The 57671-nt window shown below is 34.3% G+C and carries 53 protein-coding genes and 1 tRNA gene (2 of these 54 cut by a window edge); 19 read left to right on the top strand and 35 right to left on the bottom strand.

Annotated elements, in window-relative coordinates; all coding sequences use genetic code 11:
• Both ACEN2N_RS16820 and ACEN2N_RS16815 read right to left on the bottom strand, forming a co-directional pair.
• Positions 1 to 1508: the 5' portion of a RecQ family ATP-dependent DNA helicase gene (locus tag ACEN2N_RS16820; RefSeq protein ID WP_441825406.1), read on the bottom strand. Its footprint begins 388 nt before the window's first position; 1508 of the gene's 1896 nt are visible here — the first part of the coding sequence; its start codon is at positions 1506 to 1508; its stop codon lies off the left edge, out of view.
• Positions 1501 to 2070 carry an AAA family ATPase gene (locus ACEN2N_RS16815; RefSeq protein WP_441825405.1) on the bottom strand — a complete coding sequence of 190 codons (570 nt, stop codon included), beginning with the start codon at positions 2068 to 2070 and terminating at the stop codon, positions 1501 to 1503. Before ACEN2N_RS16815 ends, ACEN2N_RS16820 begins: the two co-directional genes overlap by 8 nt.
• A gap of 87 nt (positions 2071 to 2157) precedes the next feature.
• On the opposite strand from ACEN2N_RS16815, the gene ACEN2N_RS16810 reads away from it, so the two are divergent.
• The 3 genes from ACEN2N_RS16810 (at position 2158) to murA (ending at position 4522) form a co-directional block, all read left to right on the top strand.
• Entirely contained in the window at positions 2158 to 2445 is a 288-nt protein-coding gene (locus tag ACEN2N_RS16810) for a DUF493 family protein (protein WP_441825404.1), read from the top strand.
• Between the two features lie 81 nt (positions 2446 to 2526).
• Positions 2527 to 3198 (top strand): DUF4290 domain-containing protein, encoded by a 672-nt coding sequence (locus ACEN2N_RS16805; protein WP_441825403.1) that lies wholly within the window; start codon positions 2527 to 2529, stop codon positions 3196 to 3198.
• Between the two features lie 16 nt (positions 3199 to 3214).
• Positions 3215 to 4522, top strand: a complete 1308-nt coding sequence (gene murA / locus ACEN2N_RS16800; protein WP_441825402.1) for a UDP-N-acetylglucosamine 1-carboxyvinyltransferase — start codon at positions 3215 to 3217, stop codon at positions 4520 to 4522.
• A 79-nt stretch (positions 4523 to 4601) separates the two neighbouring features.
• Here murA and ACEN2N_RS16795 read toward each other — a convergent pair whose 3' ends face one another.
• The 3 genes from ACEN2N_RS16795 to ACEN2N_RS16785 all read right to left on the bottom strand — a co-directional run bounded on the left by ACEN2N_RS16795 (position 4602) and on the right by ACEN2N_RS16785 (position 7578).
• On the bottom strand, positions 4602 to 5600 hold the full coding sequence (locus ACEN2N_RS16795) for a pirin family protein (protein WP_441825401.1): 999 nt from the start codon (positions 5598 to 5600) through the stop codon (positions 4602 to 4604).
• A gap of 24 nt (positions 5601 to 5624) precedes the next feature.
• Positions 5625 to 6068: a VOC family protein gene (locus tag ACEN2N_RS16790; RefSeq protein ID WP_441825400.1), complete on the bottom strand. Its 444-nt coding sequence runs from the start codon at positions 6066 to 6068 to the stop codon at positions 5625 to 5627.
• 82 nt (positions 6069 to 6150) lie between these two features.
• Positions 6151 to 7578 carry an amidohydrolase gene (locus ACEN2N_RS16785; RefSeq protein ID WP_441825399.1) on the bottom strand — a complete coding sequence of 476 codons (1428 nt, stop codon included), beginning with the start codon at positions 7576 to 7578 and terminating at the stop codon, positions 6151 to 6153.
• A 259-nt stretch (positions 7579 to 7837) separates the two neighbouring features.
• Between ACEN2N_RS16785 and ACEN2N_RS16780 the strand changes: the two genes are divergently transcribed.
• The gene (locus ACEN2N_RS16780; protein ID WP_441825398.1) at positions 7838 to 8887 is read left to right on the top strand and encodes a DUF6340 family protein; all 1050 of its coding nucleotides are present in this window, start codon (positions 7838 to 7840) and stop codon (positions 8885 to 8887) included.
• A 1-nt stretch (position 8888) separates the two neighbouring features.
• On the opposite strand, the gene ACEN2N_RS16775 is transcribed toward ACEN2N_RS16780, so the two are convergent.
• The 3 genes from ACEN2N_RS16775 to ACEN2N_RS16765 are packed head-to-tail and all read right to left on the bottom strand — an operon-like array spanning position 8889 to position 11387.
• Complete coding sequence (locus ACEN2N_RS16775; protein ID WP_441825397.1) at positions 8889 to 10199, bottom strand: cryptochrome/photolyase family protein; 1311 nt, start codon at positions 10197 to 10199, stop codon at positions 8889 to 8891.
• Positions 10200 to 10889: an SDR family NAD(P)-dependent oxidoreductase gene (locus tag ACEN2N_RS16770; protein ID WP_441825396.1), complete on the bottom strand. Its 690-nt coding sequence runs from the start codon at positions 10887 to 10889 to the stop codon at positions 10200 to 10202.
• The gene (locus tag ACEN2N_RS16765) at positions 10890 to 11387 is read right to left on the bottom strand and encodes an SRPBCC family protein (RefSeq protein ID WP_441825395.1); all 498 of its coding nucleotides are present in this window, start codon (positions 11385 to 11387) and stop codon (positions 10890 to 10892) included.
• A gap of 169 nt (positions 11388 to 11556) precedes the next feature.
• Here ACEN2N_RS16765 and ACEN2N_RS16760 point away from each other — a divergent pair, with 169 nt between their 5' ends.
• Together ACEN2N_RS16760 and ACEN2N_RS16755 are read left to right on the top strand one after the other, a co-directional pair.
• The gene (locus ACEN2N_RS16760) at positions 11557 to 12792 is read left to right on the top strand and encodes a hypothetical protein (RefSeq protein ID WP_441825394.1); all 1236 of its coding nucleotides are present in this window, start codon (positions 11557 to 11559) and stop codon (positions 12790 to 12792) included.
• 90 nt (positions 12793 to 12882) lie between these two features.
• Positions 12883 to 13728: a DUF2911 domain-containing protein gene (locus tag ACEN2N_RS16755; RefSeq protein WP_441825393.1), complete on the top strand. Its 846-nt coding sequence runs from the start codon at positions 12883 to 12885 to the stop codon at positions 13726 to 13728.
• Positions 13729 to 13800: 72 nt separating this feature from the next.
• Here the strand turns inward: ACEN2N_RS16755 and galK are convergent, their stop codons facing one another.
• The 8 genes from galK to ACEN2N_RS16715 all read right to left on the bottom strand — a co-directional run bounded on the left by galK (position 13801) and on the right by ACEN2N_RS16715 (position 22874).
• Complete coding sequence (gene galK, locus ACEN2N_RS16750; protein ID WP_441825392.1) at positions 13801 to 14958, bottom strand: galactokinase; 1158 nt, start codon at positions 14956 to 14958, stop codon at positions 13801 to 13803.
• 27 nt (positions 14959 to 14985) lie between these two features.
• Complete coding sequence (locus tag ACEN2N_RS16745) at positions 14986 to 16722, bottom strand: sodium:solute symporter (protein ID WP_441825391.1); 1737 nt, start codon at positions 16720 to 16722, stop codon at positions 14986 to 14988.
• A 111-nt stretch (positions 16723 to 16833) separates the two neighbouring features.
• Complete coding sequence (locus tag ACEN2N_RS16740) at positions 16834 to 19365, bottom strand: PIG-L family deacetylase (protein WP_441825390.1); 2532 nt, start codon at positions 19363 to 19365, stop codon at positions 16834 to 16836.
• An 82-nt stretch (positions 19366 to 19447) separates the two neighbouring features.
• Positions 19448 to 20026: a mechanosensitive ion channel domain-containing protein gene (locus ACEN2N_RS16735; protein WP_441825389.1), complete on the bottom strand. Its 579-nt coding sequence runs from the start codon at positions 20024 to 20026 to the stop codon at positions 19448 to 19450.
• A gap of 3 nt (positions 20027 to 20029) precedes the next feature.
• Positions 20030 to 20977, bottom strand: a complete 948-nt coding sequence (locus ACEN2N_RS16730) for a septum formation inhibitor Maf (protein ID WP_441825388.1) — start codon at positions 20975 to 20977, stop codon at positions 20030 to 20032.
• Between the two features lie 30 nt (positions 20978 to 21007).
• Complete coding sequence (locus ACEN2N_RS16725; RefSeq protein ID WP_441825387.1) at positions 21008 to 21595, bottom strand: Maf family nucleotide pyrophosphatase; 588 nt, start codon at positions 21593 to 21595, stop codon at positions 21008 to 21010.
• 3 nt (positions 21596 to 21598) lie between these two features.
• On the bottom strand, positions 21599 to 22126 hold the full coding sequence (locus tag ACEN2N_RS16720; RefSeq protein ID WP_441825386.1) for a KdsC family phosphatase: 528 nt from the start codon (positions 22124 to 22126) through the stop codon (positions 21599 to 21601).
• A complete protein-coding gene (locus tag ACEN2N_RS16715; protein WP_441825385.1) occupies positions 22110 to 22874 on the bottom strand; it encodes a Rossmann-like and DUF2520 domain-containing protein in 765 nt (254 codons plus the stop codon). Before ACEN2N_RS16715 ends, ACEN2N_RS16720 begins: the two co-directional genes overlap by 17 nt.
• Positions 22875 to 23012: 138 nt before the next feature.
• Between ACEN2N_RS16715 and ccsA the strand changes: the two genes are divergently transcribed.
• Positions 23013 to 26192 carry a cytochrome c biogenesis protein CcsA gene (gene ccsA, locus ACEN2N_RS16710; RefSeq protein ID WP_441825384.1) on the top strand — a complete coding sequence of 1060 codons (3180 nt, stop codon included), beginning with the start codon at positions 23013 to 23015 and terminating at the stop codon, positions 26190 to 26192.
• Between the two features lie 75 nt (positions 26193 to 26267).
• On the opposite strand, the gene ACEN2N_RS16705 is transcribed toward ccsA, so the two are convergent.
• Positions 26268 to 27542: a M14 family metallopeptidase gene (locus ACEN2N_RS16705; RefSeq protein WP_441825383.1), complete on the bottom strand. Its 1275-nt coding sequence runs from the start codon at positions 27540 to 27542 to the stop codon at positions 26268 to 26270.
• A gap of 310 nt (positions 27543 to 27852) precedes the next feature.
• Here ACEN2N_RS16705 and ACEN2N_RS16700 point away from each other — a divergent pair, with 310 nt between their 5' ends.
• Together ACEN2N_RS16700 and bshB1 are read left to right on the top strand one after the other, a co-directional pair.
• Positions 27853 to 29004 carry a trans-sulfuration enzyme family protein gene (locus ACEN2N_RS16700; protein WP_441825382.1) on the top strand — a complete coding sequence of 384 codons (1152 nt, stop codon included), beginning with the start codon at positions 27853 to 27855 and terminating at the stop codon, positions 29002 to 29004.
• 25 nt (positions 29005 to 29029) lie between these two features.
• A complete protein-coding gene (bshB1, locus tag ACEN2N_RS16695) occupies positions 29030 to 29746 on the top strand; it encodes a bacillithiol biosynthesis deacetylase BshB1 (protein ID WP_441825381.1) in 717 nt (238 codons plus the stop codon).
• On the opposite strand, the gene ACEN2N_RS16690 is transcribed toward bshB1, so the two are convergent.
• Positions 29743 to 31833 carry a tetratricopeptide repeat-containing sensor histidine kinase gene (locus tag ACEN2N_RS16690; protein WP_441825380.1) on the bottom strand — a complete coding sequence of 697 codons (2091 nt, stop codon included), beginning with the start codon at positions 31831 to 31833 and terminating at the stop codon, positions 29743 to 29745. The genes bshB1 and ACEN2N_RS16690 overlap by 4 nt on opposite strands.
• Positions 31834 to 32063: 230 nt before the next feature.
• A complete protein-coding gene (locus ACEN2N_RS16685) occupies positions 32064 to 34112 on the bottom strand; it encodes a tetratricopeptide repeat-containing sensor histidine kinase (protein WP_441825379.1) in 2049 nt (682 codons plus the stop codon).
• Positions 34113 to 34268: 156 nt separating this feature from the next.
• On the opposite strand from ACEN2N_RS16685, the gene ACEN2N_RS16680 reads away from it, so the two are divergent.
• A tRNA-His gene (locus ACEN2N_RS16680) sits at positions 34269 to 34344 on the top strand.
• A gap of 140 nt (positions 34345 to 34484) precedes the next feature.
• Here the strand turns inward: ACEN2N_RS16680 and ACEN2N_RS16675 are convergent.
• From ACEN2N_RS16675 to ACEN2N_RS16665, 3 genes are all read right to left on the bottom strand, one after another.
• On the bottom strand, positions 34485 to 36038 hold the full coding sequence (locus ACEN2N_RS16675) for a M28 family peptidase (RefSeq protein WP_441825378.1): 1554 nt from the start codon (positions 36036 to 36038) through the stop codon (positions 34485 to 34487).
• 88 nt (positions 36039 to 36126) lie between these two features.
• Positions 36127 to 36816, bottom strand: a complete 690-nt coding sequence (locus ACEN2N_RS16670; protein WP_441825377.1) for an SGNH/GDSL hydrolase family protein — start codon at positions 36814 to 36816, stop codon at positions 36127 to 36129.
• Between the two features lie 12 nt (positions 36817 to 36828).
• Positions 36829 to 37287: a hypothetical protein gene (locus tag ACEN2N_RS16665; RefSeq protein ID WP_441825376.1), complete on the bottom strand. Its 459-nt coding sequence runs from the start codon at positions 37285 to 37287 to the stop codon at positions 36829 to 36831.
• A gap of 112 nt (positions 37288 to 37399) precedes the next feature.
• On the opposite strand from ACEN2N_RS16665, the gene ACEN2N_RS16660 reads away from it, so the two are divergent.
• Positions 37400 to 37855, top strand: a complete 456-nt coding sequence (locus ACEN2N_RS16660; protein ID WP_441825375.1) for a hypothetical protein — start codon at positions 37400 to 37402, stop codon at positions 37853 to 37855.
• 4 nt (positions 37856 to 37859) lie between these two features.
• Here the strand turns inward: ACEN2N_RS16660 and ACEN2N_RS16655 are convergent, their stop codons facing one another.
• Positions 37860 to 39347, bottom strand: coding sequence for a S10 family peptidase (locus ACEN2N_RS16655; RefSeq protein ID WP_441825374.1), 1488 nt, complete (start codon positions 39345 to 39347; stop codon positions 37860 to 37862).
• Positions 39348 to 39568: 221 nt separating this feature from the next.
• Between ACEN2N_RS16655 and ACEN2N_RS16650 the strand changes: the two genes are divergently transcribed.
• The 3 genes from ACEN2N_RS16650 (at position 39569) to ACEN2N_RS16640 (ending at position 44427) form a co-directional block, all read left to right on the top strand.
• Positions 39569 to 40705, top strand: a complete 1137-nt coding sequence (locus tag ACEN2N_RS16650; RefSeq protein ID WP_441825373.1) for a Gfo/Idh/MocA family protein — start codon at positions 39569 to 39571, stop codon at positions 40703 to 40705.
• A gap of 190 nt (positions 40706 to 40895) precedes the next feature.
• Positions 40896 to 42518, top strand: a complete 1623-nt coding sequence (locus ACEN2N_RS16645; protein WP_441825372.1) for an alkaline phosphatase PhoX — start codon at positions 40896 to 40898, stop codon at positions 42516 to 42518.
• 163 nt (positions 42519 to 42681) lie between these two features.
• Positions 42682 to 44427, top strand: a complete 1746-nt coding sequence (locus ACEN2N_RS16640; protein WP_441825371.1) for a cytochrome-c peroxidase — start codon at positions 42682 to 42684, stop codon at positions 44425 to 44427.
• Here the strand turns inward: ACEN2N_RS16640 and ACEN2N_RS16635 are convergent.
• Genes ACEN2N_RS16635 through ACEN2N_RS16625 form a run of 3 tightly spaced genes read right to left on the bottom strand, consistent with a single transcriptional unit; the run spans position 44424 to position 46432 of the window.
• Positions 44424 to 45188, bottom strand: a complete 765-nt coding sequence (locus ACEN2N_RS16635; RefSeq protein WP_441825370.1) for a TIGR02757 family protein — start codon at positions 45186 to 45188, stop codon at positions 44424 to 44426. The genes ACEN2N_RS16640 and ACEN2N_RS16635 overlap by 4 nt on opposite strands.
• Positions 45185 to 45742, bottom strand: coding sequence for a CPBP family intramembrane glutamic endopeptidase (locus ACEN2N_RS16630; protein WP_441825369.1), 558 nt, complete (start codon positions 45740 to 45742; stop codon positions 45185 to 45187). Before ACEN2N_RS16630 ends, ACEN2N_RS16635 begins: the two co-directional genes overlap by 4 nt.
• Before the next feature lie 9 nt (positions 45743 to 45751).
• On the bottom strand, positions 45752 to 46432 hold the full coding sequence (locus tag ACEN2N_RS16625) for an ABC transporter ATP-binding protein (protein WP_441825368.1): 681 nt from the start codon (positions 46430 to 46432) through the stop codon (positions 45752 to 45754).
• Positions 46433 to 46654: 222 nt separating this feature from the next.
• On the opposite strand from ACEN2N_RS16625, the gene folE reads away from it, so the two are divergent.
• From folE to ACEN2N_RS16605, 4 genes are all read left to right on the top strand, one after another.
• The gene (folE, locus tag ACEN2N_RS16620; protein WP_441825367.1) at positions 46655 to 47254 is read left to right on the top strand and encodes a GTP cyclohydrolase I FolE; all 600 of its coding nucleotides are present in this window, start codon (positions 46655 to 46657) and stop codon (positions 47252 to 47254) included.
• Positions 47255 to 47338: 84 nt separating this feature from the next.
• Entirely contained in the window at positions 47339 to 47638 is a 300-nt protein-coding gene (locus tag ACEN2N_RS16615) for a hypothetical protein (RefSeq protein ID WP_441825366.1), read from the top strand.
• A gap of 54 nt (positions 47639 to 47692) precedes the next feature.
• Positions 47693 to 48913, top strand: coding sequence for a sulfite oxidase (locus ACEN2N_RS16610; protein WP_441825365.1), 1221 nt, complete (start codon positions 47693 to 47695; stop codon positions 48911 to 48913).
• Positions 48914 to 49399 (top strand): monoheme cytochrome C, encoded by a 486-nt coding sequence (locus ACEN2N_RS16605; RefSeq protein ID WP_441825364.1) that lies wholly within the window; start codon positions 48914 to 48916, stop codon positions 49397 to 49399.
• 60 nt (positions 49400 to 49459) lie between these two features.
• Here the strand turns inward: ACEN2N_RS16605 and ACEN2N_RS16600 are convergent, their stop codons facing one another.
• The 8 genes from ACEN2N_RS16600 to ACEN2N_RS16565 all read right to left on the bottom strand — a co-directional run bounded on the left by ACEN2N_RS16600 (position 49460) and on the right by ACEN2N_RS16565 (position 57061).
• Positions 49460 to 51724 (bottom strand): TonB-dependent receptor, encoded by a 2265-nt coding sequence (locus ACEN2N_RS16600; protein WP_441825363.1) that lies wholly within the window; start codon positions 51722 to 51724, stop codon positions 49460 to 49462.
• 48 nt (positions 51725 to 51772) lie between these two features.
• The gene (locus ACEN2N_RS16595; RefSeq protein WP_441825362.1) at positions 51773 to 52099 is read right to left on the bottom strand and encodes a hypothetical protein; all 327 of its coding nucleotides are present in this window, start codon (positions 52097 to 52099) and stop codon (positions 51773 to 51775) included.
• 51 nt (positions 52100 to 52150) lie between these two features.
• On the bottom strand, positions 52151 to 52468 hold the full coding sequence (locus ACEN2N_RS16590) for a DUF6787 family protein (RefSeq protein WP_441825361.1): 318 nt from the start codon (positions 52466 to 52468) through the stop codon (positions 52151 to 52153).
• A 30-nt stretch (positions 52469 to 52498) separates the two neighbouring features.
• Positions 52499 to 52963, bottom strand: coding sequence for a DUF6146 family protein (locus ACEN2N_RS16585; protein WP_441825360.1), 465 nt, complete (start codon positions 52961 to 52963; stop codon positions 52499 to 52501).
• A gap of 68 nt (positions 52964 to 53031) precedes the next feature.
• Complete coding sequence (locus ACEN2N_RS16580) at positions 53032 to 53667, bottom strand: DUF937 domain-containing protein (RefSeq protein WP_441825359.1); 636 nt, start codon at positions 53665 to 53667, stop codon at positions 53032 to 53034.
• A gap of 70 nt (positions 53668 to 53737) precedes the next feature.
• Positions 53738 to 54688 carry a D-2-hydroxyacid dehydrogenase gene (locus ACEN2N_RS16575; protein WP_441825358.1) on the bottom strand — a complete coding sequence of 317 codons (951 nt, stop codon included), beginning with the start codon at positions 54686 to 54688 and terminating at the stop codon, positions 53738 to 53740.
• A gap of 173 nt (positions 54689 to 54861) precedes the next feature.
• On the bottom strand, positions 54862 to 55926 hold the full coding sequence (gene serC, locus ACEN2N_RS16570; RefSeq protein ID WP_441825357.1) for a 3-phosphoserine/phosphohydroxythreonine transaminase: 1065 nt from the start codon (positions 55924 to 55926) through the stop codon (positions 54862 to 54864).
• A 64-nt stretch (positions 55927 to 55990) separates the two neighbouring features.
• Positions 55991 to 57061 carry an acyl-CoA reductase gene (locus ACEN2N_RS16565; RefSeq protein WP_441825356.1) on the bottom strand — a complete coding sequence of 357 codons (1071 nt, stop codon included), beginning with the start codon at positions 57059 to 57061 and terminating at the stop codon, positions 55991 to 55993.
• A gap of 89 nt (positions 57062 to 57150) precedes the next feature.
• On the opposite strand from ACEN2N_RS16565, the gene ACEN2N_RS16560 reads away from it, so the two are divergent.
• Entirely contained in the window at positions 57151 to 57501 is a 351-nt protein-coding gene (locus tag ACEN2N_RS16560; protein WP_027066886.1) for a 4Fe-4S dicluster domain-containing protein, read from the top strand.
• On the opposite strand, the gene ACEN2N_RS16555 is transcribed toward ACEN2N_RS16560, so the two are convergent.
• On the bottom strand, positions 57485 to 57671 hold the end of the coding sequence (locus tag ACEN2N_RS16555; protein ID WP_441825355.1) for a class I SAM-dependent DNA methyltransferase. It continues 584 nt past the right edge of the window; the window shows 187 of its 771 coding nt (coding positions 585-771); its start codon lies beyond the right edge, outside the window; it ends in the stop codon at positions 57485 to 57487. The genes ACEN2N_RS16560 and ACEN2N_RS16555 overlap by 17 nt on opposite strands.

Raw genomic sequence — 57671 nt, 5'->3', positions numbered from 1 at the left:
ACCAAAAAAACGATTTCTAAATCGCTAGAAACACTGGTGTATTCAATGATTTCATCTTTTGAAAGTTGCTCAAAGTTTTGATGTATTACAGATTCTGATAAAGATATTTTTTTAGATAGTAGATAGGTATTTATTTGAGTGTCGAATTCAAAGAGTCCGCCATAGGTGCGTAATACAACTTTAATGAAATCAGCAAGTTTAGAATTTTTATCTATATATCTGTATAGGGTATCATTATCTGTTATGAACTTGATGGTTATTTTCTTTGAGAAATTTTCAGAGAGAGAAATCACCGAATTGCGATCTAAGAGCTGTAAAGCATTATAGGTTAAAAAGGTATTTAACTTATAAATACTACAAAATTCATTAAAGTTAAGATGGAATTTGGCTTCGGTAAACTCTCCGTACCCTATTTGAAAAAATGTATTCAACTTTCGGTAAATCATTTTTACATACGCTACATCTGGTAAAATTTCAACGAATTGCTTTTTTACTAGAACCTTATCAGTAGTATTCGTTAAGAGGATGGCTTTTGCAAAATCACCATTTCTACCTGCTCTACCTGCTTCTTGAAAGTAATTCTCTACACTATCTGGTATTTGATAATGAACTACCAACTCTACATCTGGTTTGTCTATGCCCATACCAAAAGCATTGGTGGCAACCATAATAGCTAGTTTATCATCTAACCAAAGATTTAACCGTTCGGTCTTTGTTTTTTGATCAACACCACCATGATAAAAAGTTGCTTTTAAATTATTCTTTAGTAAATATTTAGAAAGTTCTTCTGCTTTTCTTCTGCTTCTGACATATACAATAGCACTGTGTTGAATTTGTTGGCAATAGTGTTTTAGATGTCCATTTTTATCTTCTGTCTGTATAATCTCAAAACCTATATTTTTTCTAAAAAAAGAGTCTTTTACTACGAATGGATAATTTAAATCTAATGAAGAAATGATGTCTTCGCTAACTCTTTTTGTTGCCGTTGCCGTTAAAGCTACCATTGGTGGTGTAGGGTGTAGTTCTCTTAAGATTGAGCAGCTTAAATAGGCTGGTCTAAAATCGTGACCCCATTGAGAAATACAATGTGCCTCGTCTATAACGAACATAGAAACGTTCATGGCTTTTATGCGTTCTTGAACCAGTTCTTGTTGTAAACGTTCTGGTGATAAATAAAGAAATTTATAATTACCATAAATACAATTATCCAATAGTTTATCTACTTCGGTAAATTTGAGTCCGCCTTTTAGACCTATGGCTTTAATGCCTAGTTTTTGAAGGTTGTCTACCTGGTTTTCTATTAAAGCAACTAAAGGAGAAATGACGATGCAAATACCGTCTTTCATCAATGCCGGTACTTGAAAGCATAACGATTTTCCACCTCCTGTGGGTAATAAACCTAAAACATCTTGACCGTTAGATATGGCGTTGATGATTTCTTCTTGAGAGCCTCTAAAGCTGTCAAAACCCCAATATTTAGATAAAATTTCTTTTGGTGTATTATTCACCCGCTTTTTTTATAAAATCTACTACAAATTGTAAACGATTTTCTATAGTACCAAAAGGCACTTCAATTGGTCGATATCCTAACTCAATATAGGTATTTTCAAGTTGCTCATGAATACCACATGCCTGTTCAAAGTTCTCCATTCGTTCGTTGTCTTGAACGTAGATTTCTTTCCAAGGTGGTAAAATCAAAACTTCGTCATATCTATTCTCCATACATAAATCAGCATACTTTTTTTCTGTAGGCTGATTAAAATAATTCATATATGCGATAACATCAGGTAGCCCGCGATCGTAAAACAAATTTTCCTTACCTATTTGCTGACCATTAATAAAATGTTGCAAACGGGCATTGATCAAATCATCATTAAAGCTTTTTGCATCTTTAACGAAATCAATAGGGTTTACTAATTTATCATCTAAAGATACATCACCCAATGCATCTAAAGTCATGGTTCTGATCACTTCGTGAAAACAGTGATAGCCATTTTCTTCAAGTGATGATATCAATACCGTTTTTCCGGTTCCTGGACCGCCTGTAACAACTATTCTCTTGCTTTTCAAACTCATCATTTATGAAAGCAAAAGTACATAAACCAACAGTATTAAAAAACTGGTACATTACGCTTATCTTTGCATAAAACACTAGTTATGGACGAAAATAACCCAGTTGAATTTTATAAGAAATTAAAGGAACAATTAACTGAAACATCAAAATGGCCATCTGACTATCTGTATAAATTTATTGTAGAGACGCATACAGATAAAATTGATAAAATCAATTCTATCTTTGACAATACTGGTGCGGTTATCAATTTAAAAAAATCGAAAAATGGTAAATATACCAGTATTTCTATAACTGTAAACTTGTCTAGTCCGGATGAGGTAATAGAAAAATATAAAAAAGTAGGCGAAATAGAGGGTGTTATCTCCTTGTAAAATAGCATTTCATCTATAATTTTATTAATTTGGCATCGTTATAAGAATACTTCTCAAATACATTAAGCTAAAATTTTCAATTTGCAATTAGTAGAAAACCTAGAATATAATACAGAGCGTGAACATTTGATTATACCCGAATATGGTCGTCATTTTCAAAAAATGGTGAACCATGCGATATCAATTGAAGACCGTGAAGAAAGAAATAAAGTTGCGCAAGCAATCATAAGTGTAATGGGAAATATACAGCCCCATTTGCGCGATGTACCCGATTTTCAGCATAAACTTTGGGATCAGTTATTTATAATGGCTGATTTTAAACTAGATGTAGATTCACCATTTCCAATTACTTCTAAAGAGATATTAAGAAAGAGACCTGATGCTTTAGAGTATCCTCAAAACTTTCCTAAATATCGTTTTTATGGTAATAACATTAAGCGTATGATCGATGTTGCCGTAGATTGGGAGAAAGGTGATAAGCGTTCTGGTTTAGAATATGCGATTGCCAATCACATGAAAAAATGCTATTTGAATTGGAATAAAGATGTCGTTGATGATAGCGCTATTTTTAAGCATTTATTCGAATTAAGCGATGGTCGTATAGATTTAGCTGCCGAAGATGAGAGTTTGACCGATAGCGGACAATTTCTTAAAAATCGAATTGCTAAAACGCCTCGTTCGAGTAATACAGGAAAGAAAAATCAAAGAAATAATAATAATAATAATAATAACCGCAGTAAAAAGCGGTATTAAATTTCCACTTCTCTAGATGGGGACATTCAAAATTGAAGGAGGGCATCAGTTATCTGGTGAAATAACACCTCAAGGAGCAAAGAACGAAGCACTTCAAATACTTTGCGCAGTACTACTTACAGACGAAAAAGTTACAATCAACAATATACCAGATATTGTTGATGTCAATAAATTGATATCGCTTTTAGAAGATTTAGGTGTAAAAATTCAGAAGAAAGGCAAAGGCTCTTATACTTTTAAGGCAGACGATGTTAATCTAGATTATTTACAATCAGATCAATTTAAAGAAGATGGTAGAGGTTTAAGAGGCTCTATTATGTTGGTGGGGCCCTTATTAGCACGTTTTGGTAAGGGGTATATACCTAAACCTGGTGGCGATAAAATTGGTCGTAGACGTTTAGATACACACTTCGAAGGTTTTATTAAACTAGGCGCCAAATTTCGCTACAACCGCGAAGAATATTTCTACGGTGTTGAAGCAGATAAGTTGAAAGGTACGTACATGTTGCTTGATGAAGCTTCCGTTACCGGAACTGCAAATATTGTTATGGCAGCGGTTTTAGCTGAAGGGCAAACTACTATTTACAATGCGGCCTGTGAACCTTATTTACAGCAACTTTGTAAAATGTTAATAAGAATGGGCGCCAAAATTACTGGTGTTGGTTCTAATTTATTGGTTATTGATGGTGTAGATAAATTAGGTGGTACGGATCACCGTATGTTACCTGATATGATCGAAATTGGTAGCTGGATCGGTTTGGCTGCTATGACTAAAAGTGAATTAACTATTAAAGATGTTAGTTGGGACGATTTAGGTCAAATACCAACTGTATTCGGTAAACTAGGTATTACGCTAGAACGAAAAGGAGATGACATTTACATTCCTGCTCATAAAGACGGATACGAAATTCAAAACTACATCGATGGTTCAATTTTAACCATCGCAGATGCACCTTGGCCAGGAATGACACCTGATTTATTGAGCATCATTTTAGTTGTTGCTACGCAATCTAGAGGAGAAGTTTTGATACATCAAAAGATGTTTGAAAGCCGTTTATTCTTTGTGGATAAATTGTTAGATATGGGTGCAAAAGTTATTCTTTGCGATCCACACAGAGCAACAGTAATAGGTCATGATTTTAAATCTACTCTTAAAGCGACTACAATGACATCGCCAGATATTAGAGCTGGCGTTTCATTATTAATTGCCGCATTATCGGCAAAAGGTACTTCTACTATCCACAATATTGAACAAATAGATCGTGGTTACGAGAATATTGATGAAAGATTACGTGCAATAGGTGCTAAAATCGTTAGGGTTTAAGCAGTTGTTTATCAGATATAAAAAACTCCATAATTAGGTTTACCTTATTATGGAGTTTTTACTTTTATACTATTTGAAATTACTTTTCTATTACTGTACCATCTGGATATTTGGCAAAACGACCTCGCTGTATGTCATGCACATGATCAGGATGTCTCCACGGCCAACCACCAAACTGCGTAGTTCTAAATTCATTCATGGCATTCTGTAGTTCTTTATCGGTATTCATTACAAACGGACCGTATTTTGCAACTGGCTCATCAATAGGTTTACCTTGTAGTACTAGAATACTAGCTTCTTTTTTAATAGCTTTCAATATAATTTCTTCAGATGCCACTACGTCAATACCATGATTGGGAGTTATTGTTTCACTCAAGATTTCTAAAGAATGCCCATCATAAAAATAAATGGTTCGGGTTGAACCTTCATTCGCTTTTGGTAAAGTAATAACGCCATTAGCTTCAATTTTTATATTCCAGATCGCGACATTGTTTTCAGTATCTGATGCCCATGAATCTGGTGCCGGTGCTAATGCTTGTTCAGAACCAAAACTGCCAGCGATAATCTTTACTGTGGATTGCTTTAATTTTAATACCGGAATATCTTCATGCCAAAGCATTTTGAAGTGTGGATCTACAAATTTGCTTTTTGCGGGTAGATTCAACCATATTTGAAACAGCTCTAAAGTGTTTTCTTTATCGGTGTGAATAAGCGGAAACATTTCTGAATGTTGTACACCACTACCAGCAGTCATCCATTGAACATCTCCTTCTCCAAATCGTCCTGCGGCACCTAATGAATCAGAGTGATCACAATACCCTTTGTTCACTATTGTTATTGTTTCAAATCCGCGATGCGGATGCGCGGGGAATCCGGGTATCGTAGTTCCATGATACATTCTGTACCCGTCTTTAATTTGAAAATCGTTTCCTAGGTTTCTTCCTTCTAAAGAAGTATCAGGGCCTAATTCACCATTTCCTTTAGGGTAATGGTCTAGATGATATACGCAGAACAGAAATGGGTCTTGCGTTTGCCATGGGAAACCTAATTGAAAAATTTGCTTTATTGCGCTATGCATAAGTATGTGTCGATTATTCTTATTTTAATGTACTGCGTCATTGATCTCGACCCAATTATTTTCTGGGTCTTTTAGATATATCTGTCTTACTCCGTCTGCTCTTAGGGTTACAGTATTTTCTTTTCCTGGCCAATCCCAATACGTGATATTTTGTTCTTCAAGAGAAGCTAATAATTCATCTAATTTCTGTGTGGCCAAGCAAAGGTGTACACTTTTACTGTGTTCCATAGCCACGCTATCTTTGCCTATTAAATGTAATTGTGAATTTCCCTGAATTATAAACCACTTAAAACCCGATGGGGCAGAAGGGTGGGGAATTTCTTTTAGGTTGAGAACATCTTTGTAAAATGCACCTACTTTATCTAAATCTTTTACAATTACCGAGTAATGGTCATATTGAAAATCAAATGATTGTGCCGAGGAAAATGTACCAGTGATTAAAATTAATAATGCGATGAGTTTTTTCATTGTTGTTGTTTAAGTTAGGTGGTTCAAGTTACTTAAAAATGAAAGAAGCCATCTGTTAAGATAGCTTCTTTTTATTAATGTTTTATTCTCCATCTAATGGTGGTGGACCATCGATCATTGGCTCATAAACTTCATCACCTTTTCGGGTTTTGAACTCCTCTTTTACCTTGGTAACTAATTTCGGATTTTGAAATAAGTCCAACATCGTCATCCCCATTGCTTTAGAAGCATGAATCATTCCTTTATGTCCAATAGACATTCCCCCGCAGGCAACAACTGCCCAAGAATGCCAAGGTGTGCCTGTAGGAGCTACAGAAACACCTAAATTAATATTAGGTACATTCCAGCTTACATCGCCAACATCTGTTGAACCACCACCAGGGTTTTCTAATGTTTCTCTTAAAGGGTGTACCGTACCATCAAAACCAACTTCTGGTTTACCGGTTGCTTTTTGAATTGCTTTACCAAAAACAGTTTCTTCTTCAGTATAGGTAATCGGACCTAATAACTCTAAATTATTTTGCATGATTTCTCCGCCAGAGCGGTTAACCAATGTTTCGTAAATACCTGATACCAACGAAATTTTATACTCTACGTTCGCCATAATAGCGGCGCCTTCTGCCATAGCTTTTACACGTTCATAAGTTGGTAACATATTTGATCTTTTAGGGTCTCTAACACGCACCCAAAGTTTAGCATAATCTGGTACAACGTTTACAACCTGACCACCATCTTGTATGTGGTAATGAATTCTAGAAGAGGGTAAAATATGCTCTCTGTAATAGTTGATGCCTGTTGTGTATAATTCTAAAGCATCAGATGCGCTACGACCGTTCCAAGGATCCATAGAGGCATGTGCCGCCTGACCGTAAAACTCAACTACAAAATCAATAAGTGATAATCCGCTTTGTACATCTGCTTCAATACCTGCAGATGGATGCCAGCTAACATTGACATCAACGTCATCCCATAACCCAGCTTTTACCATCCATACTTTTGCAAAGTACTTTTCTTCAGCTGGTGTGCCCAAAAATTTTACGGTGCCTTTTATTTTACCAGCATCCATTAGTTCTTTAATCGCAATTGCAGATCCAAGACTTGCAGTACCGAACATATTATGACCGCAACCATGACCTGCAGCTCCTTCTTTAAATGGTTCTTTTACAGGTGACGTTTTTTGAGAAATTCCCGGTAGGGCATCAAACTCACCCAAAATACTGATTACAGGGCTGCCAGAACCATATGTTGCGGTAAAAGCTGTTGGAATATCGGCAACACCTCTAGTAACTGTCATTCCGTTCTTTTCTGCGTAATCTGCTAAAATTCTTGAAGATTCAGTTTCATCAAATGCAGTTTCAGCAAGCGCCCATATAGAATCGCTGATTTTAATAAGTTCTTCTTTGTGATTTTCGACAGAAGCGATGATTAAGTTTTTGTCTTTGCTCATTTTCTGAGAAAAAACTGAAGCACTCATGCACAAGCAGAGCACCAATAATAACGTTTTTTTCATATTAGTAGTTTTGGTTGTTAGTTCTCTAATCATTAGCAGTGTTAAACCTTTGATTAAAGTCCTAGTAAATATACCAAATTTAAACGCTTAATATCACTTCTTAAATGATGGCTCTGGTTGTGTATATCGTACAATAGCTAAATACTGGTCATAGGGTTCGAATTCTAAATTTATGGTTTCCCTAATTTGTAAAATATATAATTTAATGCCCCATTTTTCGTTATTAGCCAAATCCCAATGTTTTAAAAAAATTCTAATTATGAAAAATTTAGCCTATAAAGTATTGTTGACCTCTGCATTTTTTTCAATAATGGCATGTAGTTCTACCAATAGAATGACGATGGGTATAACCCAACCTGCTCAAGTACCAATACCAAATGATGTAATTAACATAGGTATTGTAAATAGAAGTAGTGCTTCTGAAAAAAACAAGGTTATAGATAATATTGATAAGATTTTATCTTTAGAAGGTCTTAATTTGGATAAAGAAGGTGCTCAAAATGCCGTTACGGGACTCAAATATGAATTAGAACGTAGTAATCGATTTGATGCTGTTAAAGTAATTGATAATCAAAAAGATATAGAAAAAGGATTAAGTATTTTTCCATCAGAAATCTCTTGGGAAATTGTTGATAGAATTTGTAAGGATAATGATGTGGACGTTCTATTTTCACTAGAATTTTATGATACCGATACCGCTGTTGACTATGAGTTGACAACGGTTAAAATTCCTAATAATCTAGGAATTGATGCCAATGTACCGGGACATAGAATTAAACTAAATACCGCTATAAAAAATGGATGGAGAATTTATGACCCGTCTAATAGAACTATTATCGATGAGTTCGTTTCTAATGACAGAATATTTTCTTCAGGTGAGGGAATCAATCCTGCTAAGGCATTAGAAGCCGTTATTGGTAGAAAAGAGGCTGTTCTAAGTGTTAGTTCTAAATTAGGTGCAAATTATGCGCTTTTTACAAGACCAGAAAAGATTCGTATTGCCAGAGATTATTTTATAAAAGGAAGTAATAATTTAGAAATTGCCGACAGACGCGCAAAAGCTGGCGATTGGGACGGTGCCGCAGATTTATGGAATGCCGATTTAAACAATACAAAAAGTAAAGTTGCTGGTAGAGCTTATTACAATATGGCAATTAGTAATGAAATAAACGGCAATCTGAACAAGGCAATAGAATATGCTTCTAAAGCCTATACAGACTACGAAAATAAAGACGCATTACGTTATATAAATATGCTAAAAAGAAGAGTTGTTAATCAGCAAGAGCTAAATCGTCAGTTATCGAAATAGTTTAGCTAACAGCTTCTTTATAAGTTGTTAAACAGCGTTCTCTAGCCATTTTGTGGTCCACCATTTTTTCTGGGTATTTGTCGGTGCCAAATTCTTTAATCCAGGTTTTTATGTATTCTTTGTTCTTGTCGAACTTATCGACTTGGGTCATGGGGTTGAAAATTCTAAAATAGGGAGCAGCATCAACGCCACTGCCTGCTGCCCATTGCCAATTGCCAACATTTGAGCTCATTTCATAATCTAGCAACTTTTCAGCAAAATAGGTTTCTCCCCATCGCCAATCTATTAAAAGGTGTTTGCATAAAAAACTTGCTACCAACATACGTACACGATTATGCATATAACCAGTCTCATTTAGTTCGCGCATACCGGCATCTACTAAAAGATATCCTGTGGTGCCAGTTTTCCACTTCTCGAACTCATCTTCATTATTACGCCATTCTATACGGTCATATTTTGATCTAAAAGCATTATCTACCGTATGTGGAAAGTGATATAAAATAGTCATAAAAAATTCTCGCCATATCAACTCACTCCAAAAGACCTTGTTATTTTCAGCAATGGCTTTTTTCATCATTTTACGAACCGATACAGTGCCAAAACGTAAATGCGGACCTAGATGAGATGTTCCATTCTCTTTTGCTGGAAAATTACGTGTATCTTCATAATTGTCAATCAAAGTAGGGGTAACATCATATTCAGGCACGACTATTTTAGATTTCTCAAAACCAATATCGCTCAATGATAGATTTGGTAATCGAGTATTTCTAATCAAATTAGCTAAATACTGGCTAGTATAGTGAATGACCAAATCTTTATCGGCACTAAATTGCTCTTGCCATTTATTCTTATAAGGTGTATAAACCACATACGGCTCTCCATCACCTTTAACAATCTCTGATTTCTCAAAAATAACTTGGTCTTTGAATGTTTTAAATTCTATGGATTTTTCCTTTAAGAAACTTGCAATTTTTTCGTCTCTTTCTTTTGCATACGGTTCATAATCTCTATTCGTAAATACAGACTTAATCTCGTATTCTTGGGTCAGATTTTTTAAAATATCTATAGGTTTACCAAAATACATAGCTAAAGAGCTATCATTTTCTTCTTGTAATTGATTTCGCATGTTTTGCAAAGTCTCATGTATAAACGTAAGTCTTGCATCATCTTTCGGTAATTTTGAAAGTATTTCTTTATCAAATATAAAAATAGGCAGTACTGGGTAGTCACCTTTTAAAGCTTCAAGAAAGCCGACATTGTCGTCTAATCTTAAATCTCTTCTAAACCAAAATATAGATACTTTTTTAGACATTTAGTTAACGTTTAAAGTTGAGAGTCCACCATCTACGCCAATAATTTGTCCGGTCATCCAAGTACTCTTATCACTTAGTAGAAAGACTGCTGCATGTGCAATGTCTTCAGGGTTTCCGACTCTTTTTAATGGGTGACGATCGCTCATCATTTCACGTTTTTTATCATTGTTTAATAGTCTCTTCGCTAATGGTGTATCTACCAAAGATGGTGCTATAACATTAACTCGAATTTTAGGTGCATACTCTGCCGCCATCGATTTTGCAAAACCTTCTATAGCTCCTTTGGCCGCTGCTACACTAGTGTGAAACGGCATGCCCGTACCTACTGCAATCGTACTAAAAAAGACCATACTTGATCCGTCATTCATCAATGAAATTATGCCTTTCACTATTTTAACCATAGCAAAGAAATTGAGTTCCATATCATCTTTTATGGTGTCTAATGACATCATTTTAAATGGCTTTAGATTTATGCTACCGGGGCAATATACAAAGCCATCAATTGTTTCAGGTAGTTGAGAAATATCAAGTTCGTCGGTCGTAACGTCGAATTTAATATGAGTTATATTTTTATGCTGCAAGGCTTCATCGGTACGAGAAGCAACAAATAAATGATTCGTTTCTTGCAATTCTTTTACCATGGATAACCCAATACCATGAGATCCGCCAATTAATAGTATATTTTTCATTTAAAATGATTTAAGTTGAAGTTGATTAGGAATGTTAGGTATAATTCCGAATAGATCCTTTAATTTTTGCTCACGGAATTTAAAAATTTCCATCAGCTGTTTTTTTACAATGATAGGATGTGCTAATTGACCTAAAATTCCCAATGGAATTTTATAATCTATAATGTCTTCCATGATTACGCCCTCATCAATTTCTTTGATAAAGTGTTTGTGATGCCATAAAGCATATGGTCCAAATCGTTGCTCGTCAACAAAATAATTGCCTTCATCAACATGGGTTATTTCGGTGACCCATTTTGTAGTGTATCCTGGAAAAGGAGATACCTTATATTGTATTATTTGCCCAGGAAACATTGCCCTATCTGCACCAGATAGAATATGAAACCCCATACGTTCTGGGGTAATAACCTTTAAATTTGCTGGGTCAGACAAAAACTCCCAAGCTTCTTGCTTAGAAATTGGTAAGGCTTGTTGTGAATGTAGTTGATATAATTTCATAGAAATTTATGGTCAATGCTGTAATTTGTAAATGTCTAACAGAATCCAAAAATAGTTAAACAATTTTAAAATTGTTTAACTATTAACTTAAAAATTAACTTTATCGATTAAATTGAATTTAGGTCACTTAAATACAAGTGGTTAACTTTATTCTAGTTTATTTTGCACTATGAAATTATTCTTTCAACAGTTAATGTTTGGTATACTAATTATTTTTACTGCTCAGGTAACTGCTCAAGAGAATGTGCAAACTGTAGGTAATTTGCCAAATGATATATTTGAAACCTCGGGATTACTTTATTTTAATGATTATCTCATAACTCACAACGATTCTGGTAATGAAGCCGTTTTGTTTGAGTTAGATACCTTATCACTAACAATTCAAAGAAGGGTTACCATTAGCAATATTTCTAATATCGATTGGGAGGCACTTTCTCAAGATGAAGATTTTATTTACATCGGTGATTTCGGTAATAATGTTGGTGGCAGAACCGATTTAGCAGTACACAGAATTTCTAAAGAGGATTACCTAAGTTCAGATACCGTTACCGCGACCACGATTAACTTTACATACGAAGACCAGCAGAATTTTGATAACAATGGCAATAGCGATTGGGATGCAGAAGCCTTTGTAGTTATTGATGAAAATATTTTTGTGTTTACAAAACAATGGCAGAGTCTTGGATCTATTGCATATCAATTTCCGAAAACGCCTGGTACACATGTAGCCACTAGAGTGGCAGCTATTGAAAACGTGGGTCTGGTTACAGACTCAAGTTATGATGCTGAATCTAACAGACTGGTATTTATCGGTTATTCTTCGATATTGAGTCCGTTTGTTGGTATCGTTGAAGATTTAAATTTAGATGCAGTTTTTGAAGGATACATACAACAATCTTTAGGTCTTAATTTTGTTCAGGCAGAAGGATTGACACAAACGAGTTCGGGAAGTTATTTCTTTTCGTCGGAATATTATTCTAGGCAAACACCAACAATAGAATCACCATCCAGATTGTTTACATTTCAGATTCCTATTATTGTGCCTGAGGAACCGGAAAATCCTGAAGAACCAGAGACGCCAGAGGAGCCAGAGACTCCAGAAGAGCCCGAGACACCAGAGAATCCTGAAAACCCAGTTGAACCTGAATTACCCGATAATGCTTCGGCCGATGAACGACTAGTAATTTATAGAGACGGACTTTCCCAATTGTATTATTATTCTATCGTCACCGATAAATCTGTATTCGGACAAGTAATTTATGACATAACCGGTAAGCAGGTTTGGCAGAATTCTGGCGAAATTAAAAAGAAAGGTGTCATCTCTCATCATCTTGAATCTTCAATTTATTATTTGGCACTATACTTAGAAGACCGAGTAATTTCAACCTCATTTGCAGTATATTAAATTCAGTGGCAAGTATTTAAGATTTTGTTAACATTTCTACCTCTCCTTTATAAGTAGCTTTGCGATGAATAACTAATCAGCAAAATAATTATGAACAAAGTAGTACTATTTTTATTGGCAATTGTAGCTTCTATAACGGTTGAAGCACAAATAAATACACCTGCACCAAGTCCGTCAGCAAAATTAATGCAGACTGTAGGTTTGACAAAGGTGAACATTGACTATTCTAGACCTTCTATGAGAGGTAGAAAAGTATTTGGTAATCTTGTACCTTTTGATCAATTATGGAGAACTGGAGCGAACGGTTATACTTTAGTAACTTTTGATTCTGACGTAACTATCGGTGGTAAAGAAGTAAAAGCGGGTACATATTCTATCTTCACTAAACCAGGAGCTTCTGAATGGGAAGTATTCTTTTATACTGATGTTGTTGGTGGTGGTACTCCAAGTAATTGGGAGGAGAGTAAAATAGTGGCTCAATTGTCTGCGCCTGTATATCCTATAGAAATGCCCATTGAAACTTTTACAATTTCTATTGATGATGTCACCAGTAACGGAGCCAATATTGGTATCATGTGGGAGAACACGTATATAGGTATCCCTTTTACTGTTGGTACAGACGTTACTGTAATGAGTAGTATTGATAAAGCTTTAAATGGTCCATCTTCAGAAGATTACTATGCAGCTGCTGTGTACTATTCTAGCGAAGGAAAAGATATTAACAAGGCTAAAGAATGGATGAATAAGGCAATGTCTATGACTGAAAAGCCTGCATTCTGGCAACTAAGACAACAGTCTTTAATATTAGCGAAAGCTGGTGATAAAAAAGGAGCGATCGAGGCTGCTAAAAAATCATTAATAGGTGCAACTGCCGCTGGTAACAATGATTATATTAAAATGAATAATGATTCATTAAAGGAATGGGGTTCTAAATAAATAGCATCTTTATAAAACTTAAAAGTCCGTGTTGCAGAACACGGACTTTTTTTATGGAAAATTTTGGAGTAGTTATTCAAATACTTTAACACCATCATCAATGGCTAAATGGTAATATTCGGCATCGATACCAGTTTGCTCTTTATACTGTTTTAGCATAGACTCTATACTTGCTTCTAGTTTTTCTGTCAACATTAGGTTTATGGTACAGCCGCCAAAGCCGCCGCCCATCATTCTAGATCCTAATACACCATTTAAATTTTCGCCAATTTTAACCAAAGTATCTAACTCGATGGTGGTTATTTCATATTCGGTAGACATTGCCCAGTGACCCTGCCTTAGAACATTACCGACTTCTTGTGCATCACCGATTGTCAATGCCTTGATCATTTTACGAACTCGGTTATTTTCTTCGATAATATATTTTGCACGTTTACAGTCTGTAGCATCTGCTACATTAGATACTTTTTTTACATCTTCAAGTGTAACGTCGCGTAAAGAGGTAATTTCAGGTCTATATTTCTGTACTTCTTTAACGATATTCTCACAAGAAATACGGCGCTTGTTGTATTCAGAATCAACTGCTAAGTTGTGTTTTATATTAGAATTCACTAAAACCCAGCTATAACCCTCTAAATTAATGGGAATGTAATTGTGACTTAAATCTTTACAGTCTAATAAAAATGCATTTCCTTTTTTTCCGAAGAGAACTGCATATTGATCCATTAATCCGCAATTGAGTCCGATTTTATGTTCGGCTTCCTGTGCGATTAAAGCAATTTCTTCTCGTAAAATATCTTGACCAGATACTTTGGTTACTGCATAGATCAATCCGCAACAAAGAGCTGCAGAAGAAGAGAGACCCGATCCAATTGGAATATCGCCACCAAAAACACAATCAATTCCTTTTAAGGGATAATTCTTGGCTACTAATATTTCAATTATTGCCTTAAAGTAGTTTCCCCAAAATGATTCAAATTTTTGATGCTCACCATTAAGTTTAAACTCTATTTTTTCTGGTTGAGTTAAAAAAGCCTCTATACGAATGGTATCATCATTGTTACCTGATACGGCAAAGTAAATTCCCTTTTCAATAGAAGCCGGCAATACTAGACCTTCATTGTAATCTGTATGTTCACCTATTAAATTTATTCTACCAGGAGCTTTTACGAGAATAGGGTGATTACCATAATTCTCTATAAAATAGGATGCAATTTTTTTATCTACCATTAAAAATTTTATGAAGTACTTTAATTTTTAGCTTGTCGTCAACGGCTTTTTTAGCATTCGATCAAAAGCTTCAAATATAAACGATATTGATATGACTAAGATGGCACCAAAAAAGTTAAGCCATAAATATCCTAATTTTTCTTGTCCAGAAGGGTAAATATGAATCAGGTAGTAATAAATAATACATATAATTACCTGTGTTACTACTGCAGCAAAGAATACAGCATTTCCTTTTATAAATTTAAAGAAAAAGGCAATTAAAAAAATGCCTAAAACGTTACCGTAAAAAATACTTCCGATAATATTTACCAACTGAATTAAATTATCGAAAAGGTTTGCTACACTTGCAATTAATATTGCTACAATACCCCAAATTAGAGTAAAGAATTTAGAGGCTTTTACATAATGTTCTTCTGATAGATTTTCTGAAGCTCTATTTCTTTTATATAAATCTAGTGCAGTAATGGTACCTAATGCATTTAATTCAGAAGCAGTAGAGGACATTGCAGCAGACAAAATAACGGCTAGTAAAAGACCAACTAACCCTGATGGTAAATTATTTAATATAAAATGGATAAAAACATAATCTTTATCATTGGTTTCTACGGAGTTATTTGCCTGATTGATTAGTGATTTGGCGGCAACCCGGTTGGTACTATCTTTTCGGTTAATACGTATAATTTGTTTTTTTGCCTCTTCTACAGCAGTGTATTCTTTTATTTCCAATGCGGCAGAAAATTTGTTTTGAGCGATTCTTTTTTCTGCTTCAAGCGCTATTTGTCCTTCTTGTAACAGTTTGTAATCTTCTGCATAACTAGATTCCATAACTGCTTGTGTGGCAGACGGATTAAAATTTAATGGGGATGGATTATATTGATAAAAGACGAATACCATTACACCTACCAATAGAATAAAGAATTGCATCGGTATTTTTAAAACGGCATTGAAAATAAGCCCTAATTGACTTTCTCTTACTGATTTACCAGATAAATATCGTTGCACCTGACTTTGATCAGTACCAAAATAAGCTAGAAAAAGGAAAAGACCACCTGTTATTCCGCTCCAAAAAGTATATCTGCTTGAGGTATCTAAATCAAAATTTAATATTTCTAGTTTATTACTAGCACCAGCAATTTTCATTGCTTTACTGAATGTAATGTCCGATGGTAAGTAGCCTAAAATAAAGAAGAAGGTTATGAACATACCAGTCATAATAATGAACATTTGCTGTTTTTGGGTTACGCTTACAGCTTTTGTACCCCCCGATACTGTATAGATAATAACAAGGGTACCGATTATAACATTTAATGTACGTAGATCCCAGCCTAATACAGCAGATAAAATTATGGAGGGTGCAAATATGGTAATACCAGCAGCTAAACCTCTTTGAATTAAAAATAGAATTGCGGCTAAAGATCGAGTTTTAAGATCAAACCTATCTTCTAGAAACTCATAAGCGGTGTACACCTTCATTTTATAGTATAGTGGAATAAATACCATACATATGATAATCATGGCAAAGGGAAGTCCAAAATAAAATTGAACAAAGCCCATACCATCATGAAAAGCTTGACCCGGAGTAGATAAAAAGGTGATTGCACTGGCTTGTGTTGCCATTACAGATAAACCTATTGTCCACCATTTAGAATCACTACCACCACGAACGTAATCATCTACGTTTTTACTTCCTTTGGTTTTCCAGACTCCATAAATTACAATAAAGAGAAGTGTGCTGGCAAGAATAATCCAATCTAATCCTCCCATATTAATTAAATGAAGTCATTACGTAATAAAAAATAAGAACATATATAAAATTGAGAACTAATACAATGCTGTACTCTTTTTTCCAAGTTTTATTTTCGTCGCGTTCTTTGTTCATCCTTTGATTTTCGCTTTTGTTTCCACCTTTTCTTTGCCTACAGATAACATATTCGAGAATAACTTATATGCCCCTGGTACACCGACTGGTAATTCTCTGAAAAAACTTAGTCCGGTATAAATATAGTTTCCCTTTCCATATTTAGCAATTAACAAACTACCTTTTAAAGAATCTTCTCCTTTATCGTGCATTTCTAAAATAGGGGTAAACTCATCGCTCCACTTATTCGGGAAATACAGACCACGTTCTTGAACCCAACCTGTAAAGTCATTTTTATCGATTTCATTAGGAAAATGTACTAGCGAATTATCTTTTGCAATTATTTCTACTTCTGAGTTCTCATTTGTTACTCTATCGCGAGAAATTTCCAATTCAAAAGGCGCTATATTTTCGAACTGCGATCCCCATCTACTTGCCGTATTATATTGCACAATTACTGTACCACCATTTTTAACGTACTCTAGTATAAATCGTTGTTTGAATTTTAATTCTTCTACCACATTATAGGCTCTTATACCCAAAACTACTGCATCATACTTTTTTAATGATTCTTTAGTAATTGTAGCAGGGTCGATCAGTTGAACATTGTAACCAATTTGTTCTAAACTAGTAGGTACTTCATCGCCAGCACCCATAATATAACCAATATTCTCTCCTGCTTTTTGAATATCTAATCGAACTACTTTTGTTACTGAAGGCAGCAAAATAGTTTGCGTAGGTACATGGTCATAAGCGATAGTTACCATTTCTTTGGTAATCTCTTTACCATTCAGTTTTATAACAGGGGATATAATACTTTCATTTTCAGTAGCGGGCGGACTCAATATAAAGAAAACTGTTTGTTCATCGCCTTTTTTATTGATTGAAAAAGGTTGCGATTTTTTATCGACTTGCCAACCTGCACCGTGTTTTAATTCTATAGTACCACTAATACTATCTTTATGGGCTTTGATGGTAATAGGAATTCTTTTTTGATTGGCATCCGCAAAAATTAAAACCTTATCGGCGAAGCTCGCCGTAGCTTCTGGCACCACTTCAAAAGGTTGATAGATTTCTCCTTTATCTGGTTTTGCATATTTGTAAATAATTGGTTTAGAAATAGGAATCGCTACTCCGTTAATATCTAGATTGAAGGTGGCATTGAAGGCTCTTGGGGTTTCGGGTTTTCCTATTAAATCTGCATCATTTACAGTATATGTGCCTAAAGTGCCTTTCTCCATTAACCAATACGGACTTGTGAATTTTGTTGTGGTAGGTATTTCTAAAACAACTTTTTCATCAAACGATTCATTATTGCTCAAAGCAATTTCATCAATCGCTATATCTTGATTGTTAAAGAATATCGATTTCAATTTAATATTCAAATCACTTCTATTTAATGCTTGTATTTGTACATCCACTTTTTCTCCTGGGTTGGTGTAAGATGCTGAAGTACTAGCTTCAACATGTAAACCCGAAATTGCAGAGATAATAGTTGTTAATTCATCGGTTTTAAGTTTTTTCCAGTGGTCGTCGGTTGATTGTTGAAGTAGTTGATATGCCTCTAGCAAGGCTGGTAAATGACTCGTAGGATTCTTAAAATTAAAATTCTCTTGTACCCTATATAAAATGTCACCTATTGCTTTGCCACCATCAATTCTAGACCAGCTTGTGTCGATACCATCAAAAATGTTCGTTTTATCATTTGGTAAATCGCCTTTTAATAATTCAACATATTCATCTTCTGAACCTCTGGCAGTTAATCTACCAAAACCTTGACATAAATGTTGACTGCTAGCTAATGAAGCTATTTGATTATTAGACATACCTATCATAGGGTAGTAGGTGCCTACATCCATATTCAGCATTTTAGATTTGTCTGCCTCTTTAAATTTTTCTTCACTACCGTAAAACCACCAAGAGGTATTGAAAAATAAACGCTTTGGTTGCCAGGTATTTGTTTCAGTTAATTGTTCAGGATATGCATTTGAGTCATTTGCTAGATCAAAGGCTTCAAAACTTAGCATCGCAGAAGATGTATGGTGCCCGTGAGTACTACCAGGTGATCTGTGGTCGAATCTGTTAATAATGACGTCGGGCTTAAATTTTCTAATGGTTCGAACGACATCACCTAAAATGGCTTCTTTGTTCCAAATTTCAAGTGTTTCATCTGGGTGTTTAGAATAACCGAAGTCATTAGCGCGACTAAAAAATTGTTCGCCACCGTCAACTCGCCTAGCAGCAAGTAACTCTTGGGTTCTTAAAACCCCTAAAAGTTCACGTAATTCGGGTCCGATTAAATTCTGTCCTCCATCACCTCTAGTTAATGATAAATAGCCTGTTCTTGCCTTTGCATTGTTAGCGAGGTAAGAAATTAATCGGGTATTCTCATCATCGGGGTGTGCAGCAATATATAGTGCTGAACCAAGAAAATTTAATTTTTCAATTGAGTGGTAAATGTCAGCGGTAGAAGTATTCTTTGGTGTTTGTGCTCTAAGGGGGCCAAGTACAAAAAAACTACAGGCTAGTAACCCTAATAAATATCGCATTTCAAGTTGGTTTTGGTAGTAATTCCAAATATAATAAGATTAGTACCTACGCTTGCTTTTTTTAACGACTTCTTTAACAGAATCAAATAATTTGCTCTTCCTCTTCTTCCGAATTTAAAAATTCGCCTTGTTGGTAGGTCGAAATCAGTATAACCCCTTTTTGTAGCAAAAGGTTATTTGGGTAAGTTAAAATCTCGCCATTGTTTCTTCTTAAGTGTAAATGAAAAGCCCTAATATCTTCTATTACAAATTGATCTAAATCGGTATTGTTCGGGTCTAGTAATTCTTTATCAAGAATACGAATGGTATTTCCTATTTTAAATGGGAAAGAAAAGAAGATGATAACCCCTGCGGTGATGTTACTTAAAATAGACCATTGCGCAAACAAGGCGACACCTATAACAGCAAATACAGAAGACAGCATAACGCCTAAATCTCTATAGTTTACACTCCATACCAGTGTTAAGGCAACCATAGCGATGATAGTCAATGCTATGTTGATGAATTTAAGTATTAGATTGGTTCGAACGGGATTGTAATCGCTGATTTTACTCACCTTTCTTACCGCTGTGGTGAAAAGGAATTTTAAAACAAGTATTACAATTAATACAATGAGACTGTATATTAATTCATTATGATGATTATCAAGAAATTCTTTCATATGCTATAACCCTAAACTATCGCGCAAAGATAAATCCTTATTCGAATTTTGTCGCCAATAGGGTGTTGTAATCCTGTTAATTCTTGTTGCTTTAGAAGTTAAAACTTTTTTATTGTTGCCAAATCCTTCAAGAAAAGTATCTGTCCAACTCTCAATCAAAAAAGGAAACTTATTTTCAAAATTGATTTTCAAAGTGCGCTCTAGTTCAGGGTATCGTATTTCATAGGTGTTCATACCATCTTCTTCAGTTAAAGAAGTGATAACTTCATAGATTTTTAGCTCTTTGTGAGATAGTCTAATAAATTCTAAGGAAGGAATCATACTAATTTCACCTATTGGCAAATCTGAAGGATTAATCCTGATTTTGTTCCAGATTTCGTTTTCAAGATTTGTTTTTTCCACATGATAATCTTGATCACCTTCAGATTCAAAATAAGAATGGCTCATTATTTCAAAATCATCTTTGTTGTTCAATTGTGCGTACACATGACCACACCATTCTTGAGATGAAAAAGATAGTTTAAGTGCATGTTGGTTGTCTTGTACAGGGTAGAAACTACTCGTCATAATAGAGTAGGGATAAATGCCTGTTAAATAGTTTTTAGTGGAATTCAGTTTTAAAACCGGAATATTATTTTTATTGTTATTATCTGCCTTTACTTGGGCATCGGGTAAAAATGGCTCGGTGACATATATCATTACCGCGCTACCTTCTCTCAATTCACCATATCTAGCTTGTTCTAAATTATACGATGTAATTTCTGCAGTACCATTAAACCAGTACTTTTTAAAATCTTCTGATAGCTGTTTTTTAGGTAGCTCGGTACCGACTTCAGCCGTAGTCATGGCTAAAGTTTTGCTGGGGTCTTGTGGATTTTCTTTACAACTGGCAAATAAAATTAATAAAGCGAAAACGCTATATAATGCTGTATTCAATTTTAAATTTTTCATATCTACCATTTTTTAGAGTTGTTTTACTTTTTATTGTGCCATTTCTGACAAGGTGTTATAAACCAATTGGGTTGGCAGCCCAACTACATTAGTATACGAGCCTTTTATTTTTTCAATACCGATTAGCCCTATCCATTCTTGAATACCATAAGCCCCAGCTTTATCAAAAGGTTGATATTCTTTAATATAATGGCGTATTTCTTCTTTTGATAAATTTTTGAACTTAACCTCGGTAATAGAATGTAGAACTATCTGTCGTTCAACTGTGGTGAAACATACAGAGGAAATTACTTGATGCCAAGCTCCAGATAATTTTTCAAGCATTATTTCGGCTTCATCGCTATCAACTGCCTTTGCTAAAGATTCATTATTAAACCAAACCACAGTGTCAGATGTAATTAAAATGTCTTTAGGTAGCAATTCTGCTTTAAATACTCCTGCTTTTAATATCGCTAAATAATCTGATATTTCAGCACCTTTTAATTCTGATGGATATACTTCGTCAACAGATTTTATACGTACTTCAAAATCGAGCTCCATATCCTTGAAAAACTGATGTCTTCTTGGTGAGCCAGATGCTAGAATTACATGATAATCTTTCAATTTACTCTTCAACATAAACTAATCGTTTGCGGCACTGAAATGGTTCGACCAATCTCCGCGTACTTTTAAAACTTGTTCGATAACATCACGTACACAGCCATGACCACCGTTTATGTGCGATATATATTGACTCACACTTTTTACTTCTGCAACCGCATTTTGCGGACAAGCAGCTATAGCAACCGCCTTCATTGGTGGAATATCTGGAATGTCATCACCCATATATAAAATGTTTTCGGCGTCAATATGGTAGATGTCCATATACTCTTCTAAAGCATCCATCTTATAATGAGCTCCCATGTAAATATCGGTAACACCTAGAGCGCGTAATCTAGTACGCACACCTTCATTTGTTCCGCCTGTAATAATACACACATTATACCCTTTATTTAAAGCCACTTTTAGGGCATAGCCATCTTTTACACTCATTTTTCGTAACAATTCTCCCTCACTTGTAATTAAAAGACTACCGTCTGTAAATACCCCATCAACATCAAATACAAATGTGGTAATATCTTTTAAATACTCTTTATAACTCTTTTCCATGCTTTTCTTTAATTGTGTTACTTAATAGGGTGTACAGTTCCCGTTGGTGTTTGTCTTTTATAATTAGTAAATGATTGTGTAAAGTTTGTTGGTCTCCACGTTTTGCAGGTCCCGTTTGGGCTTGCATAGGTGTTAGCGTATCTAATTTTGCGGCAGTTTCTTTAATTAAGGGTCGTAATAGTTTAAAGTCGATATTATGTTCTTCGCATATCTCGGCACCAATCGTATACATATAATTGGTAAAATTATTTACAAATACCGCTGCTACATGTAATGTTTTTCGTTGTTCTGAATCTATTTCAACTACTGTTTTGCCTAATGCTTCACCAAGCTGTTTTAATAATTTAAGGTCTTCTTCATTTGTTGCTTCTATGCAAATAGGAATAGTATCAAATTCAATAATCTTACCTTTTGTAAAAGTTTGTAGTGGGTAAAAAATGCCCGCACGTTTCGCACATTTTATGGCTTCAAGTGAAGTTGCACCAGATGTGTGTACTAAAAGCCCATCAATATCTTTAAAATTATCGGCAACTAGTTTTATGGCATCATCTGAAACTGCAAGTATATACACATCTGAAGTTTCAATTCTATTAAAATTTGTGCTTGACAGAACAGTACTGTTGACAAAAGCCAAATGTTCTCGGTTTCTACCAATTACTTGCTTAATGGTTACATTACTTGATTTTTCAAAAGCTTGATAAAGATTTTGAGCCACATTTCCTGTACCAACTATTACTACGGATATCATGCCGCAAAAATACAAAGTTTATAATAGTCTTGTTATATTAAAATTAACAGTTTCTGTGAAGTTTAAAAGCAGTAAAAGGCATCCTTAAATGATGAAAAGGCCTTATTTTTGCATCTTGAAAATCAACTCCTATCTTCCATGACGGAAATGTTCAAAAAAATATTCTTCTCTACACGTTTAATGTCCATCTTATTTATCGTTTTTGCCACTGCAATGGCATTCGGTACTTTCATTGAAAGTTGGTATAGTACAGAAACTGCACGAATTTGGATTTATAATGCCTGGTGGTTCGAAGTTATTATGGTATTCTTTGTAATCAACTTCTTTGGTAATATATCGAGATATCGTTTGTTACGTTTAGAGAAATGGCCTGTACTAACGCTGCATTTATCTTGGGTGCTGATTATTATAGGAGCATTTGTAACCCGATATATCAGTTATGAAGGTATGATGCCTATTCGTGAAGGTAAAACAGAAAAGGTTTTTTATTCGGATAAAACGTATTTAACGGTTTTTGTTGATGGTGAGATTGAAGGCGAGGCACGTCGAAAAATTTTAGAAGATAAGATAATTGTTACACCAGAAGCTATAAAATCTAACCTACCATGGAAAGCCGATTTCAATGGCGAAGATTTTGAAGTTTCTTATGTTGAATTTATTAAAGGAGCTAAACAAGGTTTATTGCCAGATGCTAATGGAACCAAATTCCTTAAAATAGTAGAAGCTGGTGATGGTGAACGTCATGATCATTATTTAGAAGATGGTAAGGTTGCTAGTATACACAATGTTCTTTTTTCTTTAAATAATAAAACCGATGGTGCCATTAATATAATGACGAACGATTCTGTCTACCAAATTCATGCGCCTTTTGAAGGTAATTTTATGCGAATGGCAGACCAATTTCAAGGGTTATTGGTAAAAGATAGTTTACAACCTTTACAACTTCGGTCCCTATACAACACAGCTGGTATGCAGTTTGTTATTCCAGATTCTGTAACGCAAGGTTCATATGGTATTGTTGAAATACTTGATGCCGAGAAAACTAAAATAGATCAAGATGCCATTGTTTTTGATGTTACTGCTAACGGAGAAACAAAACAGATTAAGTTATTAGGTAGTAAAGGTCCTTCAGATTTTAGTGAAAAAGTAAATGTTGGCGGACTCAATTTTTCTATTCGATACGGATCTAAAGTGTATGATTTACCTTTTGGTATTAAACTGAATGATTTTATAGCCGAGAAATATCCTGGCACCGAAAAAGGATATTCTTCATATATGAGCAGAGTAACTATTGAAGATGAAAGACCTTTTGACTATGATATTTTTATGAACCATGTATTGGATCATGACGGATATCGCTTTTTTCAATCTAGCTTTGATCCAGATGAAAAAGGTACAGTTTTATCTGTGAACCATGATTTTTGGGGAACTTGGATTACCTACATTGGTTACTTTCTTTTATATATCGGTTTAATGGGGATTATGTTTTTTGGTAAAACGCGTTTCAAGGATTTGGCTAATTCTTTAGATGAATTGAAAATAAAAAAGAAAAAAATGTTTGGTGTTATCACTGTATTAATGGCGTTTTCATTCTCATCTTTTGCGCAAGATCAACATACGCCAGAAGAAGTACATCTACAGGCGCCTAGTAAAATTCAAATAGATTCTTTGCTTGAAGCTAGTATGGTCAGTAAAGAGCATGCCGATAAATTTGGTAAGCTGGTCATACAAGATGAAGGTGGGCGAATGAAACCCATCAATACCTTTTCATCAGAACTACTTCGTAAGTTAAGTTTGAAAGACACCTATTTAGGGTATAATTCTGATCAGATTTTACTTTCTATGATGATGAATCCTGCGGTTTGGTATAATACGGAGTTCATTGCTTTAGATAAGAAATCTCAAAATGATAGTATTAGAAATGTTATAGGAATTCCTTCAGGTCAAGAGTATGTAAAGGCTACAGATTTCTTTGATTCTAAAGGACAGTATAAATTAGAGCCTTTTTTACGGGAGGCAACAGCTACTACTAATCCGAATAAGTTTCAACAAGATTTTAAAGATGCCAATATTAGATTGAGTCTTTTAAATCAAGCTTTAGGGCAAGATATCGTTAAGATATTTCCATTATTAGATGATGAGAATAACAAATGGATTTCAGCGGTAGAATATAGAGGAGGACAATATGAAATCAGAGATTCACTGTATTCTAACTTTGTAAAGAATGCTATGCCGTATTATTTAATGACTTTAGGCAAAGCGCAACAAAGTGGTGATTACACTTCGTCTGATAAATTACTGGGAGCCTTTCAACAAAATCAGCTAAATCACGGTAGTGAGGTTTTACCTTCTCAACAGAAAGTCAATACCGAGGTTATTTATAATAAGTTGAATATTTTTAATAGACTTTATCAGTATTACGCTCTTGTAGGCTTATTAATGTTCTTCACATTGATTTTTCAGATTTTTAAGGACCGTTCTATTTGGAGGATAGCTATTTACTTCTTTAAAGGAACGATATTGCTGCTTTTCTTATGGCACACTGCCGGATTAGTCTTACGATGGTATATTTCTGGTCATGCTCCATGGAGTAATGCTTACGAAAGTATTTTGTATGTGGCATGGGCTACCATGGGTATAGGATGGGCTTTTGGTCGTAAAAGTGATATGACATTTGCAGCATCTGCTTTTGTTACATCCATGCTTTTATGGATAGCACACCAAAGTTGGATTGATCCTTCTATTGCCAATCTACAGCCGGTTTTGGACAGTTATTGGTTAATGATACATGTTGCAGTTATTGTTGGTAGTTACGGACCTTTAACCGTAGGTATGATATTAGGATTGGTTTCTCTAATCTTAATGATTCTGACTACTAAAAAGAATAAAGAGCGTATGACAATCAATATAAAAGAACTGACTATAATTAACGAGTTGGCTTTAACCACAGGACTTGTAATGCTTACCATTGGTAACTTCTTGGGAGGACAATGGGCAAATGAAAGCTGGGGTCGTTACTGGGGCTGGGATCCAAAAGAGACCTGGGCATTGGTTTCAATCATGATTTATGCCTTTGTAATTCATACAAGATTAGTACCAGGTTTAAGAGGTAAATGGACCTTCAACTTTATGAGTGTTGTTGCTTTCGGTAGTATAATGATGACCTATTTCGGTGTAAACTTTTACTTAGTGGGTCTACATAGTTATGCCAGTGGTGCACAAGTAATTACACCAACGTTTATATACTATTTAGTTTCGGGAGTATTAGTATTAGGGGGAATCAGCTATTGGAGATATAAAGTCAACTATAGTAAATAAGATAAAATATACAGTATTGAAAAGCCTCAGAGTACATCTATGAGGCTTTTTCTATTTTTAATTACTTATACTTCTTTAATCTTGACTATCAAGTAAATCCATTAATTCTTCAGCGGCTACTCGACCTTTTTGCTTTAAGAAATCTCTTGGGGTATTATCGCCTAATTCAAAAACAATGGCAGGCATACCGTGATTCACATAAAAATAATTACGTGAAACCATAGTCGGTTTAATATCCTTCGATGGATTTATATTCGTATGCTTTTGTGGTAATCTATTGGTGATGTTCTTTATCCAATCAAAAACTATTTTACCTTTCTCACCAGTTATTGTTGAGTCGATAGGGTAGTAGATATCGTCCCATGTGGAATGGAAATCCGCTCCGAAAACAAATTCATAGCCTTCAGATTCTTTTTTCATCAAAAAGTCTCTAACACTTCTTGTTTCTGGTTGATTGAAATCTTGCCAATCTCTATTCAAATCTATTCCGCCCATATTATGACGCCAGTTACCGTTATCAACACCGTCAGGGTTCATTAATGGCACAACAAACAAATCATAGTTGTTTCTAAATTTTTGAGCCTTTGGCGAGTCTCCGCTTAAAGTTTCAATAAAAGACTTCATGGCAAGAAACCCGGTAACTTCTGGTGGGTGTTGTCTAGAAATAACCATAACTGCTTTTTTGTGCCTACCATTACTAACTTCCATTATATTCATTGACCTATTCTCTCTACTTTTTCCTATTTCATAAGTAGATATGAAATTTTTGGTGGTTAAAGAATCTATCCAACTTTTTACTCTTGTAGATTCGTAAAGTTCTTGTGCAGTGATATAAGTGGGCACTTCGCTAATAGCCACTTTTAGTTCTACCATCTCTGGTACCGCTTTAATTCCAAAATCACCCGTTCCTTTATTTATTCCTATAAAATTGGCGCTATCTAACGGAGTGAAATTTTCGCCATCACTACTTATTTTTGGGTAGTATCTACTTCTAGAATCTTGGTAGGTCATTTTAATAGTGATGGTCTTAGGTGTTTTTGACCAAACTTTGAAAGCATACCACGGACTCACATTTACAGGAGTATTTTCAGCTGTAATTAAAGCTGTATAATGATTATTTCCATCAGAAGTTATTCCATTTAACCTTCCGCTTTCAAAATCATTGCTAAAGAAAGTAGCGTCGTCATCAAATGTCCAAATACCTTTCCATTGTTTTTGAACTGGTTTCGATAAGGTAGAAACAACGGCACTTTTGCCCTGACCTTGATATCCTTGAGTTGCAGGTTTTTGATTTTTGCACGCTGAAATAGTGAAAACAAGTAAAATGATATAAGCATGTTTCTTCTTCATGGGTTCGATTTTATATAGGTTTTGACAAGTTGAAGTTTAAATCTAGAAACAAAATGGGAAAGTAGATGTGTTTAAACGGTTTTAGAATGCAGTATTACGTATTTCTTAATAGTTAACTCAATTTAATAAAGTTTTGATAGATGAATAGTGATGAGTTAAAAGATGGGAAAGGTATTTTTAATAATATTTTGAAAGTTTAATACCAATTTTGAGACCTAAGTTCTACTGTTTTAATGCTAACATACAGATGTTGGATAGTGTGTTTGTTTACATTCTATTTTCTTACCTTTATTTTCTATAATTTTTACATATGAATTCGAATAAAAAAGGCTTGAACACTATTTGTACCCACGTAGGTGAATTAGAAGATAAACAACATAAAGGTGCCATTTCTCCATTATATATGAGTACATCTTATGCTTATGAAGATGTTGATGTAAAACGGTATCCAAGATACTTTAACACCCCAAACCAAGAAGGGCTTTGCAAAAAAGTAGCGGCATTAGAGCATGCAGAATCTGCACTTATTTTTGGTAGTGGTATGGCTGCAGTCAGTACGGCTTTAATGGCTTTTTTAAAAGCAGGAGACCATGTGGTTTTACAACAGACTTTATACGGAGGAACATATAATTTGGTGAACGAGGAGTTTTCTAAATACGGAATCGAATATTCTTTTACCGAAGGGTGGGGTGCCGAAGCGTTTGAAGCGAAAATTAAAGAGAACACAAAGGTTATTTACATAGAAACACCTTCTAATCCGCTATTGACAATTACTGATTTAGAGGCTGTTGCTACTATTGCAAAAAAACACGGAATCACAACTTTAATTGATAATACCTTCGCAAGTCCGGTGAACCAAAACCCAATTGATTTTGGAATTGATGTGGTAATACACAGTGCTACCAAATATATGGGTGGTCATTCAGATATTTGTGCAGGCGCAGTAGCTTCTACAAAAGAAAATATGGAGCGTATTTTTCATTTGGCAAAGAATTTTGGTGGTAGTCTTAGTGATTATACGGTTTGGCTATTGGAAAGGAGTATGAAAACGATGGGTATTCGTGTACGGGCGCAAAATGAGAACGCATTGGCAATGGCTCATTTTTTAGACGGATTACCTGAAATTGAAAAAGTATATTACCCTGGTTTACCATCTCACCCTGATCATGATATTGCTAAAAAACAAATGAAAGGATTCGGCGGAATGTTATCGTTCGAATTGAATTCTAGCTTTAATGCATCTAAATTTCAGAAGGCATTACAATTAATAAAATCGTCAATGAGTTTGGCAGGGGTAGAGAGTACGGTTTTATCACCAACACAAACTTCTCATGCGTTAATGAGTGCAGAAGTTAGAGCAGAACAAGGTATAGCCGACGGATTAATTCGTTTTTCTGTAGGTATTGAAGAAGTAGACGACTTAAAGCAAGATATTTTACAAGCTTTAGAAAGTTTAAAATAATTACATCAATTACAATTAGCATAGCATGAAGTTGGATATTTTAGTATTTGGAGCGCATCCTGATGATGCAGAATTAGGGGCAGGCGGTACCATTGCCAAAGAAATTGCACTAGGTAAAAAAGTAGGCATTATAGACTTAACCCGTGGTGAATTGGGTACAAGAGGTTCTGCTGAAATTCGTGATCAAGAATCTGCAAATGCAGGAAAAATTTTAGGAGTAGCAGTTCGTGAAAATTTAAGATTCAGAGATGGCTTTTTCGTAAACGATGAAACCCATCAACTTGAAATTGTAAAAATCATTCGTAAATACAGACCGCAAATTGTTTTGTGCAATGCCATAGATGATCGACATATTGATCATGGCAAAGGTAGTAAGCTTGTTAGTGATGCTTGTTTTTTAAGCGGGCTAAGACGTGTAGAAACAAAAATAGGAGAGGAAAACCAACAAGAATGGCGCCCTAAATTGGTATATCATTTCATACAGTGGAAGAATATTACTCCCGATTTTGTGGTAGATATTAGTGATTATATTGAAGCTAAGACCGATGCGATTTTAGCATATACATCTCAGTTTCATGATCCAAAAAGCAACGAGCCAGAAACTCCTATAAGTAGCAAAACCTTTATTGAAAGCGTACATTATAGAGCTAAAGATTTAGGTAGATTAGTGGGTGTTGACTATGCCGAAGGTTTTACGGTCGAAAGAATGGTAGCGGTAGATTCGCTTGACCATTTAATTTAAGCAGATACTTTATATTGTTTCTGTAATCTTGGTATGGTGAAATAAAAACTAGAGCCTTTACCTAAGGCACTATGTACCCATATTTTGCCATTATTTTTCTCGACCATTTCTTTACATAACGAAAGCCCGAGTCCGGTACCTTTTTCATCATTGGTGCCGTAGGTGGTGTGGTTAGAGTCTTTTTCAAATAATTTGTCAATAATATCTTCAGTCATGCCCAAACCGTTATCCTTAACATATATTTCGCATGTTTTAATTTTTTGAATAGCACCAATAATAATTTGACCATTGTTAGGAGTAAATTTTAGGGCGTTGCTCAATAAATTTCTTATGATAATATCTATTTGGTTCGGGTCTGACCAAATTTGGCAATTTGGCTCAATTCTATTTACTAAAGTAATTGACTTAGCTTCTGCAATTTCAGATAATAATGCAATATTCTCCTCAACTATACAATCTAAGTTAGTTACAGAATGTCTTGTAATTGACCCGTTCATTTGTGTTTGACCCCAAGATAGTAAGTTATTAAGGGTGAATGAAATAGTATCAATATCTACTTTCAGTTTCGGTACAAAATTCAAGAATTCGTCCTTACTCATTTCTCCTTCTTTAAATAATTTTAAGAGCCCTTGAAATGCACCTATTGGTCCTCTTAAATCGTGACCGATGATAGAGAATAGCTTATTTTTCGTTTGATTAAGTTCGTTTAGATAAGCTTGTTTTTCTTCTAAATCTGCTTTTTTGTTTCTAAGCTCTAAGTTTAATTTTTTCTGTTCTTTTTCATTTCTATGAATAAGAAAGGTGATAATGGCGAAGATTATAAGTATTACAATAAAGATATAAATGTATATATTTCGTTTCGCTAAAGCTTTTTCATTTTCAATAATTAATTGCTGCCTTTGTTGGTCATATTCTACCCTAGTTTTAAGCATGTTCAATGCTTTTTCATTATTAGTTGCTGATAGAGACTCATAAGTAACTTGATAAAGTTCATGATACCAAAGGGATTTTTCAAAGTCTTTTTTGTTCTTGAATATTTTAGCGAGCTTTTGTGTGCTGTTTTTTATACCGACTCTTAATCCAATTTTTTTTGATAATTCAAATGCATTCAAGGCATATACTTCAGCTATACTATCTTTATTAAGATTTAAATATGCCTCGGTCATACCATTTAACAAATCTATTTTGCCACGATCATCTTCTATTTCTTTATGAAGTAATTCGCTTTGTTTATACCAGTATAAAGCCCAAGTATTTTTATTTTTTTTGAGATATATCTTCCCTTTTATTTCATAACAGTAGGCTAGCCATTCTAATATTTTTTCTTTTTCGAAGGTAGCAATGCTAATATTGACATTATACATGGCATATTCTAACTCGTTCATATCTGCATATGTAGAAGCGATATTACTTAAGGTTTCAGCCAGAAATAAAGGGTTGCCTATGTCCTCGTGAATTGTTTTAGATTTTTGTAAAAACACCATTGCTTGCTCGTAATCTTTTTGTTCTAGATATAAATGTGCAATGTTGTCGTTTACTATTGATATAATATTTTTATAATTATTTTTTTCAGCAATTTCAATGGTAGCCAAGTACCATTTTAAAGCTTTTGAATAGTCGCCTTTATAATAATATTCTTTAGCTAAGTCATTTAAGGTACTAGCTTTTAAAAAGTCATTATTATGCTGATTAGCGAGGTCATATGCCTTTGTAAAACTTGAAATAGCCTGATCTATCTTACCTTTGTCAGAATAATACCCTCCTAAAGAATGATAAGAACTAATCTCTCCATTTATATAACCTGCCTTCTTACTAAGCTCTAAACTTTTTTTGCTAAGTGTAAGTAAAGTTTCTAAATTTTGATAGCGATATTCTGCAGCAAGATTAATTAGATTTTGAATATAAAGTGTATCCTTAGCGCTGAAAGAAGCAGAGTTCTTAAGTGCCTCTAGTTCTTGTATCAATGTATCTCTTTTAGAGCTTTGAGCAGAAATACTGTTTGTAGAAAGGTTTAAAAAAAAGAATACCACTATGCAGCCTTTTAGGAGGCTGTCTTGCAAAAATGGTTTTAGTATTCTAAGATTCATAGAGCTCGCTCAATAATGAGATTCTAAAATTAGTTTAGAACTTTATGGAAAAGCAATAAATGTTGTGAAACACGATTTATTGTGTGTTTTATCGTTTTAAAGATGTAATTGGTCGATGATTTGGACTTTGAAGAGGTAAATATTAATTTGATTTTATACTGATTTTTAAACGTACTCCGCTCTATTTAAAAATGGTTTGATGAATGTAAATGATAAAATTTCGAAAAAAATTAAACCTTATCTACAGGTAATTCTACCATAAATTGGCTACCCTTATTTGGTTGACTATTTACAATTATTTCACCGTTATTTTTTATAACCATTGCTTTTACCAAGCGCAGGCCCAAACCGGTTCCTTTTTCAAAATTTGTACCATATTTAGAGAAGTTTTCGGTATTGCTAAAAAGTTTTTGCACATCGGTTTCCGTCATACCAACTCCGGTATCTGTGACTTGTATCACCAAATTTTTATCTTTTATTACGGTAGTTATTGTAATCATCCCTTCATTGGGAGTAAACTTAATAGCATTGCTTATTAAATTTCTAAAAATAATATTGAATTGCTGTTGATCAGCAAAAACTTTATGGTTTGCAGCAACTTGGTTATTGATGATAATGGACTTTTTGTTTATCTCATTTCTGTACAATTGTAATATGATATCTAGCTCATACTTCACAGAAATGCTTTTTACGTTAATAGAACTGCCTTGCATTTGTGTTTTTCCCCAATGTAATAAGTTGTCCATGGTAAATTGAACTTGTTCTAGGTCTTCCTTAAGTTGTGGAGCAAATTTTTCGAAATAAACCTTACCTTCTTTATCTTCTAAATATAAGCTCAGTATATCATTCAAAGAATTGATGGGTCCTCTTAAGTCATGACCGACTATTGAAAACAAGTGATCTTGATTGGCATTTATTTGAGTAAGGCTTTCTTGATTTTTGTTTAAAATTTCTGCTTGGCTAGCTAATTTTTTATTTAGAACTTTTTCTCGCTTATTGGCTTTTAAGATTATAAATACAATGACCATTAAAGCAAATAGTCCTGCAAGTGACCATTTTACATATTTACGTTGTTGGTTTAACGCTAATTCATTCTGAGCTTTTAAATTTTCAGTTTCTTTTTCGAAATTTAATTTAGCATTTAGCATTGTTAAATTTCGTCTATTATTTTTCTTAAAAATATCGTTAGAAAGTTTTTCGGTTAATTCAAGATATTTTAAAGATTCGGCTACGTTATCTTGACTTTTGTTAATTTCATATAACGTTCTATATGCTCTTTCTAGACCTTTTTCATGATCAGAAGATGCATAAAGCGTTACACTTTCATTTATATTGGCCTCAGCTTTTACGAAATTATTTAATCCTAAATAGGATCTTCCGAGACCATATTTTACTTCAGCTTTTGCTTTAACATCATTGAACTCATCATGCATATCTAAAGATTTCTGATAATTTACTAAAGCATTTTCAAAATCATTTAATGTTAAATAATATAAGCCTAAGGTAGAGTAAGTCCATGCTAACCATGTTATTTGCTTATTTTTTTCAAGCAGCGCGAATGTTTCGTCTAATTCAATCTTTGCTTGTTCTAAATTTCCTAATTCAATATTTAAGAATGCCATATTGCTTAGCAGCATAGCTTCTTTAGTAGGGTCTTTTAATTTTTTAACGTGTTTAATGGCAACAGCATAATATTTTAAAGCCTCCTCATGGTCCTCTAGGCGATTAAAAATAGTGCCCAAATTCATATTCATTCGAAACAAGTGAAATTGATCACTATTCTTTTCTGCTATAGCTAGCGTATGTAAGAATTGAATGTAAGTGGAAGGGTAGTCATTTTTGAAATAATATCCTTGTCCGAGAATATTATAAATTTTCATTTCTGTTTTTGGGTACTTTTTTAAATCAGGATTTTTTATGGTCTCTAAACTGAAATCAATTGACTTATCTGTTTGAGCTGTGTATAAGTATATAGTTGCAAGATTTGCCAAGGCCTCAAGCTCACCTTGTGTATATTTATTTTTCTTACTCAGTGCAAGTGCTCGTTCTGCATTTATTAGCGAGGAGTCTTGCTCTATAAGTCTTTGGTAGTAAGAGAGATGGTTTAGGTTGTCAATATAATTAGGAGTGTTTTCTGAAAAGTTAGGGGAATTGGTTAATTTCGAAATTTTTTCATGATAATAATTAATACTGTCTTTTTGGGCGAGAGCAGTAAAAAAGCTTGTACATATAAATGCAAATAGTAAAAAATTATGCTTATAATTTGATATAGAATGCATTATGAATGTGGTATAATCTTAATAGGTTGTGTTAAATAAAACTTCAAGTTAGAAAATTTATTATAAATGATTCCTAAAATTAAATATTTATTGAAATTTCAAATTATTATTTGTTAGAACTGTTTAAAAAAATTATCTTTGCACTCGATTACAAATGGTGGTTGTAGCTCAGCTGGTTAGAGCATCGGTTTGTGGTACCGAGGGTCGCCGGTTCGAACCCGGTCTTCCACCCTAAAAGCAGATAAAAAGTCTTAGATTCATTTCTAAGACTTTTTTGTTTTAGACCATTTACATACTTTAACTATAAAGTATAAAAAAGCCTTGTAAATCATAATGTTCACAAGGCTTTTCTAAGTTTTAAGAAGTTGATTGCTAGTCTACTTTCAACTTATTTTCTCTATTTGTAATTTCCCATGCCGTATAAAAAACTAATCGAGATCTATTTTCTAAAAGATCGTAGTTAATTTTATCTGGCGTATCGCTTGGTTTGTGGTAATCGGCGTGAGTACCGTTAAAATAAAATATAATCGGAATATTGTTTTTGGCGAAGTTATAATGGTCACTTCTGTAGTAAAAACGGTTTGGATCGTTCTCATCATTATAAGTATAATCCAATTCAATATTGGTGAATTTTTTATTTACCTCTTCAGAAAGGTTATGAAGTTCTGAACTTAATTTATCTGAACCTATCAAATAGATATAGTTGCGGTCTCCTTCACGTTCTGGGTCTATTCTACCTATCATATCAATATTTAAATTGGCAACAGTATTCGCAAGCGGAACAATTGGGTCTACATCGGTGTAATACTGAGATCCTAATAAACCTTTCTCTTCACCAGTAACGTGCAAGAATACAATAGATCTTTTTGGTCCGTTACCTGCATCTGCTGCTTTCTTAAAAGCTTCGGCAATTTCTAAAAGCGCAACAGTACCAGAACCATCATCATCTGCACCATTGTTTATTTCACCATCACCTGTAATACCTATATGGTCTAAGTGCGAAGAAATCACTAAATATTCATTCGGCTTCTCAGTACCTTTTAATATAGCTGCAACGTTTTCTGATGAAATTTTATCATTTGAACTCTCGAAATCTAATTGTAATTTTTTGCTCAAAATTTGTGGCTTATCATCTATGTCAATAGTTGATAAAAAGCTTTTTGCAAGTGTTTGGTCAATAAACAAGTTGTAGAATTCTGGAGCGCTATTATCTACAACTTCCATTCTGCCATTATTATTTGTTTTCATTGATTCGAACCTGCGCTTAAATCGACTGAAATTATCTGCATCGTAATATAGTACACCAATAGCACCTTTATCCATAGCAATCTGTACTCTTTTTGTCAAAGATTCTGACATATTGCTCCAGTTAGAAGTTTCGGTAGTTCCAGAAATTATAAAGGTCCCATCATCATTTTTTGGCTCACCTGACTTCATTAAAACAATCTTACCTTCTACATTAAGGTCATTGTAATTAGAATATGTTTCATCATCTATTCCATAAGCTGCATAAACGATATCGTCAGTTGATATGTTGGCAGCTGAAAAAGTTAATACATGCTCGCCAACAGCAAAATCAGTTCCATCAACACTTAACTTACCAATAGGAAGTTTACTGATTTCTAATGGAACCTCTTGAAAATAATTACCATCTTTTTTAGCCGCAGGTATACCTAGTTTTTCATATTCTGCTTTTATATATGCTATTGCCTTTTTCTGACCTGGTTGACCGGTTTCTCTACCTTCGAATTCATCTGAAGCATAAATGTATAAGTGCTCTTTTAATTCTGCTTCAGTAATTGTTTCTGCAAATGAAATTTCAGATGCAACTGATGACGCTTCTTCAATTGCGGCATCTGTAACGGTTTTTTGAGAAGAATTGCATGCCATGGCCGTAGCGACCAGTAGAAATAGTGTTTTTTTCATTTTTTGTAGTAATCAAATTTCTTCAAAAATAATCAAATCTTAACTAGTTTTAAAAGCTGAATTTTCGAATCAATATTTTGGTTGAATTTTATTTATTTAAAGCTTCTGTAATGGCTGCTTCTACCAATGGTTCCATCACTTTATAACCTTCAACGGTTGGGTGTACTTCATCTTCGGCGTATTTTTTTGGTAAGCCATTACGTTCATCTACCATAGCAGAGAAATAATCTAAATAGATATGACCTTTAGAATCGGCATATTCTTTTATCATTTTATTTAATTCGATGATTTTACCTGCTGGTTCTAAACCCGGTTTCCAAGGGTAATCGTATGCAGGTAGGGTAGAAGATAAAATAACTTTGATACCGTTGGCATGAGCAAGTTCTGCCATCCCTTTTATATTATCCATAATCATTTCTAAGGTTGACGGACCTGTATTACCTGCTATATCATTAGTGCCAGCTAATATTGTCACTACTTTCGGATGTAGCTTAATTACATCTTGTCTAAAACGAATAAGCATCTGTGGCGTAGTTTGTCCGCTAATACCTCGGTTAATATATGGTTTACCTTCAAAAAACTCAGGATGTTTGTTTAACCAACCTATGGTAATGGAGTTGCCCATAAATACAACCCGTTCTTCATTATCTGATACAGCTGGTACTTCGGCATTAGCTTTTTCAAAATGTTTTAAATCTGCCCAGTCTTGTGCATTAATTGTGGTTAAACCTAAGAACGATAACATACAGGTTAAAATTAAAGTTTTTGTTTTTTTCATTTTATATGTTGTTTATGCACTTTGAATTTGACTTTGTTCTTCTGAGGTCAATGGAACATTTTTAATGATGTGATCTTTATTTGGTCTTTGCACTGCTAAATAAGCCAACAAACAAATTGAGATTGCTAGTGGTAATGCGTTACCTGTATTATAATAGGCGAAGAGACCTATAAATGCAGGCATCTCAATAAGTGCGTATTTGATGTGTAAGGCAGACTGATATTTTTTTAATTTGTCTTCTAATCGTGTGTTTAACTGAATTTTAGCAGTCATTTTTTTAAATACCCATTGACTTCCAAAATAACCTATTATGGAAATTACCGGTACTGCATATAAAAATATGCTCTCTCCATTGCTATCTGTATTAAAGGTATTGATTTGAAAAATCACCCAAATAGTAAAAATACTTAAGCCAATAAGTAAGAACAAATGCATGATAGATAGACTCTTTATAAAATTCTTTAGTTCCATATAGTTTAAAATTATGTAAGATAATATAAAATATAGCTACAGAGAATTTAACTAACTAATAGTAACGATTTTTATACCAGATGCATGATATAGAATTTTATCTTTGCGCGGTATGAAAAATATACTGATAATAATAATTTATACTTTTACACTACAAAGTACATTCGGTCAAATAGAACAGGATAAAGTACTTCATTTTTTAGGAGGAAATCTTTATGGATTGGTTGGTGCTGGTGTAGCTAATGAAATTTCTGATGGTGATAGAACATGGACCTTCGTTGGTGCTGTTGGTGGTAGTTTGCTGATTGGTTTGGCAAAAGAAAGTATTGATCAAAAACAATATGGTGGTTGGAGTAATGAAGATCTTTTGGCGACAGTTCTTGGTGGTGCCACCGTCGGATTGACTATTGATATTTTCAAGAAAAAGAAACAACGTAAAAGAGAACAACTTTATAGAGATGCTATTAAAACAGCAGATTTTAGGTTAGAAAAGAAATTCCCAACAGAAACAACAGAAATAAATTCATTGCTCGTATTGGGAATGTCTAGTACTGTTCTAGAAAATTAATTTTCTATTCATATTTTGCACTTCTATCTATTGCCACTGTTCGTGTTATAAAATTACGAATGTCATCATTTGCAGTTTTTAAGTCTTCTCTTCTTAAATACATCATGTGCCCTGATCGGTAACCTTTAAAGCTGAATCTATCTTTCATGCGACCACTTGGGTCTACTTGCCACATGGTATATTTTGCATTAAAATAGGTGGTAGCACCATCGTAATACCCAGATTGTACCATTACGTTCAAGTATGGGTTCTGTGCCATTGCCAGTCTTAAATCTTCTCTAGTATTATCGTCATCATTGTTCCAAGGGTGTACAGGCCCGAACATATTATACTTCACATCTGTTTTAAAATTCAGTTCTTCTTGTAAATAATAATTGATTGCTGGGGTAAAACTATGTAGCCAAGATGTTAATTCAGAGTTATAATCTGGCTTCATACCTGCCAATTGTTTGTCAATACCTAAGTATCTAGAATCTAGGCGACCTACGGTATAACCACTTTTATCTTTTAAAATATTTTTCCAGAAGAATGAGGTAGGTACTACTAGGTTTTGATTAAGAATATCTTTTTTATTTAAACCGGAGTAATAAGCCATCTTTTCTGCAATAGCTTCTTTTTCAGTAGTTTCTAAGAATCCGCCTTTTGCTAATGCTGGCATTAATTTATCTATTGTATACGCTTCCGATTCTGGTAAAATTTCTAGTAAATCTTTACTCTGTAAAGCTGCAGGTAACATATTATGATGCCAAGCTGCCGCTGTATAATATGGTAAGTTTATTGCTTCAGCGACCGGTCCGGAGTTTTGTATCACTTTATAATCGGCAGGTGAAACCATAATTACTCCATTTAGGTACATCCATTGTTGTTCTTGTAGGGCTAAAGAAAGTCCCATAACGCGGGTGCCACCATAACTTTCGCCGATAATATATTTAGGTGAGCGCCATCTGTTATTTCTGGTTACAAAGGTGTTCAGCCATTCTGCTAAATACTTTATATCGGCATTAATTCCAAAGAACTTATCCCGATCAACTTCCTTTCCGCTTGCAGGTATGGTTCTGCTATATCCGGTATTGACAGGGTTGACGTATACAATATCTGCTACGTCTAAAACTGAATGCGGATTTGCACTTACGCCATATGGTTGTACCGGGTATCCTTCATCATCGATCTTTAATATTTTTGGACCCGTATATGCTAAATGCATCCAAACAGATCCAGAACCTGGTCCTCCATTAAATGATATCAATAATGGTCTTGCAGCACGATCTTTAATATTATTTCGTGTGTAATAGGTGTAATGCAGGGTTGCAATAGGTTTTGCATTTTCATCCCACACGGGTTGTGTACCCGTTTGCGCGGTATACGCAAAAGTAGCACCGTTAATGGTTGCATTGTGGGTGGTGGTAATAACGGTGTCGACCGGTATTTCTCTGGACTGGGCTACGATTATCGAGGTAGCCATACAAATGGTTAATTGTAAAAGTTTTTTCATGGTTTGATAAGGTTCTGTTGTAAAACGAAAATAAGAATAAAAGCTTAATATTTACTTCCATCTTTACTGTTTAAAAGGTTAATATCAATTCTTCATTTATGAAGACTATAAGATAGAATACGACACTTTATAGTACTGTATATTCTTAATATAAAATTCATGATAGGTTCGATGAAGTTCAATGATTTTTATATAATTTTCTAAAGCATTAAAATAGACACATGAAGAAATTATCAAGACGCTCATTTAGCGGTATAGCTGCCAAAGGAATATTAGGAACAGCATTGATAGGCAATATACCTTTAGCTAAAGCCTTCTATAATCGCAAGAAAGGTGGAAAATTGGGTATAGCATTAGTAGGTTTAGGAAGTTATAGTGAACATCAACTTGCACCATCGCTGTTAGAGACTGAACATTGTTATTTGGGTGGTATTGTTACAGGTACCAAAGAGAAAGAAGCTATTTGGCAGGAAAAATATTATCTGCCCAAAAAGAATATTTACAATTACGATAATTTTGATACCATAGTAAAAAACGATGATATCGATATCGTTTATGTTGTATTACCTAACAGTATGCATGTAGATTTTTGTATTCGAGCTGCAAAAGCTGGTAAACATGTTATTTGCGAAAAACCAATGGCAGTTAGCGTTGAAGAATGTGATGCTATCATAAATGCTTGTAAAGAGAATAATGTAAAACTGGGTGTTGGTTATAGAATGCAGAGCGACCCTTATACCAATGAAGTAAAAAAATTCGTAAAAGAAAAAACTTTTGGTGATGTGCTTTTTGTTGCTTCGGATGCAGGATATATTTCTAATGGTAATCCTGATCAATGGCGATTAAATAAGTCGCTTTCTGGTGGTGGTGCTTTAATGAATATGGGTGTATATGCGATACAAACTAGTATTTATGGTACAGGTGAAAATCCTATTTCTGTTTCTGCACAGGAGTTTAGTACACGCCCCTTCTATTTTAAGGATACTGATGAAACCATTACCGCACAATTTAAATTTGCAAATGGTGCAGTTGCACATATGATGACTTCACACAACGCAAATGGTAACCGATTAAAATGCCATTGTAGTAATGGTTGGTTTGAGTTGGATCCTGCTCATAGTTACGGACCAATTAGTGGAAGAACATCAAACGGTAATACTATAGAATTTCCATTTAAAAGACAACAAGCTTTACAGATGGACGATTTTGCTAAGCATGTGCTATTAGGTACCAAAAACATCGCACCGGGTGAAATGGGAAAAAGAGATATGATTATTGTTGAAGCTATATATAAGTCAATCGCAGAAGGTGGTAAAGAACAAGCGTTGTCTTTAGGTAATTTAGGAATAGTATCATAACATATTATAAATTAGTGGTATTACATTTAAATTAACTTGAATTTCAAGTTTAGATCACTTCAAATTCAAGTTAATTTTACATCTTAACATAAGCATAAACTTCTGTTCATCAATTGCTAATTTTCAGTGAACCTTTCTAAAAGGTTGTCTATATAGTTTTGGCATTCATAACCTAAAAACTATATTGATAATGAAAAAATCAAAAAATTTACTATTCAAAGCAATGATTCTTTCTTGCCTCGGATTGGCAGTAATGAGCTGTGAGGGCGAAGATGGTGCTGATGGTACAAATGGAACAAACGGCATTGATGGTGTCGATGGCGCTGATGGTACTAACGGAGAAGATGGTGTCGACGGTCAAGATTTAACTTTGGCAGAATCCATACCATTAACTAGTTCTGTAACTCCGAATGAATTGTTTGAACTTAAAGGTGCATTTGCAGCATCTGCCGAACTTAATATGATTATGTCTTCTGCCGATATACTAGAGTCAGATTCTACGTTTGTTTACGGGTCTTATATGGATGGTGCTGCACTTTTTCCTACTGAAGATGGTAACTACGCTTTGATAAATAATTTAGAAGCAGATTATTCTATTGCGAGAATAATGTTAAACTCAGAACTTCAGCCATTACAGGGCGATTATATTGTTAATTCAACAGCTACAGCATTTACGGCTATGTGTTCTGGTTCTGCTATAACAGTTGAAGAGCATGGTTTCGGACCTTTATACCTTGCTGGTGGCGAATGGGGCGGTAACGCAAAAGGTGTTTATAAAGTGAATCCTTTTCGATCAAAAGAAGATAGAGTAGAAGTAGAAAGATTGCCTGCATTAGGAGAATGGTCTACTGAAAATGCCGTTGCCATCGGTAAAGATGCATATGCTTCTCAAACCGTTATTTTTATGGGAGATGACCATAGCGATAATGTATACCCACAAGCTCATTTTGGAATGTATGTTGCTGCTAGAGGTGATCTTTATGGTGGTAAATTGTATGTTTTAAGAGGAAAAAATCCTGTAGAGTCTTTACCTGGTGAAGGCGGACAGCTATTTGAAATGGGAATGTCTCAAGATGTTGCCTATGACGTAGAATGGGTAGAAGTTACTGAAAGAACTATAGACGAGTTAAACCAAGAAGCTATTGATTTAGGTGCTATTGGTTTTCAAAGAATTGAAGATATTGACTGGCGAAGAGGTTCTTCCGATGCGCAAAGAGAAGTATATTTCAATGCAACAGGAAGAATTCGTGGCGATAATCCAGATTTGAACTTAAGAGGTACCGGTTTTGGTCGTGTGTATAAGTTAGAATTAAATGATACTGACCCAACTGCCGATGCAGTTCTTACGGTCGTTGTAGATGGCGATATTGAAGGCGGTAAAGGTGACGGGTTACATTCTCCTGATAATATAATGGTCACTGAGAACTATGCTTATGTTCAAGAAGATCCAAATGGTTACGCAGATTTAAATGCTGATATTACAGGGTTCGCAAAATTATGGCAGTTAGATTTAAACACGGGTAGTTTTGTTGAAGTAATGGAATGTAACCAAACTTTTGCATCTAGCGTCGGTATTGGAAATACTGATAGTATGTGGGAAATTACCGGGTTATTCGATGTTACTGATATCATAGGTGCATCTGAACCAACCTTTATTGGTGGTGCTCAAGTACATGGATGGAATTATAGCACTACACCTGATACTGCAGTAAGAGCAGACGGACTTAAATTTGTTGATCCAACTGCCATTAGTGAGGGTAGTGCTTCTTTAGAAGGTTCTGTACTTTTTAAATTGACAGGTTTACCTAGATAATTTACTTTATATATACTTTTAAAAAGGTTCCCTTCATTGGGAGCCTTTTCTATTCATAACAATTTCAATAAATAATATGAGAGCAGTTCATAATAAATGGATTTTGATACTATTGTTGGGGATTCTTCTATCCTGTAAACATGAGGAGTCAAAACCAAAATTAATGATTACAAATAGCGAACAATCTATGTTTAATGATGCTATACGTGATTATTATTTTATTACCCTAGATAGTACTTCGCATTACATGCAACAGATGGATACCTTGAAATCTGTATCAAAAAATAAAGAGCTTTTTCTTAAAAGTAGAGCATGGTATAAAAGGGTAGAGCCAATGCTTATAGCGTATGATTATGAGAATTATGTATCTATGAATGCACCTAACTTATTAAAAGTAGAAATAGATGACCATCAAGATATTAAAATTCAAGACCCAAAGAGTTTTCAAGTTTTAGAAGAGCTTTTATATGCTGACGAAGGTTTTTCTAATAAAGAATTGAACTCTGTTTTAACCTACTTAAAGGTTAGAATACCTTTTGTAAAAAAGAATCATATTTTAATTGCGCAGCGAGATAGACATCATCTAAAAATGATTCGAGATGCTATTGTAAATATCGCAACCAAAGGAATTACAGGTTTTGATTCGCCGATGCTTTCAAACTCTTTAAATGAAGCAGTTTATAATTATGAATCTATACAAAAGGTTTTAGATATTTATAAAGATGCTTTTACCAATAAGGAATTATATGCAGACTGGAGTACTGAAATAGCAGCTACCATTGCTATTTTGAAAAAAGGCAACTTCGATGAATTTGACCGTTATTCTTTTATAAAAGAGCATACCAATCATCAGCTAGAATTAGCTTGGAAAACAGCACAAGATTGGGATGTTGAATTAAGTGATTCTCGCTCATTAAACCCAAATGCAACAAGTTTATTCGATAAGAACTTTTTTAATATGAAAATGTTCTCGATGCAAAGAGCTCCAGAAATTATAGAAGAAAGAATAGCATTAGGACGCCAATTGTTCAATGACAAAACGTTATCTAGTACTGGTACAATTAGTTGCGCTACCTGCCATATAAAAGAAAAAGCTTTTACAGATGGTCATGTAAAAGCAATCGGTATAAACGGAAAAGAACTACAACGTAATTCACCCACATTAACTTATGCGGTTTATCAGCGTTCATTGTTTTATGATGGTAGGGCTGACGGTTTAGAAGATCAAATTGTAGGTGTTACCAATAATGAAAACGAATTTCATATCGATTTAGAAAAACTGGAAGAAAAAATACAAGAACAGTCAGCTTACAGAGTTCAATTTGATTCACTCTACGATGGTAAAATAACCAATATGAATGTTAGAAATGCGATTGCTACTTATATAAGAAATCTTTCTAGTTTCGATTCTAAATTCGACCGAAATATAAACGGATTAGAAGAATCAATGACCAACGAAGAAGTACATGGTTTTAATCTTTTTATGGGGAAAGCAGCATGTGCAACATGTCATTTCCCTCCTGCTTTCAACGGTACGGTGCCTCCAAAATATATGGAGAGCGAATTTGAGAATCTTGGTGTGCCAAAGAACGCAAGTTTTGAAAATCCTGTTTTAGATGATGATTTAGGGCAGTATTTTCCATATAAAGTAGAAGAGAAGAAACACTTTTTTAAAACGTCAACTGTGCGTAATGTAGATTTAACGGGGCCTTACATGCATAATGGGGTATATGCGACTTTAGGAGAAGTTGTAGAGTTTTATAATGTTGGTGGGGGATTAGGTATGGGCTTAGATGTACCTTATCAAACCTTGCCTTCAGATTCTTTAAACTTAACTGCAGTAGAATCGAAAGCAATTATCGCTTTTATGAAAACATTGACCGATCAACAATTTGAAAACGCGAATTAAAATTTTTCAAAGACTCCTAATCCGAATAAAGCAAAATCATATTTAACTGGATCTAACGGGTCCAGTTTTCTTAGTTTTTTATCTAACTCTGCAAGCGCTTTGGCATCGTTTTGCTTCCGTTTTAAAAGTCCTAATTTTCTGGCTACATTACCAGAATGAACATCTAATGGGCAAGATAATTTAGAAGGATTAATATCTTTCCAAATTCCAAAATCTACATTGGTAGACGCGTCTCTTACCATCCACCGTAAAAACATATTTATTCTTTTTGCGGCAGATCCTTTTAATGGGTCAGATACATGCTTTGTTGTGCGTTGCTCATATGGTAATTCAAAAAATATTTTCTTGAATTCTGAAATTGTGGGCTGTAAGCTGTCCTTGCCTTGATGTTTCGTAAAAACACCTTCTAAGCCATTATGATTGGTGTAGATGTTTTTTAAACTCTGAATAAAATAAGTAAGATCAATATCATTGAAGGTTCTATGAACGAAGCCGGTTAAATTTTCGAGATTTTCATCGTTATGATTGAGTACAAAGTCATACGGACTTTGCCCCATTCTTTCCATCAGTTTATGCGAATTTTTGATGATGCTTTTTCTGTTGCCCCAAGCTATAGTTGCAGTTAAAAAAGCACTTATTTCAATGTCTTCTTTTGTTGTAAAAAGATGCGGAATCTGTATAGGGTCTGTTTCTAAAAACTCAGGATTATTATATTGAATAACCTTCTCGTTTAAAAATACTTTTAATTCGCTGTTTGTCATTCAATCGGTATATCTAAAATTTGCATAATCAATACTGGCACAACTAATACCATGTTGTAACAAGCATGTAGTGCCATTGACCAAACTAGTCCAAATTTAATGCGTATAAACCCTAAAAGAAAACCAACACCAATTTGTGGTGCGACCAATAATGGAGAAAATAATAATACTTGAGTGCTCATTTCAAAATTACTAACGTGCATGAATCCGAAGGCGATAGTAAATGCATAAAAGACTATTTTGAAATAATTAGAATCTTTGAAAAACAAAAGCGGTCCCCTAAATAATAGTTCTTCAAAAAATGGTGCAATCACTACTGCTAAAAAGAAAATGAGCCCAACTGAATAGTTCTCGAACAAATCGTCCATCGCATGTTTTCCCATCTCAAGTTGAAGTAGATTTTCGGCTAAACCTGCAACCATTAATAACACAATACTTGTGCATAATGCAACAAGCAATAATTTAAAAAATGTTCTTAATTTGTTAGAAAATGAAGTTGTAATATCCTGTTCATAAACCGGATTCTTAGCAAATAATAAAAGGTCTTCTAGCATATGTTTCTCTTATGCTAAAATGATTTCTTTATCTACAATTTTACCATCTACCATAGTTAATTTTCTGTCTGCCATTTCTGCCAGTTCACTGTTATGGGTTACGATAACAAATGTCTGTCCGAATTTTTCCCGTAATTCAAAAAACAACTTATGAAGATTATCGGCACTTTCAGAATCTAAATTACCACTAGGTTCATCAGCAAAGATTATTGATGGGTTATTAATCAAGGCTCTGGCGACGGCCACCCGTTGTTGTTCTCCGCCAGATAATTCTGATGGCTTATGATTATAGCGATGAGATAGACCTAAAAAATCTAAAAGCTCTTTTGCTCTTACTTCTGCTTTTGCTTTCGGTGTTTTTTTTATGAATGCGGGTAAACATACATTTTCAATGGCCGTAAATTCTGGAAGCAATTGATGAAACTGAAAGATGAAGCCAATATGTTCATTTCTGAATTTCGCTAAATCTTTATCATTCAAATTTGTAGTTTCAATGTTATTGATTAGTAACTTACTATCCTTACGATTCGACTGAACATCTAAAGTTCCTAAAATTTGCAATAATGTGGTTTTCCCAGCGCCAGAAGCACCAACAATAGAAACGATTTCTCCCTTTTTTATATGAAGATCAACACCTTTAAGAACTTCTAATTCTCCGTAATATTTATGAATGTTAGAAGCTTTTATCATGAGCATTTAGTTTTTGAGGGTATTGTTATGCTGAAATTCAAAATTAATGAAAAAGGAGCAGGGTAAAAATAGTATTTCTCTTTTAGTTGTTACCGTTCATTTTATAGGATGTTATTTGTGCTTTGATAAATATATTTATGACTTATTTACGTTGGATGATAAAAGAAAATATTAAATTTGTTCAACTTAAACTAAATTAGGTTAAACACAAAGAGCGATTTTATGTCCCCATATAGAAATTTAGAAGAATATAATCTTGAAATTACCGACGAAGTTAAAAGCAGGTATTCATCTATTATCGATGAAATAGGCGAAGATGTAGAAAGGGAAGGTTTGGTTAAAACACCAGAACGAGCCGCTAAAGCTATGTTATTTTTAACTCAAGGCTATAAGCAAGACCCAGTAGAGATTTTAAAAGGGGCAATGTTCAAAGAAGCATATGATGACATGGTTATTATAAAGGATATTGAATTATATTCTTTGTGCGAGCACCACATGTTACCATTTTTTGGTAAAGCACATATTGCATATATACCTAATGGTCAAATAGTTGGATTAAGTAAAATACCTCGTGTAGTCGATGTTTTCGCTAGAAGATTACAAGTACAAGAGAGACTTACTCACGATATTCTAGAATGTATAAATAATACCCTAAAACCAAAAGGTGTTGCTGTTGTAATTGAAGCTTCACACATGTGTATGATGATGCGTGGTGTTCAGAAACAAAATTCTGTAACTACAACATCAGGGTTTAGAGGTCAGTTCGAAAAAATAGAGACAAGAAACGAGTTCTTGAAACTCATAAGCGCTAAACTTTCTTAATAGTTCTTTAAATCTGTTGTTCATTTATTTTTAAAATTTGGCATCTTTGTTGTATTCTTAAATTAGAATAACTAATTTTTCAATATGTCAATTTTAAAAGATAAAAAATACAAGCAACTTTTTATGGGGTTGCTTTTTGACGGCATCGGTATGTTGTCTTTCGTAATACCTTTTGTAGGTGAATTTTCAGATATAATTTGGGCACCACTTGCTGGTTGGCTCATGACCCGAATGTATAAAGGCAAGGTAGGGCAAGCTGCAGGTGCATTTACTTTCTTAGAAGAGATTATACCTGGGTTTGATATTATACCATCTTTTACATTAATGTGGTTGTATACTTATGTTTTTAAAAGTGCTAAAAAAGGGAAAACAATAGAAGTTTAAATCTCACTTTTAACTTTATTAAAAACCTTAACTTTAACTCAAATAACTTGAGTTTTGAAGAGAAGAAATTTTGTTGCAAAATCTAGTTTAGGCGGTTTAGCTGTCTTATTAGGTGTAGATATATTTTATAAAAATGTAATGCCAGCTGGTTATACTCCGGTAGCCTTACAAGATTCAGATCCATTCAAATTATTCAATAAAGACAAAGGTATGGTCGTTTTAAACGACAAACCTTGGAATATAGAAGCTCAAGCGCATCTTTTAGATGATAGGATTACACCCAATAAATCTATTTTTATTCGAAATAACGGACTCATTCCTGAGAAAATCGATGTAGAAAAATGGACGCTTACCATAAATGGCGAATCTGCTCAACAAGAAAAAACGTATACTCTTGCAGAACTTAAATCCAAATTTAAACATCATACCTATCAATTAACACTAGAATGTGGTGGTAATGGTAGAAGTGAATTTGATCCGCCTGCGAAGGGTAATCAATGGACAATTGGTGCGGTGTACTGTGCTAGTTGGACAGGTGTTCGATTACGTGATGTTTTAGAAGATGTAGGTATAAAAGACGATGCCGTATATTTTGGTTATCATGCAGCTGATATACATTTAAGTAGAGATCCAACTAAAGAGCCAATATCTAGAGGTGCGCCGATGTCTAAGGCTTTAAAAGATGAAACTATATTAGCTTTTAAAATGAACGGAGAGGATATACCCCTAGCTCATGGTTATCCATTACGGGTAATTGTTGGTGGCTGGCCAGCATCTGTTTCTGGAAAATGGTTGCAACGCATCAGTATTAGAAATATAGTTCATGATGGTGCTAAAATGACTGGTACTGCTTATAGAGTGCCTTGTAAACCGGTTGCCCCTGGTGAGAAAGTGGCAGATGAAGATATGTGCATTATTGAATCTATGCCGGTTAAGTCTTTAATTACTTACCCGAAATCTGGTGCTATGATATCAAAAGGAAAGAAACTGAATATTAGAGGACATGCTTGGGCAGGTGAATTAGAAGTTTCTAAAATGGAGTATTCTATAGATTTTGGTGCCACATGGAATACCTGTACCATTGAAAAACCTGCTAATCGTTTAGCTTGGCAACATTTCTCTGCACAAATTTCTTTTCCGCAAGAAGGATATTACGAGGTTTGGGCAAAAGCAACTGATGCCAATGGTATTAGCCAGCCAATGTTGTTACCAGGTTGGAACCCAAAAGGGTATTTAAATAATGCTTGTCATAGAATAGCTGTAAAAATTGCATAGATGATAGAGCAAAATAATGGCGAACTAAAACCAAGTTTTAAAAACCGGAATCGAAAAATTATTTTAGCAAGTGCTGTGGCGATAATTGGAGTTATCGCTTTGATATATTTTATGGTAGACCCAAGTCTATCAGCTTTTAAGGGTGACGAGCCAGATACCGAAATTGTTGATATACCTGTTGAAGATGATTTTGATAAAATTGAAAATGGCATTCACTTACAAACTGGTTTTGTTGATGCGCCTGGTATGACAGAGACCATTCAGAATTGTACCAATTGTCATTCATCAAAACTTGTTATACAGAATAGAATGAATGCAGAACGCTGGAAATCAACCATTAAATGGATGCAAGAGACTCAGAATCTGTGGGATTTAGGAGAGAATGAAGAGGTGATTATCAATTATCTAGTAACCAATTATCCTTCAAAAAAGAAGGGTAGAAGGGAAGTGCTTACTGATATTGAGTGGTATCAATTAGAAGAGTAGAAACTGAAAGACCCTGAGCATTAATGTTCAGGGTCTTTTTTATTTAATTTGTAATGATTGTTACAGGGGAATACTAATACCTAAATTAATATTTCTGCCAATATTGAATATTCCATCAGTTTTTAATCTTGATAGGTGAGAAATATATTCTTTATTTAAAATATTGTTAGCGCTTATCTTAAAATCAATAGGTTGATTAGAAATTTTGACTGTAGCGCCAATTCCTAGGTTTAATAGGGAATATCCATCAGTAGGTATTTCAAAATCACTAACCTTATTTTGTTCGAAATATGATTTTAATGTAATAAAGCCATAACCGCTACTAAAATTTTTATTGATTTTATTAAATTCAAAACGTAAGGTATTTGCCCAATTGTTTGCAGGTATTAAAGGTAGATTTTCTCCTTCGTTTAATACTCCCCTAACGGTCGAAAAATTACTTTCTAGATGCAACCAGTCCAATGGGTGCGGGTGGTAATGTAAACCAACTTCTCCACCATATAGATTGGCATCTTGCTGTAGATAAAGAAATACGGCATCTCCATCAATATTTGCTCCATTAGGTTCTAAATAAATGTAATCTGAAACAGAGTTGTAAAATCCGTTTACATAAATTTCAAAATGTTCATTATTAAGCTCAAAGGACAAATCTGTTTGTACATTGCTCTCGTTATCTAATTCTGGGTTACCAACTTCAAATCGGTTTGTTCCTTCATGTGTTCCATTAGATGTGAGTTCCGCCAAATTTGGAGCTCTAAACCCTGTTGCAATGTTCAACCTAGCAATAAAATTCTTGGTCACATCTAATTTATAGCCAGCTGCTAGATTAAGGCTATTAAAACTCTTGTCTAATTCAGGTATGTAACCTTCCTGATATACTATTCCGTTTTCATCACTATTAATGGTACGTGTGTCAAACCTTATACCGAGTTGTACATCACTTTTATCGAAATGTATGTGTGATGTAGCCAATATGCCAATATCATTCGTTGTGGCATCTGGTATTAGCACCTCTTCGCCAAAATTGCTATTGGTCTGGGACATTCCTTGTATACCAACGATAGTCTCAACAGCGCCAATTTTAGCTAAGTTGTATTGAAGGTTATAACTAAAGGTCTCTAGTTTCATATCTAAAGCTGGACCTTCTTCCTCTTCATGTTCTTCTACAATTTCTTCACCTTCTTCCTCTTCATGATGATGGTCTTCAAATTCTTTTCTAGTATTAACAGTGTATCCAAATATTGCTTGTAAACTAGAATTATTAAAATAAATATTAGACTTTGAACTTATGATATGACTTGTAATATCTTGAAAAGGCTCTATTGGGGTGCGGTCTGTGGATTGTTGTTCTATTTCCTCCGGAATTCCTAATTCAGAATTATTGTAGTTATAACGTAGTTCTGTTTTAAAATTTGCAAGTTGATATGCTACCCCAGTTTTTAAATCCTTCTCATTAAATCTGGAATTGGTAACACGGACATCTTCACCTGTTTTATAATCTACATGAGAACTACCACCCAGTCGAACTAAGAATTTTAGCTTATCTGAAGACGCTTTAAATCCTCCATTCCCATTAAAACCTTGCGTGTTGGTGAAATAATTTAAGTTAACATCACCTTCAATGTTATCACTATTGGCAAACTTTTCAGGATTTAAATATAACACACCACCTAGAGCATCTGACCCGTATAATAAAGAAGCAGGACCTTTAATAACTTCTACGCTTTCAATACCTGCATCGCTAATTCCAAGACCATGTTCGTCACCAAATTGTTGATTCTCCAATCGTATACCTTGTGTATAAGTTAATACTCTATTAGAGCTTAATCCACGAATTACAGGTTTTCCTATACCAACCCCGGTAGAAACGCTTTCTACACCTGGAATACTAGTAATACCTTCAGATAAATTTATAGAACCTGCATTCTGTAGATCTTTAACACTAGTTCTTTCTACTTTCATAACATTCTCGCGTTGTAGTTTATGAAATGGGGTCGAAACAATGACTTCTTCCATTTCTATGGCACTTGGCGATAAATCTAGAGAAAGTTCATTCGGTCCTTCTTTCAATTCCACAGTTTGAGAATATGTTTGAAAACCTATGAATGATATGACAATTTTAAATTTACCAGATGGTAAATTACTGATTTTGTAAAAGCCATTTGAATCAGTAGTAGTTCCTTTTTCCAATTGAGGAAAATAGATAGAAACCTGTTCTAAAGCTTCTTGAGTATCGTTTGTGATTATAGTGCCTGCAAGGCTATTTTGAGCAACTACATATTGCCCTAACAATGCCAATAGCATTGTTATATAAAAATTTTTCATATAAAATTGAATTAAGATTTTTGAATGTAAACTTGTTGAACTATGTAATTAACAAGTTGGCGGTCCTCTTAATACAAAATGAAGTTGCTGGTATTTACTTAGAAAGTAGTAGTTGTTAATAATAGCTTCTGTGATAGGAGCCAATGCAATAAACTCTGGATAAACGAAATCTGGATAAAATAATGAAGCTAACTGATAGTGTGCGAAATCGCAATCGAACTCAACAGCATGAATATGTAATTCTTTAGAAATGCAATGAAACTCTTTATGCTCATTTAATGCATGCGAAATTTTCACAAAATATGGTCCCAATAAGCCTACCAGTAGAGATACGGCAACCATTGGGTAAATTATGTTGTCTTTCACAAAACTCATAACTGCAAATCTAATTAATGCAGGTAGGTATGGTGTTAAAGAATTATTAAATTAATTAAATAAGAATCCGAGTCCTAATCTTTTCAACATCTTTTTTTCAAAAGCCCAAAAGAATTTAAATTGCCCAAATAACCAGCCATATATTACCAATAGTATCTGATAAAAAGGGAAAATTAGCAGAATTCGTAAAATCCAATATAGCGGTTCACCCCACCAAGTTTTTGGAAAATTAGCTAATTCTAAACCAATTAAATTTAAAAAAGGTTTAGCCACGAAGACAGATGATGATCCGGTAATAGAAAAAACAATAAAAATTATAGTTAATTGAAAATTGCTGGTAAGGCCCCAACGCTCTTTTAATTTTTGCATGACATGTGTTAAATGCCGCAAATATACTTTTTAAATACGGGGTACAAAAGGACCTAAACGTTGATTATATTTTCTTTGAAAATAAATGAAGTAATTATAAAGTTTGTAATTAACCTCATACCCATAATCTATTTGATTTGAGTAATCTATGCGTAATTCATATAAATTGGGGTCAAATCGAGACGGCTGCATAACCCTGTTATTCCATTCTACAACCATAATATAATTTCTATTTTCTAGAAAATTTTGAGAATAATAACCCTCAGGTTTAGCAATTGAACTTAACCAAGTATTAAAACCAGGTTCAATAATTGTTATCTCGTATTCAGTTTCATCATTAGAAATGGTAATTGTGTCGCCTTCTACTTGTTTAAAGGTCTGCTCTTCATCATTCGAAATAGCCAGTGATTCTTTTGATGCTCCACAATTTAATTGAATTAATGATACAGTACTTATAATCAGTATATTAATAGTTGTAGTGTATTTTGTTTTCATACAATATAAGATACAAAAAAAAGCCGCTTGCAGTGGCAAGCGGCTTCTAAAATTATAATTTTAAAATCTTATTTACCGAAAAGACCTCCTAAAAGTCCTCCAAGTCCACCTTTACTTTTATTGCTTCCCATTACCATACCGGCAACGTCGTCTAGAATGCTACCATCACCGTCAGCATCTAATAAAGAAGTGATTAAGCTTTGATTTTCTTGTGGTTGTCCGCCTAACATGCTACCCAAAAGTGCATTCATGCCAGAGCCATCGCTAACATTACTTTGTGCTGTTTGCTTACCTAAAAAGCCCATTACTATTGGGGCCGCTATTTTTAATATTTGAGCTACTGAACCTGCATCTAAACCAGATTTTTGACTTAATGCATTTTCAACTTGTGGTTGTTTATTACCGAATACATGGCCTAAGATACCTGCACCATCAGCCATTACACTATCATCAACACCGCCACCAAAAAGACCACTTAAGTTGTCTAAAATACCGCCATTATGATTGCTAGAGGATAATGCGCTCATTAAACCTTGAGCACCTTCAGGGGTAGAAACGTTTTTCTTCATTGCACCTAAAATCAATGGCATTGCCATGCTAAGTACATTTGCGGTTTTATCTTCAGACTGATTTGTCTGTCCTGCAACTCCGCTAATTAATTGTTTACCCATTGGGCTATTCAATAAATCTAATAATCCTGTCATCGTAATAGTTAATTAAATGTTTATGCTGTAAAATACGAAAAAAGAGTCAACAAAATACGCTATTGCGCACCTATTTTAACAGAGATATGATTTGTTCTGCTAATTCTAAGCCTATTCTTTCTTGTGCCTCAAGTGTGGCAGCTCCAATATGCGGAGTTAGCGAAATACTTGAATGCATTAATATTTTAATTTCTGGTTTTGGTTCAGATTCATAAACATCTAAACCAGCAAAGGCAACGGATCCATTTTCTAAGGCGTCTATTAAAGCAACTTCATCTAAAACACCACCTCTAGCAGCATTTACAATACCTACACCTTTTTTCATTTGTGCAAATTCTGCCTTTCCTAAAACGTAGTCGTCTTGCCCTGGTATATGTAAAGAAATATAGTCAGCTTCTTTTAGTAAGTCAGTTTTACTACTATTTTTTAGTTTAAAAGCTACTTTTTGACCATCGAAAAAGGTAAGTTCAATTTCAGCCTGTTCAACTTCAGGATCGCTATACAAAACTTTCATACCTGTACCTATGGCTAATTTTGCCGTTGCTTGACCAATATTACCAAAACCGAAAATACCTATGGTTTTCCCTCTTAGTTCGGTGCCTTTCGAATATGATTTTTTTAAACCTTTAAAATTGCTATCGCCTTCTAAGGGCATGTTTCTGTTGGCATCATATAAAAAACGAGCACCACCGAAAAGATGCGCAAAGACTAATTCGGCTACCGATTCTGACGATGCCGCTGGGGTATTAATGACATGAATATCTTTGCTTTTAGCATAATCGACATCTATATTGTCCATGCCAACACCACCGCGACCTATTAATTTTAGAGTAGGGCAAGCGTCAATTAACTCTTTTCTAACTTTGGTAGCGCTACGCACCAATAAGGCATCGATTTTATGTTCGTTTATATAGTTGGCTAGCTGTTCTTGTGCAACAGTTGTTTTTAAAACTTCAAATCCAGATTTCTCTAGTTCGGCAATACCGTTTTGAGAAATACCATCATTAGCTAATATCTTCATATGTTTAAATTGATAATAGAGATTGTAATATTCCAAGGCTTGTTTGCCCGTATCGTTCGAACAAGCCTCGAAATTTTAAATTGATTCTTTTAGATATACCTCTAGGGCTTACCTAATGGCAATTTGCTGAAATTTAATTGCGGAAAGGATTGTAATCGAATAAAACAAAACGATTATCCTTTGCGCTCCATTTCGCTCATTACATCTACCAACACACCTACACTTTCTAAAGAAAGTGCATTGTACATGCTAGCTCTATAGCCCCCTACAGATCGGTGGCCGTTTAAACCATTAATACCTGCTTCTTTTAACATGTTGTCAAAAGTTGATTTTAAAACTTCATCGGTTAAGTTGAATGTGGCATTCATTAAAGAGCGGTCTTCAATATTTGCATAACCTTCGAAAACAGGATTCAAATCTATTTCAGAATATAACAATCTTGCTTTTTTCTCATTTATTTCTTCAATGGCAGCAATACCTCCAAGATTTTTAAGCCATTCTAGAGTTAACATAGAAGTATAGACCGCAAATACTGGTGGAGTATTATACATGCTATCTTTTGATATATGCGTTTGATAATCAAGCATTGAGGGAATTTTTCTGGAAATCTTACCCAATAAATCTTCTTTGACAACGACTAATGTTGTCCCAGCAGGACCCATATTTTTCTGTGCTCCGGCATAAATTAAGTCGAATTGAGAGAAATCTAAAGTTCTAGAGAATATATCTGAACTCATATCACAAATTAACGGACAATCAGTTTTTGGAAACTTCTTGAATTGAGTTCCATATATCGTATTGTTCGATGTAATGTGTAAATAATCTAAACCCGTTGGTACAGAATAGCCCTTTGGTATGTATTTAAAGTTTTCATCTTTAGAAGAACCTACTTCAACCACCTCACCAAATAATTTAGCTTCTTTAATTGCCTTATCGCTCCAAGTACCAGTATTTAAATACCCTGCCTTTTTCTCTAATAAGTTATATGCAACCATTAAAAACTCTAAGCTTGCACCGCCTTGTAAAAAAAGTGCTTGATAGCCTTTGTCTTTAAGGTCAAGTAGTTCTAATGCTAATGATCTTGCGTTTTCCATTACGGCAACAAAATCTTTACTTCTGTGAGAAATTTCTATAAGTGAAAGTCCTGAGCCATTGAAGTCCATAACCGCTTCAGAAGCTTTTAACAATACTTCTTTTGGTAATATACAAGGACCAGCGCTAAAATTATGTTTTTTCATTTTGTTTGTAATTTAAGGATGCAAATGTCAGGATTTTTTAAGAATTTTCAGTTAGGATAATCAATTAATTCAATGATGTTCTCAACAAGAAATCAACCGTGTCTATGCCATCTGCATAATCATTTAAAGAAGGTTTTTGTGTATGCCCAAACGATATTTCATTCTCTATAAATCCGGATGATACGATACATTGAATTTTATCTTCTTCAGATTTTAACATGCTTTTTAATGAAGGTAAATCTTCGTAATATTCATAAAACAAAGAGGCGATAGGGGAGCCAAAGCTTTTTTCTTCCTTCAAAATCAAGAATCCGTTGTCTAAAATTTTGAACTCGCTCATCAAATAAACTGCTTTATTGTAATCATAATTGTTCGCGTATTTATTATGATTTATAATATCGCTATATGAAAACATAGCTTTGAAAAATATGTCAATGTCGTATCCTTTCGGAATATAAATTTTTGAGACACTTCTGCATCCTAGTCCAAAATATCTAAAAATATCTTCACCAAGAGCAGTTAGTTGTTCAGTAGTCTCATTGCCTGTTATAACGGCTACTGAATTTCGGTTCTTGCGTATGATATTCGGTTTTTTACCAAAATAATACTCAAAATAACGCGCGGTGTTATTGCTGCCTGTAGCAATAACAGCATCAAAATGCTCAAGCTTTTCTTTTGTAAATATGACCCTATCTTTAAAATGAGGTTCTATTTCTATTACATAATCAATAAGTAAAGGAATCAATTTTTGATCGTTGCTAGACAACTTTACCAAGGCTTTATTGCCAGTGACCAATACACATAGTAGGTCGTGAAACCCAACTAGGGGAATATTGCCCGCCATTATTAGTGCTACGGTCTTTTCATCGTTAGAATTAATATCATAATCATTTAACCAATGTTCCAAATTATTTTGGGTTAATACATTTGACCATTCTTGAAACGCATGAATACAGTTTTCTTCTGAAAACCAACCATTATAATGTTGTGCTCTTTCAGCTTCAGTTTTAAAGCGCTCGATCCATTTGTCATTTAAATGTTCAGAAACCGTGTTTGTTTCAATTAATTCACAAAATGTTCTTAGAAAATTTCCAAGTTTAACAAAAGCTTCTATACTAAGGTTGCTATGGGTCATTATATTTGTATACTAATTCACTAGGAATTACCTTTGTGCAAAAATAAGCATGCCCGTTCTTTTTTGGGCATTTTAATGAAGAAGAAATTATGGCAATAATAATAACAGACGAGTGTATAAATTGTGGGGCTTGTGAACCAGAATGTCCGAACACGGCAATTTATGAAGGTGCGGATGAATGGCGTTACAGTGATGGTACCTCTTTAAAAGGAGGTGTTGTATTGCCTAATGGTAAAGAAGTTGATGCCGATGAAGTTCAAGAGCCGATAAGTGATGAAGTTTATTATATCTCACCAGATAAATGTACTGAATGTGTGGGCTTCCATGAAGAGCCGCAGTGTGCTGCCGTTTGCCCTGTTGATTGTTGTGTGCCAGATGATGATCATGTAGAAACTGAAGAAGTGCTTTTGGCGAAGCAACGTTTTATGCACCCTGAATAGGGATATTCTTAGTTATTTTTCTACAGACATACACTTTAGTATCAAAAGCATATGTTTTTCTTTCTATGGTATGGAGTAGTTCGAAATTCGATAGCAATAAATTTGTTTGAATTTCTTGATGTGTGAAGGTTCTGAATATAGTAGAATCTTCACCTATTAGAATTTTGTTA

Origin of the sequence: Maribacter spongiicola, from assembly GCF_052119685.1 — a bacterium.
Taxonomy (GTDB): Bacteria; Bacteroidota; Bacteroidia; order Flavobacteriales; family Flavobacteriaceae; genus Maribacter; species Maribacter spongiicola_A.
The sequence above is the reverse complement of the archived record's forward strand: the minus strand, read 5'-3'. Positions and strand labels throughout refer to the sequence as shown.

What these genes read in the sequence shown, in the direction of transcription:
- ACEN2N_RS16810 (WP_441825404.1), top strand. Translation starts at nt 2,158, where the DNA reads ATGGACGAAAATAACCCAGTTGAATTTTATAAGAAATTAAAGGAACAA.
- murA (WP_441825402.1), top strand. Translation starts at nt 3,215, where the DNA reads ATGGGGACATTCAAAATTGAAGGAGGGCATCAGTTATCTGGTGAAATA.
- ACEN2N_RS16795 (WP_441825401.1), bottom strand. Translation starts at nt 5,600, where the DNA reads ATGCATAGCGCAATAAAGCAAATTTTTCAATTAGGTTTCCCATGGCAA.
- ACEN2N_RS16790 (WP_441825400.1), bottom strand. Translation starts at nt 6,068, where the DNA reads ATGAAAAAACTCATCGCATTATTAATTTTAATCACTGGTACATTTTCC.
- ACEN2N_RS16785 (WP_441825399.1), bottom strand. Translation starts at nt 7,578, where the DNA reads ATGAAAAAAACGTTATTATTGGTGCTCTGCTTGTGCATGAGTGCTTCA.
- ACEN2N_RS16780 (WP_441825398.1), top strand. Translation starts at nt 7,838, where the DNA reads ATGAAAAATTTAGCCTATAAAGTATTGTTGACCTCTGCATTTTTTTCA.
- ACEN2N_RS16775 (WP_441825397.1), bottom strand. Translation starts at nt 10,199, where the DNA reads ATGTCTAAAAAAGTATCTATATTTTGGTTTAGAAGAGATTTAAGATTA.
- ACEN2N_RS16770 (WP_441825396.1), bottom strand. Translation starts at nt 10,889, where the DNA reads ATGAAAAATATACTATTAATTGGCGGATCTCATGGTATTGGGTTATCC.
- ACEN2N_RS16765 (WP_441825395.1), bottom strand. Translation starts at nt 11,387, where the DNA reads ATGAAATTATATCAACTACATTCACAACAAGCCTTACCAATTTCTAAG.
- ACEN2N_RS16760 (WP_441825394.1), top strand. Translation starts at nt 11,557, where the DNA reads ATGAAATTATTCTTTCAACAGTTAATGTTTGGTATACTAATTATTTTT.
- ACEN2N_RS16755 (WP_441825393.1), top strand. Translation starts at nt 12,883, where the DNA reads ATGAACAAAGTAGTACTATTTTTATTGGCAATTGTAGCTTCTATAACG.
- galK (WP_441825392.1), bottom strand. Translation starts at nt 14,958, where the DNA reads ATGGTAGATAAAAAAATTGCATCCTATTTTATAGAGAATTATGGTAAT.
- ACEN2N_RS16745 (WP_441825391.1), bottom strand. Translation starts at nt 16,722, where the DNA reads ATGGGAGGATTAGATTGGATTATTCTTGCCAGCACACTTCTCTTTATT.
- ACEN2N_RS16740 (WP_441825390.1), bottom strand. Translation starts at nt 19,365, where the DNA reads ATGCGATATTTATTAGGGTTACTAGCCTGTAGTTTTTTTGTACTTGGC.
- ACEN2N_RS16735 (WP_441825389.1), bottom strand. Translation starts at nt 20,026, where the DNA reads ATGAAAGAATTTCTTGATAATCATCATAATGAATTAATATACAGTCTC.
- ACEN2N_RS16730 (WP_441825388.1), bottom strand. Translation starts at nt 20,977, where the DNA reads ATGAAAAATTTAAAATTGAATACAGCATTATATAGCGTTTTCGCTTTA.
- ACEN2N_RS16725 (WP_441825387.1), bottom strand. Translation starts at nt 21,595, where the DNA reads ATGTTGAAGAGTAAATTGAAAGATTATCATGTAATTCTAGCATCTGGC.
- ACEN2N_RS16720 (WP_441825386.1), bottom strand. Translation starts at nt 22,126, where the DNA reads ATGGAAAAGAGTTATAAAGAGTATTTAAAAGATATTACCACATTTGTA.
- ACEN2N_RS16715 (WP_441825385.1), bottom strand. Translation starts at nt 22,874, where the DNA reads ATGATATCCGTAGTAATAGTTGGTACAGGAAATGTGGCTCAAAATCTT.
- ccsA (WP_441825384.1), top strand. Translation starts at nt 23,013, where the DNA reads ATGACGGAAATGTTCAAAAAAATATTCTTCTCTACACGTTTAATGTCC.
- ACEN2N_RS16705 (WP_441825383.1), bottom strand. Translation starts at nt 27,542, where the DNA reads ATGAAGAAGAAACATGCTTATATCATTTTACTTGTTTTCACTATTTCA.
- ACEN2N_RS16700 (WP_441825382.1), top strand. Translation starts at nt 27,853, where the DNA reads ATGAATTCGAATAAAAAAGGCTTGAACACTATTTGTACCCACGTAGGT.
- bshB1 (WP_441825381.1), top strand. Translation starts at nt 29,030, where the DNA reads ATGAAGTTGGATATTTTAGTATTTGGAGCGCATCCTGATGATGCAGAA.
- ACEN2N_RS16690 (WP_441825380.1), bottom strand. Translation starts at nt 31,833, where the DNA reads ATGAATCTTAGAATACTAAAACCATTTTTGCAAGACAGCCTCCTAAAA.
- ACEN2N_RS16685 (WP_441825379.1), bottom strand. Translation starts at nt 34,112, where the DNA reads ATGCATTCTATATCAAATTATAAGCATAATTTTTTACTATTTGCATTT.
- ACEN2N_RS16675 (WP_441825378.1), bottom strand. Translation starts at nt 36,038, where the DNA reads ATGAAAAAAACACTATTTCTACTGGTCGCTACGGCCATGGCATGCAAT.
- ACEN2N_RS16670 (WP_441825377.1), bottom strand. Translation starts at nt 36,816, where the DNA reads ATGAAAAAAACAAAAACTTTAATTTTAACCTGTATGTTATCGTTCTTA.
- ACEN2N_RS16665 (WP_441825376.1), bottom strand. Translation starts at nt 37,287, where the DNA reads ATGGAACTAAAGAATTTTATAAAGAGTCTATCTATCATGCATTTGTTC.
- ACEN2N_RS16660 (WP_441825375.1), top strand. Translation starts at nt 37,400, where the DNA reads ATGAAAAATATACTGATAATAATAATTTATACTTTTACACTACAAAGT.
- ACEN2N_RS16655 (WP_441825374.1), bottom strand. Translation starts at nt 39,347, where the DNA reads ATGAAAAAACTTTTACAATTAACCATTTGTATGGCTACCTCGATAATC.
- ACEN2N_RS16650 (WP_441825373.1), top strand. Translation starts at nt 39,569, where the DNA reads ATGAAGAAATTATCAAGACGCTCATTTAGCGGTATAGCTGCCAAAGGA.
- ACEN2N_RS16645 (WP_441825372.1), top strand. Translation starts at nt 40,896, where the DNA reads ATGAAAAAATCAAAAAATTTACTATTCAAAGCAATGATTCTTTCTTGC.
- ACEN2N_RS16640 (WP_441825371.1), top strand. Translation starts at nt 42,682, where the DNA reads ATGATTACAAATAGCGAACAATCTATGTTTAATGATGCTATACGTGAT.
- ACEN2N_RS16635 (WP_441825370.1), bottom strand. Translation starts at nt 45,188, where the DNA reads ATGACAAACAGCGAATTAAAAGTATTTTTAAACGAGAAGGTTATTCAA.
- ACEN2N_RS16630 (WP_441825369.1), bottom strand. Translation starts at nt 45,742, where the DNA reads ATGCTAGAAGACCTTTTATTATTTGCTAAGAATCCGGTTTATGAACAG.
- ACEN2N_RS16625 (WP_441825368.1), bottom strand. Translation starts at nt 46,432, where the DNA reads ATGATAAAAGCTTCTAACATTCATAAATATTACGGAGAATTAGAAGTT.
- folE (WP_441825367.1), top strand. Translation starts at nt 46,655, where the DNA reads ATGTCCCCATATAGAAATTTAGAAGAATATAATCTTGAAATTACCGAC.
- ACEN2N_RS16615 (WP_441825366.1), top strand. Translation starts at nt 47,339, where the DNA reads ATGTCAATTTTAAAAGATAAAAAATACAAGCAACTTTTTATGGGGTTG.
- ACEN2N_RS16605 (WP_441825364.1), top strand. Translation starts at nt 48,914, where the DNA reads ATGATAGAGCAAAATAATGGCGAACTAAAACCAAGTTTTAAAAACCGG.
- ACEN2N_RS16600 (WP_441825363.1), bottom strand. Translation starts at nt 51,724, where the DNA reads ATGAAAAATTTTTATATAACAATGCTATTGGCATTGTTAGGGCAATAT.
- ACEN2N_RS16595 (WP_441825362.1), bottom strand. Translation starts at nt 52,099, where the DNA reads ATGAGTTTTGTGAAAGACAACATAATTTACCCAATGGTTGCCGTATCT.
- ACEN2N_RS16590 (WP_441825361.1), bottom strand. Translation starts at nt 52,468, where the DNA reads ATGCAAAAATTAAAAGAGCGTTGGGGCCTTACCAGCAATTTTCAATTA.
- ACEN2N_RS16585 (WP_441825360.1), bottom strand. Translation starts at nt 52,963, where the DNA reads ATGAAAACAAAATACACTACAACTATTAATATACTGATTATAAGTACT.
- ACEN2N_RS16580 (WP_441825359.1), bottom strand. Translation starts at nt 53,667, where the DNA reads ATGACAGGATTATTAGATTTATTGAATAGCCCAATGGGTAAACAATTA.
- ACEN2N_RS16575 (WP_441825358.1), bottom strand. Translation starts at nt 54,688, where the DNA reads ATGAAGATATTAGCTAATGATGGTATTTCTCAAAACGGTATTGCCGAA.
- serC (WP_441825357.1), bottom strand. Translation starts at nt 55,926, where the DNA reads ATGAAAAAACATAATTTTAGCGCTGGTCCTTGTATATTACCAAAAGAA.
- ACEN2N_RS16565 (WP_441825356.1), bottom strand. Translation starts at nt 57,061, where the DNA reads ATGACCCATAGCAACCTTAGTATAGAAGCTTTTGTTAAACTTGGAAAT.
- ACEN2N_RS16560 (WP_027066886.1), top strand. Translation starts at nt 57,151, where the DNA reads ATGGCAATAATAATAACAGACGAGTGTATAAATTGTGGGGCTTGTGAA.